The 57,671-nt window shown below is 39.1% G+C and carries 51 protein-coding genes, 1 pseudogene and 1 other annotated feature (2 of these 53 cut by a window edge); of the genes and pseudogenes, 5 read left to right on the top strand and 47 right to left on the bottom strand.

Going from position 1 to position 57,671, the window contains the following annotated elements; genetic code table 11:
* Positions 1–17 carry the 5' end (the start) of a catabolite control protein A gene (gene ccpA / locus SH603_RS04145; protein ID WP_169473358.1) on the bottom strand. 994 nt of this gene lie to the left of the window's left edge, so only the first 17 of its 1,011 coding nucleotides appear in the window; its start codon is at positions 15–17; its stop codon lies off the left edge, out of view.
* A gap of 160 nt (positions 18–177) precedes the next feature.
* Here ccpA and SH603_RS04140 point away from each other — a divergent pair, with 160 nt between their 5' ends.
* Positions 178–1,278: a Xaa-Pro peptidase family protein gene (locus tag SH603_RS04140; RefSeq protein WP_321534134.1), complete on the top strand. Its 1,101-nt coding sequence runs from the start codon at positions 178–180 to the stop codon at positions 1,276–1,278.
* A 39-nt stretch (positions 1,279–1,317) separates the two neighbouring features.
* Here the strand turns inward: SH603_RS04140 and SH603_RS04135 are convergent, their stop codons facing one another.
* A complete protein-coding gene (locus SH603_RS04135) occupies positions 1,318–1,776 on the bottom strand; it encodes a hypothetical protein (protein ID WP_169473354.1) in 459 nt (152 codons plus the stop codon).
* Positions 1,769–2,209: a DUF948 domain-containing protein gene (locus SH603_RS04130; protein WP_113896634.1), complete on the bottom strand. Its 441-nt coding sequence runs from the start codon at positions 2,207–2,209 to the stop codon at positions 1,769–1,771. The genes SH603_RS04135 and SH603_RS04130 overlap by 8 nt, the downstream gene beginning before the upstream one ends.
* Positions 2,210–2,351: 142 nt before the next feature.
* Between SH603_RS04130 and SH603_RS04125 the strand changes: the two genes are divergently transcribed.
* Both SH603_RS04125 and SH603_RS04120 read left to right on the top strand, forming a co-directional pair.
* Positions 2,352–3,227 (top strand): mechanosensitive ion channel family protein, encoded by an 876-nt coding sequence (locus tag SH603_RS04125; protein WP_153701164.1) that lies wholly within the window; start codon positions 2,352–2,354, stop codon positions 3,225–3,227.
* Complete coding sequence (locus SH603_RS04120; protein WP_169473352.1) at positions 3,217–4,053, top strand: HAD-IIB family hydrolase; 837 nt, start codon at positions 3,217–3,219, stop codon at positions 4,051–4,053. The genes SH603_RS04125 and SH603_RS04120 overlap by 11 nt, the downstream gene beginning before the upstream one ends.
* A 105-nt stretch (positions 4,054–4,158) precedes the next feature.
* Here SH603_RS04120 and cbpB read toward each other — a convergent pair whose 3' ends face one another.
* The 5 genes from cbpB to SH603_RS04095 form a co-directional block, all read right to left on the bottom strand.
* Positions 4,159–4,602 (bottom strand): cyclic-di-AMP-binding protein CbpB, encoded by a 444-nt coding sequence (gene cbpB / locus SH603_RS04115; RefSeq protein WP_321534133.1) that lies wholly within the window; start codon positions 4,600–4,602, stop codon positions 4,159–4,161.
* Positions 4,603–4,617: 15 nt separating this feature from the next.
* The gene (locus SH603_RS04110; protein WP_169471815.1) at positions 4,618–5,142 is read right to left on the bottom strand and encodes a metallophosphoesterase family protein; all 525 of its coding nucleotides are present in this window, start codon (positions 5,140–5,142) and stop codon (positions 4,618–4,620) included.
* Positions 5,143–5,145: 3 nt separating this feature from the next.
* Positions 5,146–5,736, bottom strand: a complete 591-nt coding sequence (locus tag SH603_RS04105; protein ID WP_113896638.1) for an XTP/dITP diphosphatase — start codon at positions 5,734–5,736, stop codon at positions 5,146–5,148.
* Position 5,737: 1 nt separating this feature from the next.
* Entirely contained in the window at positions 5,738–6,541 is an 804-nt protein-coding gene (murI, locus tag SH603_RS04100; RefSeq protein ID WP_169471817.1) for a glutamate racemase, read from the bottom strand.
* Between the two features lie 139 nt (positions 6,542–6,680).
* The gene (locus SH603_RS04095) at positions 6,681–7,646 is read right to left on the bottom strand and encodes an IS30 family transposase (protein ID WP_321534132.1); all 966 of its coding nucleotides are present in this window, start codon (positions 7,644–7,646) and stop codon (positions 6,681–6,683) included.
* Between the two features lie 125 nt (positions 7,647–7,771).
* Here SH603_RS04095 and SH603_RS04090 point away from each other — a divergent pair, with 125 nt between their 5' ends.
* The gene (locus SH603_RS04090) at positions 7,772–8,326 is read left to right on the top strand and encodes a YslB family protein (RefSeq protein WP_035154250.1); all 555 of its coding nucleotides are present in this window, start codon (positions 7,772–7,774) and stop codon (positions 8,324–8,326) included.
* Positions 8,327–8,379: 53 nt separating this feature from the next.
* Here the strand turns inward: SH603_RS04090 and trxA are convergent, their stop codons facing one another.
* From trxA to SH603_RS03940, 30 genes and pseudogenes are all read right to left on the bottom strand, one after another.
* Positions 8,380–8,694: a thioredoxin gene (gene trxA / locus SH603_RS04085; protein WP_321534131.1), complete on the bottom strand. Its 315-nt coding sequence runs from the start codon at positions 8,692–8,694 to the stop codon at positions 8,380–8,382.
* A gap of 90 nt (positions 8,695–8,784) precedes the next feature.
* Entirely contained in the window at positions 8,785–11,160 is a 2,376-nt protein-coding gene (locus tag SH603_RS04080; RefSeq protein ID WP_169472627.1) for an endonuclease MutS2, read from the bottom strand.
* Between the two features lies 1 nt (position 11,161).
* Positions 11,162–11,698: a CvpA family protein gene (locus SH603_RS04075; protein WP_003666690.1), complete on the bottom strand. Its 537-nt coding sequence runs from the start codon at positions 11,696–11,698 to the stop codon at positions 11,162–11,164.
* 94 nt (positions 11,699–11,792) lie between these two features.
* On the bottom strand, positions 11,793–12,089 hold the full coding sequence (locus SH603_RS04070) for a DUF1292 domain-containing protein (protein ID WP_003666689.1): 297 nt from the start codon (positions 12,087–12,089) through the stop codon (positions 11,793–11,795).
* 9 nt (positions 12,090–12,098) lie between these two features.
* Positions 12,099–12,542: a Holliday junction resolvase RuvX gene (ruvX, locus tag SH603_RS04065; protein WP_003666687.1), complete on the bottom strand. Its 444-nt coding sequence runs from the start codon at positions 12,540–12,542 to the stop codon at positions 12,099–12,101.
* Entirely contained in the window at positions 12,539–12,805 is a 267-nt protein-coding gene (locus SH603_RS04060) for an IreB family regulatory phosphoprotein (RefSeq protein ID WP_321534130.1), read from the bottom strand. Before SH603_RS04060 ends, ruvX begins: the two co-directional genes overlap by 4 nt.
* Positions 12,806–13,215: 410 nt before the next feature.
* Positions 13,216–15,870, bottom strand: a complete 2,655-nt coding sequence (gene alaS / locus SH603_RS04055) for an alanine--tRNA ligase (protein WP_169472629.1) — start codon at positions 15,868–15,870, stop codon at positions 13,216–13,218.
* Positions 15,871–16,131: 261 nt separating this feature from the next.
* Entirely contained in the window at positions 16,132–17,505 is a 1,374-nt protein-coding gene (locus tag SH603_RS04050; protein ID WP_003676050.1) for a DEAD/DEAH box helicase, read from the bottom strand.
* 13 nt (positions 17,506–17,518) lie between these two features.
* The gene (locus SH603_RS04045; RefSeq protein WP_003676051.1) at positions 17,519–18,478 is read right to left on the bottom strand and encodes a DHH family phosphoesterase; all 960 of its coding nucleotides are present in this window, start codon (positions 18,476–18,478) and stop codon (positions 17,519–17,521) included.
* Positions 18,479–18,604: 126 nt separating this feature from the next.
* A complete protein-coding gene (yajC, locus tag SH603_RS04040) occupies positions 18,605–19,069 on the bottom strand; it encodes a preprotein translocase subunit YajC (protein WP_169472630.1) in 465 nt (154 codons plus the stop codon).
* Positions 19,070–19,140: 71 nt separating this feature from the next.
* Complete coding sequence (locus SH603_RS04035) at positions 19,141–20,229, bottom strand: tRNA guanosine(34) transglycosylase Tgt (protein WP_169471826.1); 1,089 nt, start codon at positions 20,227–20,229, stop codon at positions 19,141–19,143.
* Positions 20,230–20,241: 12 nt separating this feature from the next.
* A complete protein-coding gene (gene ruvB, locus SH603_RS04030) occupies positions 20,242–21,258 on the bottom strand; it encodes a Holliday junction branch migration DNA helicase RuvB (protein WP_019252993.1) in 1,017 nt (338 codons plus the stop codon).
* A 14-nt stretch (positions 21,259–21,272) separates the two neighbouring features.
* The gene (ruvA, locus tag SH603_RS04025) at positions 21,273–21,872 is read right to left on the bottom strand and encodes a Holliday junction branch migration protein RuvA (RefSeq protein WP_169478015.1); all 600 of its coding nucleotides are present in this window, start codon (positions 21,870–21,872) and stop codon (positions 21,273–21,275) included.
* Positions 21,873–21,884: 12 nt separating this feature from the next.
* Positions 21,885–23,891: a DNA mismatch repair endonuclease MutL gene (gene mutL, locus SH603_RS04020; RefSeq protein WP_169471828.1), complete on the bottom strand. Its 2,007-nt coding sequence runs from the start codon at positions 23,889–23,891 to the stop codon at positions 21,885–21,887.
* 11 nt (positions 23,892–23,902) lie between these two features.
* Positions 23,903–26,548 carry a DNA mismatch repair protein MutS gene (mutS, locus tag SH603_RS04015; protein ID WP_321534129.1) on the bottom strand — a complete coding sequence of 882 codons (2,646 nt, stop codon included), beginning with the start codon at positions 26,546–26,548 and terminating at the stop codon, positions 23,903–23,905.
* A gap of 65 nt (positions 26,549–26,613) precedes the next feature.
* Complete coding sequence (locus SH603_RS04010) at positions 26,614–27,744, bottom strand: IS30 family transposase (RefSeq protein WP_013923736.1); 1,131 nt, start codon at positions 27,742–27,744, stop codon at positions 26,614–26,616.
* Between the two features lie 258 nt (positions 27,745–28,002).
* Positions 28,003–29,544: a ribonuclease Y gene (gene rny, locus SH603_RS04005; protein WP_169472646.1), complete on the bottom strand. Its 1,542-nt coding sequence runs from the start codon at positions 29,542–29,544 to the stop codon at positions 28,003–28,005.
* A 234-nt stretch (positions 29,545–29,778) separates the two neighbouring features.
* The gene (gene recA, locus SH603_RS04000; protein ID WP_169472633.1) at positions 29,779–30,867 is read right to left on the bottom strand and encodes a recombinase RecA; all 1,089 of its coding nucleotides are present in this window, start codon (positions 30,865–30,867) and stop codon (positions 29,779–29,781) included.
* Positions 30,868–30,956: 89 nt separating this feature from the next.
* A complete protein-coding gene (locus SH603_RS03995) occupies positions 30,957–32,204 on the bottom strand; it encodes a competence/damage-inducible protein A (protein ID WP_321534128.1) in 1,248 nt (415 codons plus the stop codon).
* A 124-nt stretch (positions 32,205–32,328) separates the two neighbouring features.
* Positions 32,329–32,916 (bottom strand): CDP-diacylglycerol--glycerol-3-phosphate 3-phosphatidyltransferase, encoded by a 588-nt coding sequence (pgsA, locus tag SH603_RS03990; protein WP_169478017.1) that lies wholly within the window; start codon positions 32,914–32,916, stop codon positions 32,329–32,331.
* Between the two features lie 27 nt (positions 32,917–32,943).
* Complete coding sequence (locus SH603_RS03985) at positions 32,944–33,981, bottom strand: helix-turn-helix domain-containing protein (RefSeq protein WP_321534127.1); 1,038 nt, start codon at positions 33,979–33,981, stop codon at positions 32,944–32,946.
* Positions 33,982–34,079: 98 nt separating this feature from the next.
* Entirely contained in the window at positions 34,080–35,378 is a 1,299-nt protein-coding gene (gene yfmH, locus SH603_RS03980) for an EF-P 5-aminopentanol modification-associated protein YfmH (protein ID WP_321534126.1), read from the bottom strand.
* A 4-nt stretch (positions 35,379–35,382) separates the two neighbouring features.
* The gene (yfmF, locus tag SH603_RS03975) at positions 35,383–36,630 is read right to left on the bottom strand and encodes an EF-P 5-aminopentanol modification-associated protein YfmF (RefSeq protein ID WP_321534125.1); all 1,248 of its coding nucleotides are present in this window, start codon (positions 36,628–36,630) and stop codon (positions 35,383–35,385) included.
* A gap of 202 nt (positions 36,631–36,832) precedes the next feature.
* Complete coding sequence (locus SH603_RS03970) at positions 36,833–37,684, bottom strand: amino acid ABC transporter substrate-binding protein (RefSeq protein ID WP_169471614.1); 852 nt, start codon at positions 37,682–37,684, stop codon at positions 36,833–36,835.
* A 17-nt stretch (positions 37,685–37,701) separates the two neighbouring features.
* On the bottom strand, positions 37,702–38,352 hold the full coding sequence (locus SH603_RS03965; RefSeq protein WP_003676075.1) for an amino acid ABC transporter ATP-binding protein: 651 nt from the start codon (positions 38,350–38,352) through the stop codon (positions 37,702–37,704).
* A 14-nt stretch (positions 38,353–38,366) separates the two neighbouring features.
* The gene (locus SH603_RS03960) at positions 38,367–39,014 is read right to left on the bottom strand and encodes an amino acid ABC transporter permease (protein WP_169471613.1); all 648 of its coding nucleotides are present in this window, start codon (positions 39,012–39,014) and stop codon (positions 38,367–38,369) included.
* A gap of 72 nt (positions 39,015–39,086) precedes the next feature.
* Positions 39,087–39,431: a binding site (T-box leader), on the bottom strand.
* 51 nt (positions 39,432–39,482) lie between these two features.
* Positions 39,483–40,019 (bottom strand): rod shape-determining protein MreD, encoded by a 537-nt coding sequence (gene mreD / locus SH603_RS03955; protein WP_003666652.1) that lies wholly within the window; start codon positions 40,017–40,019, stop codon positions 39,483–39,485.
* Positions 40,020–40,025: 6 nt separating this feature from the next.
* Complete coding sequence (gene mreC, locus SH603_RS03950; protein WP_169478019.1) at positions 40,026–40,883, bottom strand: rod shape-determining protein MreC; 858 nt, start codon at positions 40,881–40,883, stop codon at positions 40,026–40,028.
* 133 nt (positions 40,884–41,016) lie between these two features.
* Entirely contained in the window at positions 41,017–42,018 is a 1,002-nt protein-coding gene (locus SH603_RS03945; RefSeq protein WP_169472639.1) for a rod shape-determining protein, read from the bottom strand.
* A gap of 135 nt (positions 42,019–42,153) precedes the next feature.
* Positions 42,154–42,739 (bottom strand): annotated as a pseudogene (locus SH603_RS03940) (JAB domain-containing protein).
* Positions 42,740–42,855: 116 nt separating this feature from the next.
* Here SH603_RS03940 and SH603_RS03935 point away from each other — a divergent pair.
* The gene (locus tag SH603_RS03935; protein ID WP_013923736.1) at positions 42,856–43,986 is read left to right on the top strand and encodes an IS30 family transposase; all 1,131 of its coding nucleotides are present in this window, start codon (positions 42,856–42,858) and stop codon (positions 43,984–43,986) included.
* 184 nt (positions 43,987–44,170) lie between these two features.
* On the opposite strand, the gene SH603_RS03930 is transcribed toward SH603_RS03935, so the two are convergent.
* From SH603_RS03930 to SH603_RS03890, 9 genes are all read right to left on the bottom strand, one after another.
* On the bottom strand, positions 44,171–45,139 hold the full coding sequence (locus SH603_RS03930) for an IS30 family transposase (RefSeq protein ID WP_321534123.1): 969 nt from the start codon (positions 45,137–45,139) through the stop codon (positions 44,171–44,173).
* A 76-nt stretch (positions 45,140–45,215) separates the two neighbouring features.
* Positions 45,216–46,538, bottom strand: a complete 1,323-nt coding sequence (locus SH603_RS03925; RefSeq protein WP_321534122.1) for a folylpolyglutamate synthase/dihydrofolate synthase family protein — start codon at positions 46,536–46,538, stop codon at positions 45,216–45,218.
* A gap of 101 nt (positions 46,539–46,639) precedes the next feature.
* Positions 46,640–47,854, bottom strand: a complete 1,215-nt coding sequence (locus tag SH603_RS03920; protein ID WP_321534121.1) for an NAD(P)/FAD-dependent oxidoreductase — start codon at positions 47,852–47,854, stop codon at positions 46,640–46,642.
* 53 nt (positions 47,855–47,907) lie between these two features.
* Positions 47,908–49,653 (bottom strand): thiol reductant ABC exporter subunit CydC, encoded by a 1,746-nt coding sequence (gene cydC, locus SH603_RS03915; RefSeq protein WP_169472642.1) that lies wholly within the window; start codon positions 49,651–49,653, stop codon positions 47,908–47,910.
* A complete protein-coding gene (gene cydD, locus SH603_RS03910; protein WP_321534120.1) occupies positions 49,646–51,376 on the bottom strand; it encodes a thiol reductant ABC exporter subunit CydD in 1,731 nt (576 codons plus the stop codon). Before cydD ends, cydC begins: the two co-directional genes overlap by 8 nt.
* 6 nt (positions 51,377–51,382) lie before the next feature.
* The gene (gene cydB, locus SH603_RS03905; RefSeq protein WP_035154217.1) at positions 51,383–52,399 is read right to left on the bottom strand and encodes a cytochrome d ubiquinol oxidase subunit II; all 1,017 of its coding nucleotides are present in this window, start codon (positions 52,397–52,399) and stop codon (positions 51,383–51,385) included.
* Positions 52,400–53,818 carry a cytochrome ubiquinol oxidase subunit I gene (locus SH603_RS03900; protein ID WP_169478022.1) on the bottom strand — a complete coding sequence of 473 codons (1,419 nt, stop codon included), beginning with the start codon at positions 53,816–53,818 and terminating at the stop codon, positions 52,400–52,402. It abuts the gene before it with no gap.
* Between the two features lie 295 nt (positions 53,819–54,113).
* Positions 54,114–55,496 (bottom strand): group II intron reverse transcriptase/maturase, encoded by a 1,383-nt coding sequence (gene ltrA, locus SH603_RS03895; RefSeq protein WP_321533904.1) that lies wholly within the window; start codon positions 55,494–55,496, stop codon positions 54,114–54,116.
* 614 nt (positions 55,497–56,110) lie between these two features.
* On the bottom strand, positions 56,111–57,671 hold the 3' portion of the coding sequence (locus SH603_RS03890; RefSeq protein WP_321534119.1) for a valine--tRNA ligase. The gene runs 1,094 nt beyond the window's last position; only the last 1,561 of its 2,655 coding nucleotides appear in the window; its start codon lies beyond the right edge, outside the window — the gene reads right to left on this strand; it ends in the stop codon at positions 56,111–56,113.

The following is a 57,671-nucleotide window of genomic DNA, read 5'->3' as shown; positions in this document are numbered from 1 at the left end:
ACTGATTGTTTTTCCATAAGATAGCCCTTTCTTTATTGGTATAATCTGTTTTCATATTTTTTCATAACCTAGTTAATATAGCAGATTTAGTTTTAATTAGCAAACGTTCTTCATTATTTTTTTACTTTCATAACAATATGTTATAATATTCGCAATCTTTTTTAGGAAGTGAATGCAGTGACAAAACTTAATCAATTACAAAGCGCTCTTACTGAAAAAGGATTAGATGCTGCTTATATTAGTGATCCAATGACCATTAATTACCTAACTGGTTTCTACAGTGATCCAGTAGAACGGGTATTAGCACTAGCCTTTTTTACCGATAGTGAGCCATTTCTGTTTGCCCCAGCGCTTGAAGTAGAAGCAATAAAGGATACTGGTTGGAAATATCCGGTATATGGGTACTTAGATCACGAAAAACCTTTTGAGCTTATTGCTGAACACATCAAAAATCACGCTGGTTCACCAATTAACTGGGGAATTGAGGGAGAATCACTAACTGTTGACCGTCTTCGTGCTTTAGAAAAAGTCCTCCCTAATGCCCATTTTAATACTGATCTCTCTCCTTTGATAGCAAAAATGCGAATGATTAAAAGCGATGATGAGATCGCTAAGTTAAATGAAGCCGGAAAATGGGCTGATTTCGCTTTTAAAGTAGGATTCGAAGCAATTCAAATTGGTAAAACAGAACAAGAAGTTGCTGCCGATTTAGAATACGCTCTTAAGCAACACGGGATTAATAAAATGAGTTTTGATACTCTAGTTCAAGCTGGTCCTCATGCTGCCGAGCCTCATGGAGCTACCTCCAGTAATAAAATCCAAAATAATCAGCTCGTCCTCTTTGACTTAGGAACAATTGTTGATGGCTATATTAGTGATGCTTCCCGAACAGTGGCTGTAAGAAAGTTAAATGACAAACAAAAAGACATCTACAAAGTATGTTTAGAGGCTCAATTGGCCGCTCAAAATACTGCGAAGCCGGGAATGACTGCTGAAGAATTAGATAAGATCGCTCGTGATATCATTACTGCAGCCGGTTATGGCGAATACTTTATTCACCGGCTTGGGCACGGAATGGGCAGCAGTGAACACGAATTTCCATCAATCATGGAAGGAAATCAGCTAGTTCTTGAACCTGGCATGTGCTTCTCTATTGAACCAGGCATTTATATTCCAGGTTTTGCCGGCGTCCGGATTGAAGACTGTGTTCATATTACAGAAGATGGTTGCGAACCATTTACGCATACAACTAAAGAATTGCTAACTTTCCCTCATTAAAATAAAAAAGCTGAGAAATTTCTCAGCTTTTTTATTTACTTATTTATTGGCTATCTTAGCATCAGCTTGATCTGCTTCATCGTCTTCAGTAGATGCTGGCTTTTGATCACTAGTAGCATCGATAATAATATCGTTATTATCTTCATCTGCTTCTTTATTCTTCGCTAATTCCTCACGAATATCAGCAGTTTGCTTATCAAAGTCATCATTAGTCATATGATTAACTACTTTATTGGCGCTATCTTTTACCTTACCCTTAACATTATTAACAGCATCCGCAGCGCCGCTCACCTTATCGTTCAAGTTAGAATCACTCATAAGATCATCAACAATATCTAATGCGTCTAAGGTGTAATCAGTCACATAATCAGCAACTTTATTAATCTTTTCATCAACGATTTCTTTCAATGCTTCTTTTTTAGCTGGTGCCATTTTCTTCCATGCGGCATATGTTGCAGCTCCACCTAATAATATCCCAGCAAGTAACTTTTTACTCATTATTTGTCATTCCTTTCTTTTGCTTCCGATGCTGTCTAAATTTGTTGAAAGCATCTAAAACAAGCGTCTTTCCTGCAAACTTAAAAATACTCCGGTCAAATTGTCGCTTCTCGCGGTGCAGCCGGGCTTTCTCGACCATTTCTTGAAGTGAGGCATTCACTTCTGAAACACTCTGACTTACATCTGCAACTGCTTTAACCGCCGGATCTAGTTGTTCTGATTTATGATTAATATCGTCTAACAATGTATTCGTGTTACTTAGCACGTCCTCCATTTCTTGGCTAAGATAATGAACATCCCGCGTTAAAGTTGAAATACTTTTATTTGTTTCTTTCATTGTCTTACTCAATTGATTCAACAGGATACATGCAAAAATGACTAATATTAGGAATGCGATTGCCGCAATTAACCCTGCCAACTGACCAAAAGTCATCTGATAATCCCTCCTTTAGTTTTCAAAATACTTATTCAATACTAAGAATATCATAAAACAAATAAAAACGATAATCTAGTGTAGTCGACAGAAGCTTATCTTCCCTGTTAAAATATTTATTAGTATTTTTTAGGAGGTTATTATGATCACTGGTGCCACTTCACTTACATCAAAACAAACGGAACAATTAAAAAAAGCTTTTACAGATTTATCCTGGCACGAAATTTCACAACAGCTTTTAAGTAAATTTCTTTTAATTATCGTTACGTTTGTCTTATTTTTAATGATTTTATGGGTAGGACGGGTTATCATTGTCCACCTTTTTCAAGAATCAAAAAAATACAATGTGCTAAAAAATAGCAACCGAATGGCAACGGTAAAAACCCTTGTCTTAAACATTTACCGTTATACTTGTTATTTTTTCTTATTGTACGCTATATTATCAGAAATTGGCGTTCCAGTGGGCACTCTGATTGCTGGAGCCGGAATTTTTAGTTTAGCATTGGGGCTTGGTGCGCAAAGCCTTGTTAGTGATATCGTGACTGGATTTTTCATCCTACTTGAGCAACAATTAGACGTTGGCGATACTGTCCAAATTGGTCAAATCAAAGGAACAGTAACCGCGCTTGGAATTCGTACTACGCAAGTTACTAGTTCCGATGGGACACTTAATTTTATTCCTAACCGTAACATTACCATTGTGCAAAATCTTTCACGAAATAATATGGTCAGCAACGTTGATATTCGGATTACTTCGAAGACCCCGCTTAACAAGGTAGAAGAAATTGTTACGCAAGTTAATAAAAAACTAGTGCCACAAACAAAGGCACTACAATTAAAACCAGTTATTGTCGGACCAGTCGTTACTCCAGACGGTGCGCTCGTTTTTCGCGTGACAATAACAGCAGTCAGTGGAAAACAATCAACTGTCGCTAGTCGCTTTTTGGCAGCATATCTTAAAGAATTACGAACAAATAATATTCCAATTGCCTGGGAGGGAGCACCTAATGAGCATTAAATTAATCGCTACTGATATGGACGGAACCTTTTTACGAGACGACCATACTTACAATCATTCTTTATTCGCAAAGGTCTTTCGCCAACTTGAACGCCATAATATCTACTTTGTCGCTGCTAGTGGATCCAGTTTTCCACGATTGCAACGTGAATTTAAAGACTACACCGCCAAGATGGGATTTATTTCGCAAAACGGATCAGTTATCCATTTAGGAAGCAAATTATTTAAATCTTTTCCTATTAATCAGGAATCTTTAGCCCGAGTTATTCATGTTCTTGACCGTTTCTATGGTCCGCAAGATATTAATCAATTAGTAATCTCTACTAGTGAAAAATCTTATGTCGATCAGGGGATGAGTGCTCATGATTTCAATATTGTGAAACTTTTTTATGAAAATGTGGAGCGTATTCCTGATATCCGGCAGATTTTCACTCAACGACCAACTGAAAATTTTACCAAGATATCGATTAATTTTGCTAATCATATCGATCTTAAAAAAATTGCAACAACCTTAGATGGTTACTTACCGCCATCTTTAATCATGGAAAATTCAGGCTTTAATACTGACTTAATCGGTAATGCTGCTGCAACTAAACAAAACGCTCTTTCCCTTTTGCAGTCCCACTTTAATTTAAAGGCAAATGAAATTGTTACGTTTGGTGACAATGAAAATGACCTCGGGATGTTAGCGATGACGAGTCAAAGCTACGCAATGCAGAATGCACAACCAATTATTCAAATGCAAGCTGCCCACACCACCACAATTGATAATAATCATGATGGCGTCTTGCAGACTATTAACCAATTAATTAAAAATGAACGATAAAAAGAGGCCTCCAACATTCGGTTTTACCGGGCGCTGGAGGCCTTTGTTGTACTACGCTATTTGTTTTTTATGAGAGTAACTCAACTTATGTCACAGCCACTTTCATTATTTTCCAAAAGTATGCATTGTATAATTGACCGCCTTTAATACTTCACGACGCGTCACAATTCCGCAAAAGTAATTATGATCGTCCACCACCGGTAAAAACGACTGGTCAATTAAGAGGTGTAAATTTTCTTCGATATCAGTTGGATCTTGAATAACCGGCGCATCGGTTTGCATCACATCCCTGACCGTTAATTCATTTAAGCGTTCCACATTGATCCGCTTTGTCTCCAATAATTGGTCAGTAATCATTGCCAATGAAATCTGACCGCAATAATGGTTTTTATTGTCAACCACAATAATTTTAGCATAACGATCCTTAGTAAGAACTAAGAATGCATGATCTAAACTATTACTTTGGTTTACCATCGCGACTAAGCTGGCGGGGATCATAAACTTCTGCTCATTTTTCAGCAATAAGGTCCGTAAACGCTGATCAATCACAAAAAATACACTCCTTTATTTTTGACGACTGAATTCACAATGTAATCCAGGAACAGCTTCCATCTGACGGTTATAATAATCTACAATAAACCGCTCAGACTGTGCATCAATAATTGCAAAGGTTCCCCCGAGTTTAGCATATTCACCACGAGGAAAACTGATACTCCCAGGATTAATTATTAGCATTTGATGGTCATAAACGGCTCCTAATTGATGAGTATGCCCGTAGCACACAATAGAGGCTCCCTTTTCTTGGCCGGTAAGCATCAGAGGGGTAAGAGAAAAATTGGCCCGTTGTAAATGACCATGAGTGATATAGAGCTGCTCTTGACCAGCATTAATTACCAACTCATTAGGGTACGACAAACCATAATCATTGTTCCCTTTCACTGCCTTAAAATTGCTCATTGGTTCCTGATCAGGAGCTAATTCTGAATCCCCACAGTGAATCATTAGGTCAACCTGATCCCCCATTTCTTGAACAATCTCTGTCAAAATTTTTTCTTCTCGATGGTTATCACTTACAACTAATATCTTCATTTTCTATTTCCACCAATCATTAAATTGCTTCATAAATGACCGTAATGCTCGTCCCCGATGACTAATTTGATTCTTTTGGCCTGCTGTTAACTGGGCCATTGATTTGCCTAATTCATCGACATAAAAAAGCGGGTCATAGCCAAAACCGTTTTCTCCCGTGAGTTGATGAAGAATATGACCATCAACTCGGCCATTAGCAACTAATTTTGTCCCATCAGGCTTAATTCCAACGATGGTAGTATGGAAGTGAGCAGTCCTTTTTTCATCAAGTACCCCATTTAATGCCGATAAGAGTTTAGCATTATTAGCAGCATCGTCATGATCACCAGCATACCTTGCTGAACGTACTCCTGGAGCACCGCCAAGGGCATCAACCATTAATCCCGAATCATCCGCCATAACAGGTAATTGAAGTTCATTAGCAGCTGTAGTGGCTTTAATTGTTGCATTTTCTTCAAATGTTTTACCATTTTCATTAATTGCTATTGGTGCAAAATCGGCTAATGTTTTTACTTCAATTCCTAGGGGAGCAAGCATCTCTTGGTATTCACGCGCTTTCCCAGCATTCTTTGTTGCAATTACGATTGTTTTCATTTTAACCTTCCTCGTTTAATTGAATATGTGCACACTTGCTGTAGCCATTCGGTAACCATTGTTGTGCACCAGCAACTAAGTCTTTAATATCTCCCGTTGAATAAAGGTCGATACTTGATGCTAAATCATCACTCAATTGATTTTCACTAGTTAATAATTCCTTTGTCTGTCTGATTGTCTCGAATGCAGGATCAATTAACTGAACATTAGATCCTAATTTATTATGAATTTCTTTTTGTAAAAACGGAAAATGAGTGCATCCAAGGATCAAAGCTTCAATCGATTGATTATCAAATACTTTTAATTCAGCATCAACAGCTTTTTGTGCTTCAGCTGTCCCTGTTTGCCCATGTTCAACAATTGGGACCAGTGGTTGGGCGGAAGAACTGATAACTTTTAAAGCAGGATTGAGTTTAGCTAACGTTTTAGCATAGGCGCCATTTTTAATAGTGGATTCGGTGCCAATTACCCCAATTTTTTTATAATGATGTTGGGTAGCAGCCATGGCTCCTGGTTCAATTACCCCAATTACTGGAATTGGTAATTCATTTTGAAGAAGTTGAAGAGCTGCTGCAGTTGCGGTATTACATGCAATTATCATCATTTTTACATCTTGTTTTAACAAGAATTTTCCAATGCGTAATGCTAATTGCTGGATCTGTTCTTTTGTCTTAGTTCCATATGGAAAATGCCCTTGGTCACCCACAAAAATTACAGATTCGCGGGGCATTTGTTCACGAAGTACACGGGTTACAGATAGGCCGCCTAGCCCTGAATCCATAACCCCGATTGGTCGTTTATCCATTCTCTTCACCTCGTTAATTCATTAAAACGTTTAAAACCTTGAAACTATATTATCCTTTTCTCCATAAGATTTTGCAAGTTTTTCAGGTTTAACCCTATTAAGATCTTGAAATTTAAGTATCCCGAAATGTCAATTTAAGTTAGAAAGAAAATAGTTGCTCATCAGTGACGTAAGACATGAATACTTCATATGGAGTTCGATAGCCTAGTGATTTACGGGGCAGGTTATTTCGCTTACTCATCAGTTGGGTTACCAATTCATCAGGAAGATTGCGGAAATCTAGCTGTTTCGTTAAGCCATCCCGGCGTAAAAGACCGTTGTTGTTTTCGTTCAGCCCTCGTTGATTGGGAGCACCAACCTCGGCAAAGTAAGTGTGAAGGTCAAATTGATTGGTAATCTCGCGCCAGCCGGCGAATTCTTTTCCGTTGTCAAAGGTAATCGATTTGAAGAAGTGCCGCGGGAATTTCCGAAGCCACTGACTTAAGTGTTGGTTAATCGCATCAGCCGTCTTTTCGTGCACATTGAGTACAATTTCGACCTTCGATTGGCGTTCGGTCAGGGTCATTACCGCCCCTTGGTGCTTTTTGCCTTGGACGGTATCAGCTTCAAGGTGCCCAAATTCAGTGGCATAGTGTGGAAAGTCCTTGGCACGCTCGTGAATACTTCGCCCCAATTGGCCAGCCTTCCCACGGCGCTCGACATAGCCATTCGGGTGCCGCTTACCTCGCATCGGCAAGGAACGGACATCGAAGCCGAACTGGCCACGTTCAAACATCCGGTAAAGAGTTCGCCGGTTACAACTAATTGGGCGCTCAGCGCGCCCAATAATGGTATCAGGCGTCCACCCCTGGGCAATTTTGTCGTTGATATAAGTGAGTTCAGCCAGTGACAACTGAGTACGTTTTCGGCCACAACGTTGCTTATTGCGCATATAGTGATCTTGATAATCAGCAATTGAGGCACCGGTTTCCAGGTAACGATAAACGCGATAAACGGTTTCGGCGCAACGGTTGATCATTTGGGCCACTCGGTACGCTTTAAGCTTTTGCACGAAAGAATGGGCGATGATTGTCAGCTCGTTTGTGGTAAGATGGGTGTAAGTCATTTGTGGTTTCCTTTCTTTTGTTTAGGGGTATTTAAAAGTCTACCACAAATGGCTTTTCTATTTTTCTAACTTAATTTTACAAACGGCGTATAATAATAATGATTGTTAAAAAGGAGCGAGTGGATATGAGTCAGAAATTATATAATCAGTTAATAGCCGGTCATCAAGGGCTAGGGGCTGGAACAATGCGCGACGTGATTTTACCAGCCATCCTAGGCAAAGAAACCGATGAGATGCTATATTGGATTGGTAAAGATCTCGCTCGAGTATATCCTGTTGCTACAGCCGAGGATCTAGTATATCTCACTAATCAACTTGGCTTTGGCCGTTTAGCTTTACGTAAAAAAAGCAACACTTCTCAAGTGTGGCGGTTATCAGGGGTAATTGTAAAGGAACGGATTCAAAGAGACGAAGAGGAAACCTCCTTTGGTTTAGAGTGTGGTTTTCTTGCTCAAGAAGTAGAGTTTCAACTTGGAACGGTTGCAGAGGCAAAGATCTTTGACCGTCACCGTGATTATGTTGATATTTTGATTCAAAATGATCCACAAAGTTCAGCTGATAATGAACGATCTGAGATGGTAACATTCATCACTGTTGATCGCCCTGACGAAAAAGAAGACGCCCCCAAAAAAGAAACTCGTCATTCACTACTAAAGCGACGAAAAAAAGATAAAAAATAAGTTTAAAATACGAAAAAGCTGGAAGAAAACAAAAAGTTTTCTCCAGCTTTTTTCTAATCAACATATTGTTGTAAAATTTGCTTTAATTGATCTTCACTATGATAACCAATGATTTGGTCTACTACCTTGCCATCTTTCTTAACCATTAATGTAGGGATACTCATAATCCGGAATTTTTGTGCAATTTCTGGATTTTGGTCAACATCCATCTTAAAAAATTTAATATCGGGCATCTTATCAGATAGTGCATCAACTACTGGTGATTGCATCCGACAGGGACCACACCAAGTTGCCCAAAAATCAATTAAATCGACACCAGTTGCAGTATCTTGTTCAAAGGTTTGATCTGTAGTTACGTTTACAGCCATCTTCAATTCCTCCTTTGTTTTTCTTAACGTTATTCTAACAAATCACTTCTTAAATGTCATTTAAGTTGCTTACTTTTTTATAGTAAGTAATTATAGATTAACAATTGTTGCTCCATCCCCACCAGCATTAGGGGAAGCATAGGAGAATGATTTAACCCGTGGATTGCTTTGCAGATATTGTTGCGTTCCCTTACGAAGAGCACCGGTTCCTTTTCCGTGAATAATTGTTACTGTTGAAAGATTATTCAACAACGCATGATCAATAAAGTTACTTAGCTCACTCATTGCTTGTTCATAGCGATGACCGCGCAAATCAAGACGGGCCGAGGTCTTTCTTGTTTGTGTCGTTCTCACAGCAGCTCGTGGTCGCCGCTTTGCATCTTTTTCTCGTGGGAGATCTTTCTTAGCTACTTTTTCAAGATTATTCTCATCAATTTCCATTTTAAGAATCCCAATCTGAACTTCCCACTTGTGGTTTCCCCGCTTAGATAAAAGTTCTCCATATTGACCATAAGATTTTACCAAGACTGCATCACCTTTATGCAAATCATGCTTTTGCTTAGCCCGTTGTAATACTGAGTTGTGTTGCAACCGGGGATTATCACGATGAAGAGCGTTTAATTGACCTTGTGCATCAATTAATTCATTTTCTTTTACATTTCCGCCCTGTTGAACTTCTAACTGGCGCAAATGATGAATAATTCGATCAGCCTTTTTCTTCGCCATCGAAACTTGATGATTGGCCTTTGAACGTGCTTGCTCATATAACTTATCACGCTGTTCATTAAAGCGGGTAAGTTTCTCATCAAGGTCACGCTGAACTTTTTCGTTTTTGGCTACTAGTTTTGCCAGCCTTTCACTTTCTTCACGTGCTTTTTTCCGCTGCTCTACTAAATCACCAATCATATTGTTAAGGTCTTGACTATCATCACTAACAAATGTCCGTGCTTCATCAATAACCTGGGGATTAATTCCTAATCGCTGAGCAATCTCTAATCCATTCGACCGCCCAGGAATTCCTAGCAGTAATTTATACGTCGGCTTAAGAGTTTCTTGGTCAAATTCCATACTAGCATTAATCGTCTTAGCACGATCATAGCCATAAACTTTGAGTTCAGGATAGTGGGTTGTAATTACAACCATGGTTCCTTTACTGCCAATATTATCAAGAATTGCCATTGCTAAAGCAGCCCCTTCTTTAGGATCAGTTCCAGCACCAAGCTCATCTAGAAGGACTAAGCTACGACTTGTAATTTGTTCAAGAATTGCTTTTACTCCATCCATATGCCCAGAGAAAGTACTCAGATTTTGTTCCAATGATTGTTCATCACCGATATCCGCAAATACATTATCAAAGATCCCAATTGTACTGCCTTCTTCTGCGGGAATAAACAAACCGGATTGTCCCATTAACTGGATAATTCCCAAAGTTTTAAGCGTAATGGTTTTACCACCAGTGTTGGGCCCGGTAATAATAATCGCTTGGTAATCTTCCCCAATCTTAATATCATTTGTCACTACTCGCCGGGGATCAATCAAGGGATGACGCGCTTTCCGTAGTGAAACATGATTTTCTTTGCTTAAGAGTGGCAGCGTTGCCTTAGTATCATGTGCCCAGCGTGCCTTGGCATTAATAAAGTCAAGGTGTCCAAGAATTGCTTCATTCTGGCCAATATCATGCCGGTAAGGAGCAATCATTTGTGATAATTCAATTAACACCCGTTGCATTTCTTGCCGTTCTTCTATTTGCGCTTGTCGTAACCGATTATTGGTCTCCACAACGGCTGCAGGTTCAATATATAATGTTTGTCCACTAGCACTTTGGTCATGAACAACCCCGCCAAATTTATTTCGGTAACGAGCGATTACTGGAATTACATAGCGGTCATTCCGCATTGTGACAATCGGGTCGCTTAAGTATTTCGCATTTTTCCCGCGAGTATACCTTTCCATTTGTTGGTGAATTTCTGTTTCCGTTTGGGTAATTAATTGCCGAATACCATGGAGTTTAGCCGATGCTTCATCATTTATCCGTCCATCAGGATCGATCGAACGAACTAGCCGCTGGGTAATTGAAGGAATTGTAACTAGGCGGTCAACTTGGGTAGTTAAAACCCGTAATTTAATTTTTTTCTCCCGCATCTGGTCAAAAAAGTTTTTTACACTCATACTAGTTTGCAGCACTTTAGTAATTTGAGCTAATTCCGTGCCGTTCAGATTTGCCTTAATTTTCAAACGTTTCAATTGCGGTTTGATATCAGCTAGTTGCGGAATAGGAATCCCATCTTCTAACCTTAAAATATCGGTTCCATCAGTAGTTTCTGTCAAAAGCTCTTTAACTGCTTCATAATCAGTCTGTGGAACAAGCTGCGTTAGTTCGCAACGACCAGCGGCAGAAACAAGGTATTGTGCCAGTTGTCCTTTTATTCGATCAAATTCTAATGTTTCTAAAATTTTGTTGTTCATTTTATCCTCCCTGTACTAGCGTATCAATTACTAAATGCGCTATTCCTGGTGTTTGATTAATCATAAAACGCGCTAGTTCTGAGTTTGCTATTTGCATTTGCCACCAACCTGCTGGAAATAATTGCATAATTAGTAAAACAACGTAAATAATCAAATAGCCAATCAAAAATGAGATTAAGCCACCCGCAATTTTATCAACTGTCCCCACCACTGGAATCCTCTTTATCCAGTTTAACTGACGAATGCCCCAGTGACAAAGAATTGAAACAATTGTAAAAATTATCATAAATGCAATCCCATTATAAAAGAAAAGATTACTATTTACATTTGCAAGCAAGCTCTCGGAAAATGTTGCTGGAGTTCCAATACTTGGTAATAATGATTTTAACCAGCCACCAATCAATTGGGCTCCCTGGCGAGCAACGATCCAAGCTACTATATATGTCCCCAGCATTAACGTCATTGTCAATAATCCGCGGCGATGACCATTTATAAAGCACCCCATTAAAATCAAAATAATAAAGGTTGTTAAAATCATCCTAATGATCCTTTCTGCTTGTAAAGAAAAAGGACTGTGACAAATGTGTCTACAGCTCCCTTTTGTTAATATTTTATTTATCCTGGAATTTTAATTAAGCCTTGAAATTACCATCATTATCAAGGAAAGTATTTAATACTTCTTCAACCATGTCCCATTCCTTATCATCTTCAATTGGAACAAGGTCCTGTCCATCGTTATCTTCATTATCAGCTATAATGTAAGCTTGAATATCAACGGAATCGTCATTTTCTTGTTCCGCTGGATAGATAAAGATATATGATTTGCCATAATCATCAGAATCAAACGTAAACAATTCCTTAAATAATTGTTCATTACCATTCTCATCAATTAATGTAATCATGTCTTCGTTATTTTCTTGTTTACTCATTTTAATACCTCATTTTAGCTTATTCACAAGGCGGCCATGGCGATCCAAATAGCTTTGTAAAATGAACGTTGCTGCAACTTCATCGATAACTTTTTTCTGCTTAGCACGTGAAATGTCCGCTTCTTCAACTAGCATTCGGTGTGCCTCAACCGTCGTTAAACGTTCATCTTGAAAGTCAATAGGAATATCTGGAAAACGTTGTTGTAATAGCTTACCATAGTGCTGAGATGCTTCAACACGAGGACCTTCTGTATTATTCATATTTTTAGGAAGGCCAATTACAAACCCAGCTACCTGTTCTTTTTTCACTAGCTCGGCAACACGATCAATCCCAAAAATTTCGTTTTCTTCATCAATTGGAATAATCTCAACTGCTTGGGCCGTCCAACCGAGAGGATCGCTTACGGAAATGCCAACCGTTTTAGAGCCAACGTCTAATCCCATTAATCTCATTTAGTTTCACCGTTATTCTTTAGGTATGACCGAATAAGCTCTTCAATAATTTCGTCACGTTCATGTTGACGAATCAAGTTACGTGCATCATTCAAACGCGGAATATAAGCCGGATCACCAGATAAAAGATAACCGACAATTTGATTAGTCGGGTTGTATCCCTTTTCTTCTAATGATTCATAAACCGTCTTTAATGTTTGCTTGATATCTTCTTGACGTTCTTGACCGAAATCAAAGAACATCGTTTTATCATTTGTAGCCATCAATCGTCACCTCCAGATATTCTTTTCAACCATCAATTTTACTATATTTTTATTAAAATCACAATTTACATTTGTCAATTGTAAGTAAACAGTAATATTAGTTTTATCTTAAACTACAAGTTTTATATTATAGCTGATAATAGAGCTTCTTGATAGTATTTTTTATTACCTTAAGAAGTTCTTACAAAAAGAAAGATTGAAAGAACTCAAAAATTGGTTTCTTTCAATCTCTTGGACTGTGACATAAGTCAAGTTACTTTCATAAAAGACAAATGGCGCAGTACACCAATGGCCTCCAACGCCCGGTAAAAAAACGTTGGAGGCCTATTGTTGCTTGCGGGGGCTCCCAGAGGCTAGCTTCGCGTCAAAAAACGAAGTCACAAGTGACTTCTGTCTTGCTCCCTTTTGATTTACTTATCGAGGTAATCTTTAGCTTGACTTAAGGCTTCCTTAATTCCAGCTGGATTCTTTCCACCAGCTTGGGCGAGGTTTGGCCGACCGCCACCGCCACCATTAATGGCTGGTGCAATCGCCTTAATAAGGTCACCGGCTTTTAAGCCTTCCTTAGTTTTATCATCGCTAACAGCCACTAATAAGTTTGCTTTACCATCACTGGCTGTCGCAAGAACTAGAACATCAGAAAGAGCCTTTGAGCGCCAAGTATCAGCAAGTTGCCGTAATTGACCCATTCCAGCAACTTGAACTTCGGCAGCAATTAAACTTCCATTCTTAGTTGTTTGAACATTTTCAAAAACATTATTGGCTTGTTGAGCAGCAATCTTAGCTTGAAGAGACTCATTTTGCTTCTGAGCTTCTTTAAGTTCATTTTGCAGCGTTTCTACTTGGTGAGGAACTTCCTTAATCTGAGCAACTTTCAAACTAGCAGCACTCTTTGTTAAGAGGTCATCACGATCTTGAAGGAACTTAAAGGCATCACTGGAAGTTACTGCTTCGATCCGCCGTACTCCAGCACCAACTCCTCCTTCAGAAACAATCTTGAAGAGACCGAGCTCATTCGTGTTTTTAACGTGGTCACCACCACAGAATTCAGTGTTAAAGTCACCAATCTTTACAACCCGAACCTTATCACCATACTTATCTGAGAATAAGGCGATGGCACCCATTTCCTTAGCAGAATCAATATCAGTTTCAACTGTTTTGACTGGGATTTCCTTCCAGATTTGCTCATTAACCATGTTTTCAACCTTCTTAAGGTCCTCAGCAGTTACCTGGCCAAAGTGGTTAAAGTCAAAACGTAAGTAATGTTCTTCAACTAATGATCCGGCTTGTTGAGTATGACCACCAAGAACGTTTCGTAATGCTTGGTCTAACAAGTGGGTTGCTGTATGGTTCTTTTCAATCTTAAGGTGACGAATACGGTCAACAACCAGTTTGTAACGAGCACCCTTTTTAATAGGGGCAGTTAATTCTACCCGGTGAAGGTTTTGCTGGTTTGGTGCATGTTGAACATCAACCACCCGACCAACTTTTTTACCATAGTTGTCAATAATGTCACCAGTATCAGCGACTTGGCCTCCCATTTCAGCATAGAATGGCGTTACATCAAAAATTAATTCAATGTTCTTATCACCTGGTTGTGCTTCATCCGCTTGTTGACCATCATGTGCTAAACCAATAACTTTTGCATTATCAACGGCCAAATCAGTGTAACCAACATATTTGCTATCTTCTTTGAATGAAGTCCACAAATCAGTTTGAACACCCATCCCGTTATCCATATCACGGGCATTACGAGCACGATTTTGCTGCTCTGTCATTGCTGCTTGGAAGCCCTTTTCATCAACTGTTAATCCTTCATCTTCAGCATATTCCTTGGTTAATTCAATTGGGAAGCCATAAGTATCATAAAGTTTAAAGGCTGTTCGTCCATCAATTTCGTTGGTCTTATTTTCTTTAGCTTCAGCAATCACGTTATTCAACAAGTTTAATCCGCCATTTAAGGTTGCACTAAAGCGATCTTCCTCTGATTCAATAACTGAAGCAATATAGTCAGCATTTTTAAGAACATCAGGATAGTAGTCTTCCATGATCTTGCCGACTGTTGGAACCATCTTTGCTAAGAATGGTTCATCGATTCCTAGCTTCTTTCCAGCAACAACTGCTCGCCGAAGCAACCGCCGAATAACGTATCCACGACCAACATTTGAAGGCAAAGCGCCATCCCCGATCGCAAAGGTAATTGTCCGAATATGATCAGCGATAATCTTAAATTGAATATCGTCTTCTTTATTTTGACCATACTTCTTAGTACCACTAAACTCTTCAGCTTGCTTGATTAATGGCATAAATAGGTCGGTTTCAAAATTGGTAGGGGCATTTTCAAAGATTGAAACAACCCGTTCAAGACCCATCCCCGTATCAATGTTTTTATGAGGAAGTGGTTCGTAAGTATCTTCCGGCGTATGGTTAAATTGACTAAAGACAATGTTCCAAATTTCAAGGTAACGTTCATTTTCACCACCAGGGTAATTTTCTGGATCATCATCGGCCAAATTATTAAATTCTTGACCACGGTCATAAAAAATTTCCGTATCTGGACCAGATGGACCTTGACCAATATCCCAGAAGTTATCTTCATCAGCAATCAAGTGGTTTTCAGCAACGCCTACTTCACGCCAGCGATTATAAGCGTCATGATCTTTAGGGTAATAAGTAATGTATAGCCGTTCAGGATCAAACCCAAACCATTCATCACTTGTTAGTAATTCCCAAGCCCATGGAATTACTTCATTTTTAAAGTAATCACCAACAGAGAAATTACCCAACATTTCAAACATGGTATGGTGCCGGGCAGTCTTACCAACGTTTTCAATATCGTTCGTTCGAATACTTTTTTGTGAGCTTGTCATCCGTGGATTGTCAGGAACAACTTTTCCGTCAAAGTATTTCTTCATTGTGGCAACCCCAGAGTTAATCCATAGTAATGTTGGATCATTTACTGGAACTAATGATGCACTCGGCATAACTTGGTGGCCATGCTCTTCAAAAAACTTCAAGTACATCCGCCGTACTTGAGCACTATTTAGCTTCTTCAACTCTTTCATCAAATCGCCCTTTCTAAAAAAACAAAAAACCACCATTGCGAATCAGAGACGCCGGATTGACGCGGTACCACTCTGCTTGCAACGATGGAATTCGTTTACCTCTTTACTTCTTGGTTACCCAAGGTTAAATATCAAATTATCCGAATGGGGAGCACTAAAACTAGGAAATCAGTTGTCACACCTTACCAACTGTCTCTGAAATTTCCGTTAGCTATAGCATGTCCCAGACGTGTCATATTATAGCGAACAATTACTTTAAAATCAACGGGCATTTCGTTCACGGCGATGTTGCTTTTGGCGGGCGCGTTTAGCTTTCCGAATCTTATGCCGTAATTCAAGTTTCCGTTTTTGTTGTTCATCTTCTTTAATCGCCTTTTTAATCCGTTTCTTATAACCAGGTTTAACCTTCTTCTTAGTCTTTTTTACGTAACCCTTCATTGATGGATCGAGTTCATTTTGCCGCCGCTTATAATGCTTCCGGCGATTACGGTCATGGGTAGTTACTAGTTGACCATTCTTTAATTCTTTTGGTACAAATTTAACTCCCCGCTCCTCAAGCTTAGCAATTAAATCGTCTTCTGCTGGCTCATATAGGGTAATGGCTGTTCCCTTCATCCCATTTCGCCCGGTACGGCCAACTCGATGAACAAAATATTCAAGATCAGTTGGTAAGTCGTCATTGATTACTAGTGATACTCCATCAATATCAATTCCACGAGCTGCTAGATCAGTTGCTACAACATATTGATATTCAAGATCACGGATTTGCCGCATTGTCCGTTTACGACGACGAGCTTCTAGTCCCCCATGAATCATTGCTACTTTGAGCCCTTGATTTTCTAAGTACTGGGTTAATTCAACTGCTCGCTCTTTTGTATTAGCAAATACCAACGCAAGATATGGTTCACCAAGAGTCAGCAAACGATAAATTAGCTGGTTACGATCCTGCCCCTTAGTAGACATTAACCAATTATCCACGTCTGGATTAATTACTGCTTCAGTAGGAATCTCTTCAACTACTGGATTTTCCATATATTTTTTTAAGAATGGGCGCAGTTTCTGCGGAATCGTTGCTGAGAAAACCATCATTTGAAGGTCATCAGGAAAATGACTGGCAATTTGGTCAACTTCATGCAAGAATCCCATATCTAGGGTCATGTCCGCTTCATCCACCACAAACATTTTCGCTGTGTGAATATCCAATGCCTGACTCTTGATTAAATCCAATACTCTTCCTGGAGTTCCAATAACCAATTGAGGTTGTTTTCGGCTTAATTGGTCAACTTGATGCTGCTTATCTGTACCACCGACATAATTGTGAATGGTAAGAGGATGAGGAGCATATTTATTAAGTTGCTTGGCCGCATTATAAATTTGGTATGCTAATTCCCGACTAGGAGTTGTAATTACTGCTTGAACGGTTTGATCTTCTGGATTGATCTTTGAAAAAATCGGTAAGAGGAAGGCATGTGTTTTCCCACTACCAGTCGCTGATTGCCCAACAACACTTCGTCCCGCCATAATCACTGGTATTACTCGTTGTTGGACCGGTGTTGGTTGACGAAAATTAATTTTTTGAATTGCTGTTAACAGATAAGGTTGTAACTGAAAATCAGCAAATTTTTTATCACTCATAGCTATTTCCCTTTCATTTTTGGTTTGCATAACTTTGTGTTAATTGGTCCAATTCATCAATCACTTGTTTAATTTCTGCTTCATCTTTAGCCTTGGCGCCACTAGCAAGGGGATGTCCACCACCATCGTGCTGCTTAGCTAATTCATTAATTGTTGGCCCCTTTGAACGGAGACGAATGCGATAATGGCCATCTTCTTGTTCTACAAAGATCGCCCAGGCAAGAACATCATGAATTCGACCTGGTAAAGAAACAATTGCGGATGTCCCGGCTTCAGTTAATCCGAATTGTTCTAAAATTTCATTGGTTAAGATAACATATGCGGCTCCATTATCTAATATCTGCAAATTTTCATAAACGTATGCTGATAACCGGGCCACTGGTAAGGTAATTTCATTTTCGTGCTGACTAATTTCCGCTGCATTTGCGCCGGCCGCCATTAACGAACCTGCAACTAGCATCGTTCGAGGAGTTGTTGCTGGATAAAGAAAACGACCTGTATCGCCAATAATTCCTGCATATAAGGCATGGGCAGCCTTCTGGGGAAGAGTTAATTCTTTTGCAAATCGTTGATAAAAACTATAAATCATTTCAGAACAGCTAGAAGCATCTGGTTCAACCCACATAATATCGCCAAAGGGTTCATCATTAGGATGGTGATCAATCTTAATAAGCTCGTCCCCATTATCAAAGCGCCGATCATCAATTCGTGGCGCATTTGCTGTATCCGTAACAATTACTAATGCATCATCAAATGTCTGATTGTCAATCGTATCCATCTCACCGATCCAATCAAACCCTGGAATATGCTTCCCTACAACATAAATTTGCTTGTATGGGAATGAAGCCCGTAAAATTTCCGCAAGGCCAACTTGTGAGCCAATTGCATCTGGATCAGGGCGTTGATGCCGATGAATAATTATTTTATTGTACTTTTTGATTTGTTCAAAAATTGCTGTTAATGGATCTGCCATTATGCTATTCTCCTTACCCGAATAAAATTTAACACTATCTTTTAGTATAGCAATAAACGCGATTAACAACCAAATAAAAAAGATGAAAATATTCGCTCGTTTACGACTATTTTCATCTAAATTAAATTACTTTTCTTCGCTGTCTTTTTGTTCATCGCTAGCACTCGCTACAGATGCAGACTCACTAGCAGCGCTATCTGCTGAAGCATCTACAGAACTGTCAGCTGCAGAACTAGCAACAGCTTTATTATCTTGGGAAGCTTCACTAGCTGGTACATCTGCTCGTTTGATAACACGGGCAATTGCCACCATATCAAAAGTAAGGTAGATCCCTTCACAATCTAAAGTAACTGTCCGGTCAGCCTTATTGATTGAATCAATCTTACCATGCATCCGGCCAATCGTAACAACTTCATCACCTGGGTGTAATTCATTCATCATCTCTTGGTGTTCTTTACGTTGCTTTTGTTGTGGGCGAATCATAAAGAAGTACATTAATGCTACCATTAAGATGATTAAAATAATTCCTGAGTAACCACTTGCATTATTAGATGAAGCAGCACCAAGAACAAAACTACTCAAACTATTCACGGTTTATCCATCCCTTCAAAAAGTTAACTAATATTAACTTTAACAAACTTTACTGCAAAAAGCTATATGCTCTATTGATTCTGCAATAATTCTTGAACAAATTTTTTTGTTTGATGATTTTTAATTGCTTGTCGGAGACTACTCATTAATTTATTGAGGGTAAACAGATTATGCTGCAGCAAAAGTTGTTCACCGTAAAAACTTTGATTGGTAATTAAGCTATGGAGCAATGCTCTTGAATAGCCCGCGCGACAAGTTGCACACGCACATTGACGATCAAGCACTTGTGAATCGAAGCTAAAATGTTGACGATCAAGATGAAGAACTGTCGCTCCGTGATTAACTAATGCAATCCCATTAGCCGCTTTTTTAGCTGCTAGATTACTATCAATTAAATCAACTCCTGCTAAAATTGCCTCTATCAGCTGGTCAAAAGAAAGTGCAGCAGGGAGGTAGCGCAGTTTTTCCTCTTCTAGTTTAGGCGTAATTTCATTAATGATTCGACTAAACTCTTGATCATCTAAGCTGCTAGGGATCCCACTCAAACGATAGCCGCTTAACCCAGCCTCATCGACCGCCTTAATACTGGCTGTCCGCAAATCTTTTAAGCCGCCACCAACAATTGAACCAAGGGCTTGTCCTTTTTGGGGCTTAACAACAGATAACCAGTCATTAGTTTGTCTTACCCCTACTTTTAAATCATCAACTGGCGCATAATAATCTGTTGCTTGGTCAAAGCTTTGAAAAATATCAGCCCCGAGCGCTTCTTGAACTTGAAGAGCAGTTTCTGGTTGCCAGAATTTTAGTTGTCCCGTTACCGGATCATGAAAACGAACGCCATCATGTTTTTCCCCGCGTGGCTTTGCTAAATGATAGGCCTCCTCAGTTCCTAAGTCCACAAATAAAAGGCCATCCCACTGAAAAAGTTGGTGGAGGTCTCCTAATTTTTCAGTCATCGAACCATATTTTAGCCAACGCTTTAATCCACTTGTCTTAACTGCGCATACACCAGCCTGATTAAGCTGGTTGGGTGATAACTTTGCTAATTCATCTCCACTGGCAACCAAAGCCGGTGTTTCAATTTGTCGTCCATTAATCTGCAAAATTCCGGTTCGTGCTTGGCCATCACTTTGATTAATTGTAAATTCTAACTTACTCATAATTTTCCTCAATCAATTTTTATCAGTTGGATATTCAATCCCTAAATGTTCATATGCTGTCGGTGTCACTAACCGGCCGCGAGGAGTACGGCTAATAAAGCCGATCTGTAACAAATATGGTTCATACATTTCTTCAATCGTATTAGTTTCTTCACCAATATTTGCTGCAATTGTTTTTAATCCCACTGGACCTCCATGGTAGAAATTGATCATCGTTAACAACATTTTCCGATCAATCTCATCTAAGCCCCGATCATCAACTTGGAGCAGCGATAATGCTTGCTTAACAATTGCTGAATCAATGCTTTGTTTCCCTGCTACCTGGGCAAAATCACGCACCCGTTTTAAAAGGCGGTTTGCGATTCGCGGCGTACCACGTGAACGAAGAGATAGTTCATGGGCCCCTTCATTTTGAATACTAGTATGGAAAATCTTGGCAGAACGAAAAATAATTTTTGTCAGTTCATCTTGAGTATAGTAGTTCATGTGTTCAACGATCCCGAAACGATCACGTAATGGTGCCGATAACATTCCGGCCCGTGTCGTTGCCCCAATTAATGTAAATGGCGGAAGGGGAAAATGAACGGGGTGCGCAGTTGGTCCCTCACCAATAACAATATCAATATAGTAATCTTCCATCGCTGAATAAAGCATTTCTTCCACGACTTTGGGTAACCGGTGGATTTCATCAACAAAAAGGACATCCCCCGGTTTCAGCTCATTCAATAAAGCAACCAAATCTCCTGGCTTTTCGATCGCCGGTCCACTAGTTGTTTTGATATTAACACCCATCTCATTAGCTATTACCATCGCTAAAGTTGTCTTTCCTAATCCTGGAGGACCATATAACAATACATGGTCAAGGGCTTCTTCCCGGGATTGGGCCGCCTTAATATATACTTCTAGTTCGTGCTTGATTTTAGGTTGACCAATATATTCCCTTAGTTTCTGTGGTCGAAGAGTTATCTCCACTTGGCTTTCTTCTTCTCCTGATGGGTGATCTGATAAAATACCATGATCATTTTCCACAAGTCTTGCACCTCCTAGTTAAGCAACCTTAATGCTTGTCTTAAGTATTCATCAGTTGCCATTTGTTCTTCTTTCATTAATGTCTTTTGAACCTTTTTAATGTCCCGTTCCTTGTATCCTAATGAGGCCAATGCTTCCAAAGCATCTTTCAACTCACGATTTACTGTTGCATCAACGGTAAGCTGAGTTGTTGCAAATAATGAGCTGCTGCTTTCATTAGTGAGCTTATCACGTAAGTCTAACACAATTTGCGAAGCTGTCTTTTTCCCGATTCCTGGGAACTTAGTTAAATAGCTAACATTATTATTAGTAATTGCATCAACAAGTCCCTGATGATCAGGGTTTGCTAAAATTGCTAAAGCACTCTTTGGCCCAATTCCAGAAACATTGATTAATTGCATAAATAGTTTTTTTTCATTTTGATCTGTGAAGCCAAACAAGGAAATATTATCTTCACGAACTGCTTGGTAAACATATACTTGGACCTTCTTAGTCCGATCCTCTTGATAACGATAGGGGTTAGCCACTAATAATTTATAGCCAACCCCATTAACATCAACAACGATATATTGTGGTGCAACAACGGTTACAAGGCCTGTTAAGTATTCGTACAAGGTAATTCCTCCTTAAAATTCATGGTCATCAAAATCATCCGCATACGGGGTGTGTGAATCCTGAATTCGTTTAAACATTTTTTCTAAATCCTGATCATTAAAATGAACAGTTACCGGACGCCCATGCGGACAATTAAAAGGATTCTCACATTGTGGCAACCGTTTCAGCAAGGCTTTAGCTTCCCGTTCATCAAGGTGGTGGTTAGCCTTTATGGCCCGCTTACAGCTCATCATAATCGCTGTCTTCATTCGAAATTCTTTGACGGTTAGCTTTCCATTCTTAATTAACCAATCAATCATTTCTTTGGCCGTGTCTTCTTCTTGCCCCTCTTTAAACCAGGTTGGATGGGAACGCAAAATAAAACTATTCTGACCAAATGACTCTAATTCTAATCCGACCCCTGCAAGCGTATCGAGATGCTGATTAATTGTCATTGCGTCGACAGTCGAATAATTAAGAACAAGCGGAACCAAGAAATTTTGCTGATCAGCGCTCACTTCCCCAATTTTTTGGCGGTAATACTCATAATTAATTCGCTCCTGAGCAGCATGTTGGTCAACAATGTAAAGACCATCTCCTGCTTGTGCTAATAAAAAGGTTCCCTGAAGTTGACCAATATATTGAAGATCAGGAAACCGATTTTGCTGCTGATCTTGTTTATCATGAACATCCAATTCAATATTTGAAGGTTTTACTGGCTTCTTAGTCATAGTGGGAACTGGAGCAGAAAATGGCGTAACTTCACCTTCATTTTGATAACGCTCATCAAATTTTTGCATTGCAGGCGTATTTAAATCTTCAAGATGGTGGATAACGATCGGTGCTGGAATCTCACTATCAAGCGCGTCAGCATGTGCTGGATTATCAGCTTCTGGAGTTGAAATCTCAGTTGCCGCCTTTTCTGTTGCCGGCACTGACGAAATCGGGGCGGCGTAATAAACAGGTGATGCTTCCTTTAACCGGCGATCAAGGTCCGCTACCTCATCATCATTAGGAATAAATTGGTCAGCATCGACATCTGGAATTAGGTTCTCAACTGCTATTCGCTGCCGAATCGTTTCAGCAATCAATTTTATTAGTTGCTGTTCTTTGCTCAAACGAACCTCGCGTTTAGCTGGATGGACATTCACATCAACTAAAACAGGGTCCAGGTCAATGTTAATTACCGCGATCGGATAACGACCAACCATTAGTTTTGATTCATATCCCTGAATAATTGCCTTTGTTAATTCAAAATTACGAATATACCGATGGTTAATTGTGATTGTTATATATTGGCGTGATGCTCGTGTTAATTCTGGTAAGGAAACAAAACCACTAACTTTAAAATCATCATCTGCACCACTTATTTCAAGCATCTTGCGTCCTGCTTGAACTCCATAAATTGCTGCAACTACTTGCTGTAAATTATTATTACCTGCCGAACGAAATAATTCCCGCCCATTATGGGTAAAGCTAAAAGCAACCGCTGGATTAGCAAGGGCAAGTCGATTAATGATATCCGTAATTCTGGTTAGCTCCGTTTGAGGTGATTTTAAGTACTTTAATCGCGCAGGAGTGTTAAAGAATAAGTCGGTTACCTTAATATCGGTTCCTTGACGCGCACCAGCCGGCTTCACTACTAATTCTTTTCCTCCCCGCAAATAAATCATTGTTCCTTCTTCTTGACCAGCTTGAGCAGTCGTAAGAGTTACATCAGCAACTGAAGCAATACTAGGTAACGCTTCGCCACGAAAGCCCATCGTCTGCACCTTAAAGAGGTCATGGCGAGAATTAATCTTACTGGTTGCATGACGGTGAAATGCTAGCCTAATATCTTCAGCAGCGATTCCGTCACCATCATCAATCACCCGCACGCTGTCTAAGCCAGAATTTTCAACAATAATATCTACACGGTGACTATGGGCATCCAATGAATTTTCAACTAATTCTTTTACAATTGATGCTGGACGTTCAATTACTTCACCGGCAGCAATTTGATTGGCTAAAATATTATCTAATTCATGAATCTTTCCCATTAAATATCACCTTATTTCAATTTCTGCTGCCACTTATAAATTTGATTCATTACATCCATGGGTGTCATCCCCATTAAATTAAGTTCTTTTAATTGATGTAAAATCCGCCAATCAACACTCGATTCTTTTTTCTCAGGTTGAGTAGCAAATAATTCAAGTTGACCATTATCTTCAACAACTGGTGCAGCCTCTTTCTTTACAGGTGCCGCTTCATTTATCTTCGCTGATATTGGTTCCGTATGATAATTATCTGTTGCCGTTTTAGGCGTATTCGGTAGTTTTACATCCTTTTGCTCTAATTTTTGCAAAATAGTATCTGCACGTTTTAACAATGAGGATGGCATTCCTGCTAGTTTAGCCACGTGGATTCCGTAAGACTTATCTGCAGGACCTGCGCTTACCTTATGCAAGAATACTAACTCCCCATCTTTTTCCGTTGCTCCTACGTGAACATTTTTAAGCCGTGCCAAGCTATTCTCAAGAGCTGTCAGTTCATGATAGTGAGTGGAAAATAGCGTCTTAGCACGAACATGCTGATGAACATACTCAATAATCGCTTGCGCCAATGCCATCCCATCATAAGTTGCGGTTCCCCGACCAATTTCATCAAAGAGAATCAAACTACGATCCGTGGCATGAGTCAAAGCATTATTTGCTTCCATCATTTCAACCATGAAGGTACTTTCACCAGAGATTAAGTCGTCAGCTGCCCCAATGCGCGTAAAGACTTGATCAAAAATTGGCAATTCAGCGGATTTAGCAGGGACAAAACAGCCAATTTGTGCCATTACCGCAATCAATGCTAGCTGACGCATATAGGTACTCTTCCCTGACATGTTTGGCCCAGTAATCAGGAGAATATCTGTATCTTCTCCCATCAAAACATCATTAGGCACATATTCCTGGTGTCCCATAAACTTTTCCACAACTGGGTGACGACCATCTTTAATTTTTAATACGTGACCAGTATTCATTTCAGGACGGACAAAGTGGTAGTCTTCACTAACAACCGCAAAGCTTTGGAGTACATCTAATTCCGCAAGTTGTTGTGCTAATTTTTGCAGGCGTGTAATTTGTCCCTTGACTTGTTCACGGATTTTAACAAAAATATCATATTCCAAGGCTGTTGACTTTTCTTGCGCCCCCATTATCAATGCCTCTTTTTCTTTTAATTCTGAAGTAGAAAAACGTTCAGCATTAACTAATGTTTGTTTACGCTCATAGCGATCTTTAGGAAGCTTATCAAGATTAACTTTTGTAACCTCAATATAATAGCCAAATACATGATTATAACCAATTTTGAGGTTATTTATGCCCGTTAATTTCCGTTCATGTTCTTGCAAGTCCGCAATCCACTGTTTTCCATTATTCATCGCATCACGGTATTGGTCTAATTGGTCATTATAGCCATCCTTAATTACGCCACCTTCAGTAACAGCAATTGGCGGTTCTTCAACAATTGATTGATCAATTAAATCTGCCACATCGTCCAAGGGATCCAATTGTTTTTGCAGTTCTTCAAAGACAGGTGAATCAAGGGTTTCTAAAACGTATTTTATTTTAGGAACTTGCTTTAAGGAAGTCTTAAGTTGAATAAGATCACGCCCATTAACACTTCCATAGGCAACCCGCCCTGCCAAGCGTTCAAGGTCATATACCTTAATTAACTCTTGCTGCAAATTACTTCTCTCAAAATAGTGGTCTAATAACTCTTGGACTTTATCTTGTCGTTCACTGATTGCATTTTGATTAATTAATGGCCGGTCAATCCATCGTTTAAGGAGGCGACTACCCATCGCTGTTTTTGTCTCATCCAAAAGCCATGCCAAGGTCCCCTGACACTTCCCACTTCGCATATTGCGCATTAATTCAAGATTTGTTTTTGAATAGTGATCGATCTTCATAAAAGAACTTGGTTGATATGCAATTGCTTTCTGCAGGTGGGCCAAAGAGCGCTTTTGGGTCGTTAATAAGTATGACACAAGTAACGCAACAACGTGCTGTTGAGCTTGATCATCAAGGTCTTGAGTAAGATAGCTAATCTCAGCATTTTTAAGGACCGTTGGCTGATGTGATTGAAGGATATTTCGTTGCTTAAACTGAGTTGTTATTTCAGCTGGCAACTCACCGTCCACAACTACTTCCTTGCTTTGGAGATTAACCAATTCATTAACCGCGTCATTTGCATTATTTAAGCTTGTCGTTTTAAGCTCCCCAGTTGATAAGTCGGTATAGGCAATACTAAATACCCCATTTTGTCCACTAATCGCTGCAAGATAATTGTTATCACGTGCCTGTTCACCATTTAGATCCATTTGCGTTCCAGGTGTAATTAAACGGGTAACGGCTCGCTTAACCATCCCTTTCGCCTTTTTAGGGTCTTCCATCTGTTCGCAGATTGCTACTTTATAACCCTTATCAATTAAAATATCAATATAGTTATTAACCGCGCGATGGGGCACTCCACACATTGGAATTGGATTTTTCGCACTATGATTTCTCGTTGTTAATGTTAGCTCAAGAAGTTGCGCTCCTTTAACTGCATCGTCATTAAATAGCTCATAAAAATCACCAAGTCGGTAAAATAAAAAGGCATCTGGATATTGATCTTTTACCTTTTGATATTGTTCCATCATCGGTGTTGTTTTTTTTTCCACTAAATTTCACCCCGTTAATATATTTTTTAATCTCCTAAATTTCAAGAATAAGTTAGCCACTGGACTCAAATAAATAATACTGACCAATTGATTATTGGTTGATGGAGCTGTGATATCTCTTGGTAGAAGGCCTTACGATAGATATCCATTGACGAATGTCCATTAAACATAGCTCGTGGATAGTGATTCATCCAATCATTAGTCGCTATGATCTGAGCACTACTATAGTTATTTATAGCTTCACCTTTGGTAATCTCCTTGCGGAGAAACCGGTTATTGATCTCATTGGATCCACGTTCCCAAGGGGAATACGGATCAGCATAGAAAACATGATCGTGAACTTGTGTTAACTCACTAAATTCTGAACCGTTGTCAGAGGTTATTGTCTTAAAGATGCGATAGTAAGCATCTGTGCCCATTTTCTGGCGTAAATTTATAAAGAACTGATTTACTGCATGCGCAGTTTTACCAGCAATTTTACTCGTGATATTAACTCGTGAAAGGCGATCAGTCATTACTAGTACAACACTGTCATTACCGTTTTTCTGTCCCTGAACTGTATCTAGTTCCCAATGGCCAATTTCGGACCGTTGGTCCGCAGTTTGAGGTCGTTGAGCAATATTAGGCCCTAAGCACCTTTTAGCTTGCGGATGAGTTCGATGATGCTTACGTTTAGGTTTTTCAAAGAGGTCTAAATTGGACGTACGAAGCACACCCTCATTAATCCATTGATATAAAGTTACAACCGACTTTGGGATCAGGGTGCCATCATTCATTAAATCTCGAGCCTTATAAATAACCGCTTGTGGGGAGTAATGGTGGTCGTCAAACTCACCAAGCATTAGCTGATCAGCTAATCGTAAAAATTGCTTTGAAGAATAATATAAGCGACGACGACCAGAATGGCGGTGATGTTCAAGATATGTGGCCTGACCAGCTTCATAACTATAGATGTAGTAAGAATATTCGTAAATCTTACCATTAGATTTTTGACGACGAAGTTGGCGGACCGTACCACGGTTGAGCTCGTTATTAATTGTTTGATGATTAACTCCTAATTGGCGACCAATTGCGCGATTGGAAAGTCCTTGCGACTTTAAAGTCGCAATCATCACACGTTCTTCTTTAGTAAGATGAGCATTCTTTTTATGAGTAGTCAATAAACTAGTAGACATGGTATCATTTAAGTGCGTCATTTGACGGACATCCTTTCATATAGGTTTGGTTCACTTAATATGATACCTGATGTCACGCCGAATGGCGTTTTTTATTTACCACCAACTGGGTGGCTAACTTCATTCTATAATCCACCATATTTTTTAATCTTAATAATAAACTAATTATATTTTTTGTCTAAATCTACTGCAAGATCTCTGTTAATGATGGATGTTATTTAAAATAATAAAGAGACTGAAGGTTGTACCCAGCCTCTTTATAGGAACTGAAAAATCAGTTTATTTAGCATAATCAACTGCTCGAACTTCCCGAATAACGGTTACTTTAATATGTCCTGGATATTCTAATTGCTTTTCAATTTTGTTCTTAATATCATGTGACAAAGTTGTTGCCTGCAAATCAGAAATCTTCTTCGGTTTGACAATCACGCGAAGTTCTCGACCAGCTTGAATTGCATAACTATGGTCGACACCATCATAACTGTTTGCTATGCTTTCTAGTTTCTTTAAACGTTGAATGTATTGTTCTAATGACTCGCTTCGAGCACCAGGACGGGCCCCTGAAATTGCGTCTGCTGCTTGTACAAGAACAGCAATTACAGAATTAGCAGGGACATCTCCATGGTGAGAAGCAATCGTATTGATAACCACTTTATTCTCTTTATACTTGCGGGTTAGTTCTACACCTAACTCAACATGTGAACCATCAACTTCATGATCAATTGCCTTTCCAATATCATGAAGGAGTCCAGCACGTTTTGCTAATGTAACATCTTCTCCAAGTTCAGCAGCCATAATTCCGGCTAACTTAGCAACTTCGATTGAGTGGTCTAAGACATTTTGACCGTAACTAGTCCGGTACTTCATTCTTCCGACCGTCTTAATTAGGTCTGGATGCATTGAATGAATTCCTAGATCAAACAATGCTTGCTCACCAGTCTCCCGTAGTTGAGTATCCATCTGCTTACGAGCCTTATCAACAGCTTCTTCAATTCGTGCAGGATGAATACGACCATCTTGAATTAATTTTTCAAGCGCGATCTTAGCAATCTCACGTCGTACAGGATCAAAGCCACTCAATACGACAGCTTCTGGCGTATCATCAATAATCAAATCAATACCTGTTAACGTCTCTAAAGTTCTAATATTTCGACCTTCACGACCAATTATTCTTCCCTTCATATCATCATTAGGAAGATTAACAACCGAAACAGTCGTCTCTGAGACAACATCCGCAGCACTACGCTGAATTGCTTCAACAATTAATTTCTTTGCATTACGTTCTGCAGAAAGTTCCGCTTCTTGTTCACTGTCACGAATCATTACTGCTCGTTCAGTTTTTAACTGTTCTTTTACTTCAGATAATAATAACTGCTTAGCATCTTCTTGTGACATTTGAGCAACTTTTTCAACTTCTTGTTTGCATTGTTCAATTAAGGCTTCTGCTTGTTCCTTTGATTGATGAAGCTGCTCTTTTTCTTGATCTAATTTACGTTCACGAACGCCAACTGCATTCTCTCTTTTTTCTAGAGCGCTATCCTTATGATCTAAAGAAGCCTCCCGTTGGAGTAATCGGTCTTCCTGTCGTTGGACCTCACTCCGCCGCTGTTTTAACTCATCTTCCACTCTCTCGCGGTATTGATGACTCTCTTCTTTCGCTTCTAAAATAGCTTCTTTTTTCGCCGTTACTGCTTCTTGTTTTGCTTTAGAAATAATACCTTTAGCATCATTATGTGCTTCTGCCACTTGTTTTTCATATGAAACCTTGCGAATTACATAGCCGACAATAATTCCGACAACCATAGCAAGCGCGGCGAACATTAAAATTTTCACTATTTCACCTCCGCTTCAACTATTATGTTGTTGGTATGAATAAATTAATTTCACCGTGTAACGTCAAAAAACATCACACAAGTTAAATTTTAATCTTGCCACACTAAGGTGTCAACTATTGAATTTATCAATTGCTTAAACAGCCAGTATAAAAAGGGAAATCCCTAATATTCAGCTATTAATGCTAAAAAATTAGGGAATTTCAACTTCAAATATTATTATTTATTCTTTACTTGCTTCTTCAATTGTTTCTTTTTTATTTTCACCGGTCTTACCACTGGCTTTATCATCAGCAGTTTCTTTCGTTGACTTTTCATTTAACGGTTCCATCCCATTTGCAACACGAACTTTATCCATTAATTCATTCATGCTGTCTGGATGTTCCTTGAGCCACTTTTTAGCATTTTCACGACCTTGCCCAATACGTTCGCTACCATATGAGTACCAGGCACCGCTCTTGTCAACAAGATCGTTTTCAACCGCCATATCTAACAATTCACCAGTCTTAGAGATCCCCTCACCATACATGATGTCAACTTCACAACGTTTGAATGGCGGAGCAACCTTATTTTTAACAATCTTTACTTTAGCTTTATTTCCAATAACATCTGTACCATTCTTAATTTGTTCCGCACGACGAATTTCCATCCGGATAGTTGAGTAAAATTTAAGTGCCCGTCCACCAGTTGTTGTTTCAGGGTTACCAAACATCACTCCAACTTTTTCACGGATTTGGTTAATGAAAATAGCAATTGTCTTTGTCTTATTAATTTCACCAGAAAGCTTCCGAAGAGCCTGAGACATCAAACGAGCTTGTAATCCAACATGGGTATCACCCATATCACCATCAATTTCAGCACGAGGAACTAATGCTGCAACTGAATCAACAATTACTAAGTCAACTGCTCCACTTGAAATCAATGCATCAGCAATTTCTAATCCTTCTTCACCACTATCAGGCTGCGAAAGCAATAGGTCATCAATATTAACACCTAAGGCTTCTGCATATTGAGGATCAAGAGCATTTTCGGCATCAATATAGGCTGCTGTCCCGCCTTGCCGTTGTACTTCTGCTACCGCATGTAATGCTACAGTAGTCTTACCAGAACTTTCAGGACCATAAATTTCAACTATCCGACCACGAGGATATCCACCAATTCCAAGTGCCTTGTCAATAGCAAGGGAACCACTAGAAACTGAAGCAACCTTCATATCAGTGGCATCACCCATTCGCATAATAGAACCCTTACCGAAGTTCTTTTCGATCTTTCTGATAGCAACATCTAATGCTGCTTTTCGTTGGTCAGCCAAATCAAATTCCTCCTTTTTTACGGTTTATCCGATAACTAATAATAACAGTTTTAGCCAAAAAAACAAGAAAAAAGTGAACAAAAGTTCGTTTATTTTTTTAGTTCACGGTACATTAATTGAAGTCCATACTGAACACTTAACGTACGAATCGCCTGTCTTCCGACATAGGATGCAAGATATAATTGAACGGTTTTAGTTGGGCGTCCCTTCATTGCTAGTCCAATCCAGACCGTCCCCGCTGGTTGTCCTTCTAACATATCTGGACCTGCCACACCAGTAAATCCGATTCCAACTTCAACATTTAATTTTCGTCGACACCCTTCAGCCATTGCCGCAGCAGTTTCAGAACTTACTACCCCATACTGGTCAATCGTGTTATGGGGAATTCCTAATAACTTTTCCTTTGCACTAGCAGCATAGGTAACAAACCCACCATTAAAAACAGTCGAGGCTCCTGGTACGGAACAAATAGTACTTTGGAACATCCCCCCTGTTAAGCTTTCTGCTGCTGTCAATTTCCACCCGCGATTTTTTAATTGTTCAACGACAACTTTGGCAAGTGTAAGGTCATCCCCCACTCCAAAGAAAAATGGTTCTTCAACTGCAAGGATTGCTTTTTGTGCCTGATCAATTTTTTCTTCAGCTTCAATCACTGGTAAGTCACGCACGGTGAGTCGAACCTGGATTGCCGTTGGTTGAACATAAGAAGTAATGCTTATCCCTGAGATATCGTTAGTAGCATCTTCAATTTCATCCATTAATTGTGACTCCGGCTGCCCTAAAAAGTTTAATGTCCGACTAGTAATTTGTTTTCTTGTTTGAAAATATTGCTGGAGTTTAAGAACCAGGCTCTTTTCAACCATTGCCTTGAATTCAGCGGGTGGTCCCGGCAAGACAACCACAACTTTCCCCTTAGTTTCATACCAACATCCTAGAGCAAGCCCCACAGGATTAGCAAGCGGTTCTCCTCCCTGCGGATACTGGGCTTGACGAATATTCTCTGGTTCCATTTTTATTTGTCGTTGTTCAAATGTTTTTTGAATCCATTTCCAGTATTCTTCGTCAGTCTGCAACTCTTTCCCTAGGGTTTTAGCAACTGTAGGCATCGTAATATCATCTGCAGTTGGCCCAAGACCACCGCAAACAAAAACTAATTTAGCACGAGTCAAAGCGTGATTAATAACACGCTCTAACCTTTGTGATTGATCGTCAACAGTTGTTTGATAGGTAGCCGGTAAGTCAAGTTGGGTTAGTCTGTTAGCTAAGTACGCGGCATTGGTATTAACTATTTGTCCGAGGACTATTTCAGTTCCTACTGAGATAATTTCTGCATCCATAAAACTTCATCCCCTATTAATATATATACGTAAAGTATAGTCATTTTCACTAAAATCTTAAAACTATGAATGTAAAAAACATGAGGGTGAGAAAAAACAAAAGTTTTTTCTCACCCTCTATATCCTATTTAAATCCATCCGAAAAGACGTCGCGTCCCTGAATGAAGTAATCCACTCCAGAATAAATAGTAAAGAACAAGCAAATATATAACATAATTTGACCAAATGGAATATTCCAAATAGCAAAAATAACATTATTTAAGAGTAAGAAGATAATTGCAATAAACTGAGTAGTTGTCTTAATCTTCCCCGGCATTTTAGCGGCTAATACTACCCCGTCTTGTTCCACTAATAATAAGCGTAAGCCCGTAACAGATAATTCTCGCCAAATAATGATTGAAGTGACCCATGATGGGACAACACCATTTCCAGTCAAAACGATAAATGCAGTCATGACAAGCAACTTATCAGCAAGCGGATCCGTAAATTTTCCAAAATTAGTTACAAGATGGTGCCGTCGCGCAATTTGTCCATCAAGATTATCAGTAACTGTTGCTGCAATAAATAAAATAGCAGCAATAAGCTGAGCCATCGGAATAGTTGCTCCCCAAAAACTTACAGCTCCCCAACTTTGTAATGGCAGAACCATTAATAATAAGAAAAAGGGAATAATAATTAAACGTATAACAGTTAGTTTGTTTGGTAAATTCAATGTTCTAACTCCTTTAGTCCTCTTATATTAACGAGTTGGTTGATTATTTTGCTGACTAGCACTTGTCTGAGGACGACTGTTATTATTAGCAGCAGATGGTTGCGTAGCATTATTAGGACGAGCCGAGGATAAAGAAGCTTGACTTGAACTATTTGCTGACTGACTTGCTGAACTGCTGCTTGTTTGGGCATTACCAAAGTTAATCGTTACATTCCGCGTGTTTTGGTAACGGCCATTATTAGTAAAGTCGATTTCTTGATTACCGAGCTTTAACTTTGTTGCTCGAGCATTGCCGACCGTAATTACTAATGAAGTTGTATCACGACTTATTTTTACACTAGTTTTTTCATTGTTATTCAAAGTTTTGTTTAATAAGTCATTATTATTTGCCTTTACCTGCATCCATGAACGATCACTTGGCTCAATTTGTAGCGTTGTGTCTTTAGTAAGTTGACTTGCTGTATAAGTAACGCTTGTGTCATTCCGATTAGGTGCTTCTTGAAGCTTGATTGCTGTCAATTTGCTCTGCTTTGTACTTGTCTTTTTAGCAGAAGTAGCGGCCTTTTTACGACTCTCTCCAGAAACAGATACCGAACTATTATCAATCCGTGTAGAAGAATCGCGATGATTGCGAGCAATGGCCGTAATCCAAATCGCTGCCAACACCAAAATAATCACACAAGCAATAATAATCGTTGGCATGTAGTTACGAACCTTGTCTACGCTCCCACTAACAGTTTTTCGTTGGTTTTCACGGGTTTCAACTGCTTGAGCCAAGTGATCGGAATACTCTTCCGTTTTAGTCTGTGGTAATTGATCATCATATTTTTGCAATAATTCATTACCATCTAAGCCTACCGTATTGGCATATTGCTTAATGAACGCACGAACATAAAAGTCACCAGGAAGTTCATCAAAGTTTTCATCTTCAATCGCGATTAAATACCGCTTTTGAATCTTAGTCATTTGTTGAAGGTCATCAAGGGTATAGCCCTTTTCTTCCCGTGCTTTTCGTAAAATTTTACCGATTTCAAGTCGTTTTTGATCGTTCTCGTTCTCACTCATTATTCTATCTCCATTTTCATTTATCTTTACTCTTGGATATTATATCATGCTCAATTATATATTAGCTTATCGGAATAAATCTATAGGAAAAGTTTAGTTTATTGATGTTGCGGAACAACTTGGTATACCGAAATACCTTGCGGAGTAATAAACTCTTTTGCAACTTGATAAAGATCATCAATCGTAATAGTTTCCAAGGTCGCTATCTCATCCATCAAGCTAGCGCCAGCAAACAGGTCTCCAGCATAGCGATTAGCAATTGCTTCTGGCGAATCTAACAAGCCAATCAACTGCCCTAGTTCTGCTTTTTTAATTCCCTCAAATCTTGTCCGCGCCGCTTCAATTTGCTGATCAGCACTTTCAAGAATATCAATAACTTCATCTGCAAAGCGTTCCATCTGATCAGTATCAGAGCTAAAGTACGCAAAATGAAAGCCCCGTTGCATTTCAAAGTTGTAGCTAAACGTGTCATCCAATGTTTCATTGTTGTACAAACGTAAATAGTTATCTGAAGTATCGTCAAACAAAACATCTAACAAAAGATCAATTGCTAATTTGTAGTGGAGCCGTTCTTTACCATCATCAAATTGCTTGGTTCCTCGTAAGCCTACCATCACTTTAGGACGAACAATATCCATCGTTAGTGAACGGAATGGAATTACATCATGCGCAGTTGGATCGTTCAGGCTAAATAACCGTTGGGGTGTCTCTGCGGGAACGAAAATCTTTTGTTCTTGATTTTGTTTGATCCACGCCATTGTTTCTTTTGGATCTAAGCGTCCTACAAGGGAAAGGTTCATATTGGTTGGTTGATAGGAAGTCCGATAACTATCCATCAAAATTTCTGGTGTAATATGACTGATTGATTCAACCGTTCCCGCAATATCAATCCGCATTGGATCTTTGGGGTACAAATTACCTAAAATACCTAAGTAAAGCCGCCAACTCGGGTCATCCTCATACATTTGAATTTCTTGGCCAATAATTCCCTGCTCTTTCTTCACGGTTTCTGCAGTAAAGTATGGATCTTGAACAAAATCCAATAGAACATCTAAATTCTCATGGAGATTACTGGTCGTCGAAAAAAGATAACTTGTTTGGGTAAAACTAGTAAAGGCATTTGAATCAGCTCCTAGTTTACCAAACAAGTCAAAGGCATCATGATCTTTTTTCTCAAACATTTTATGTTCAAGGAAGTGGGCAACCCCGTCTGGAACAGTAATTGCCTCCTTTTGATGGTACGGTATAAAATGATTATCAATGGAACCAAAATCTGCTGTTAAAATAGCATATGTCTTATGGTAGCCTTCCATTGGTAAGAGCTGGACTTTCAAACCATTTGATAATTGTTCACGGTAAATGGACTGGTTAAATTTTTGATAAACTTCTCTATCCATATAATTATTTCTCACCACTTAATAAATAAACTGCCTGAAGCTTCATCTGTTTAGCAACACGCATAACGTCAGCTACGGTTACTTTTTTTATTTCGGTAATAAAGTTCTTATCCGATTCATTAACTAATTTGGTAACTAACTGTTGTTCCAAAACATTACTTGCCAAATCGTGCCCTGCCCGGTATTGGTTAATCAAACTATCTTGAACTTCACTTAACGTCTCAGTAGTAAAATCACCATTTTGTAAAGCGGATAGTTGTTCCTGAATCATATTTCGAACTTTTTCTTGATCACTCGCTTGAATTCCCGTTTGAACACTTACAATCCCATTGAATGGAAGAAGCCGGCTAGAAGCATAATAAGCTAAACTAGCTTTTTCACGGACATTCGTAAAAAGCTTTGAATATGGCGTGCCACCAAAAAGTCCATTGAAAACTAAGCCAGCATAGTAATCGGCGTCATGATAATAGATAGGCAAAGAATATGCCAAATTTAACTTTGCCTGATTTACTTGTTGATATTCTGTTTTTCTTTGAACTTGATCATACAATGCTTGATGATATAAAGGTGACTTATTAACAATGTTGCGATCCTTAAAAGGCAGCTTAGCAACAACTTGCTGAGCACGCATCGGATCAATGTCACCTAACACAAAAATATCAATTTTATCTTCATTAATCATTGAATGATACGTTGAAACTAAACTTTTAGCATTTAGGTTCTCAAGATCGGCAATTTGACCGAAACTAGGTACCTTCATTACAGAATCACTTTGGTAGTACAAGTCCATAAGACGTTGATTAGCCAAAAATTGTTTATCGTCATAAAGCGACTTTATCGCACTTTTTAAATTATTAGATTGAATTCTAAAAGTAGGACCATCAAATTCCCCGTCATCGATTAGCGGATGGAAAATGATCTCATTTATTAAGCCACTAATCTTTTCAAATAAATCTTCATCAACAAAGCGATTATTGACAAAACTTGCTCGTAATCGGACAGTATGCAATGTCCCCAGACGGTTAACATATAAATTAACATAGGCACCATATAAAGATGCCAATTGACGAGCCAAAGCCGTCTGTGTTGGATAGCGATGCGTGCTGGTCTCTAATAGGTTTGCCAATAAATTTCGTGCAGTAGCATTCGTTGGTGTTTGCGGAGTCGCAAAATCTATTAAGACGTGATTCATCTTAAATTGTTTTGTGGGTATAATGTGCAAGTCCACGCCACGAGCAAGATTAAAATCCACGTTCTCTTTCTCCCTTCAATATAAAATGCAGCAAGAGGGATTCCACTAGCTGCAACCTAGTTACATTCGAATTATCATACTGAATAATGATACGTTAAATATGAGTAAATTACAAACCGATTACGTAAATTCATCATATTTTTATTAATTTGTTTGTAGGAAATAATAAAGGGCAGAAACTATTTTCAAGTCCCTGCTCTTTTTATTTGGTGTTATCTGGTCCTAAGTAATTACTATCTTGACCGAACCATTTTTCATTAAGCTTCCATAATTCACCGTTTTTTTGTAAATTACCTAAACCTTGATTAATTTTCTTCTTTAAGGTCTTGTCACCTTTCCGCATTCCCACTGCAAAATGTTCCATTGGCAACTCTTTGCTGATATAAGTGCGGTATGAATTACTATTTGGTTGGTGCTTAATATAGTAATTAGCATAAACCTCATCCATTAAAATTCCTTGAATTCGATTTGCATTTAAGTCAATGAATGCATTAGGAAATGTATCATAAAGAACTGGTGTATGGTTCTTTATTTTATCTTTTAACAACTTTGGCTTCTCATCCAAAACGGTTACTCCCGTTGAACCATTCTGCACTCCGAGTGTTTTACCAGTCATTCCGTTCAAATTTTTAATGTTACTCTTCTTTTTAGTTACTAATATCTGCCGATTCTCTAAATAGTAACGACTAAAGGCAACCTTTTTGGCACGACTAGGATTAACAGAATAACCATTCCATAATAAGTCAATCGTCCCGTTTTTTAGCTCAGTCTCTTTCATTGACCAATCAATTGGCTGAAAATCAACCTTTATCCCATACTGCTTAAAAACAGCCCGGGCAAGATCAACGTCATAACCAACCAGCTTTCCATTCTTTTGGCGAAAACCCATTGGAACAAAGCTATCATCAAGGCCAACAATCACTCGTTTCCGTCGCTCGATCCGGTTCCATGTATCTTGCGTATCAGCACGCTTCGTTACACTTTCACAGCCACTAAGAAGGAGAACAGGTACTACTAACAAAATAAGTAACCAAATTGCTTTCGCTTTTTTCATCAGTATTTCTCCTCTCACTATTTATTCTGACGTTGATCAAGTGGTTGTACTCGTAAAATATCATCAGCAATATCTTCGGCAAATTCTAAATCGTGAGTAACAATTAATTGAGTCATTCCGTCCTTCTTTAATCCCAAAATAATATTAGCCACATCTTTTCGGAGGTTTGGATCAAGCGCTGATGTCGGTTCATCATAGCACAAAATTTTAGGCTTCATTGCTAATGCACGAGCAATTGCAACCCGTTGCTTTTGTCCACCCGAAAGTTGGTAGGGGTATAATTTCCCTTTTGTATTAAGGCCTAATTCTTCAAGCAGTTTTTGCGCATCAGCAATTGCTTCTTGTTTATCCTTTTTCAATACCATCATCGGCGCTAACGTGATATTTTCCATTACCGAAAGATTTGGGAAAAGCTTAAAATCTTGAAAAACCACACCGATTACCCGGTCAGCTGCATCTGTTCCCTGAGGGTCAAATCGACGACCGTTAATGAAAAACTCACCACTATCAGGAGTTTCCAGTCCAGTAATGCAACGAAGTAAGGTCGTTTTCCCAGCACCTGATGGACCAACAATACAAAGAATTTCACCATCTTTAACTGTTAAATTAACCCCATCTAAAATTTGCCGATCGCCAAAACTCTTTTTTAAATCTCGAACTTCTAACATTTAGATCCCCTCCTTTACTTGAAGTATGCATAACATTTTTCAACTTGCCGCAGAATTAATGTACAAATTCCTACAAGGATCAAGTAGATTAATCCGACTAACATCAATGGGACAAGCGTGACATCCCGTGAAGTTGCTACATTTCCTGCACGAAGTAGGTCACCGAGACCAATTACGTAAACTAACGATGAATCTTTTACTAAGTTAATAACTTCATTCCCAATTGATGGAATAACGATTTTTATTACCTGGGGAATGATGATCTTACGAAGAGTTTGCCAGTAGCTTAGTCGTAAAACACGTGCTGCTTCAAACTGACCTTGATCAACAGATTGGAAACCACCACGGAAAATTTCAGCAAAATAAGCTGCGTAATTCAAAATAAAAGCAACTAAGGCGGCATCGTAACGTTCAAAAACAATGCCAATAATTGGTAACCCATAGAATACAAAGATCAGTTGAAGCAGCAAAGGCGTTCCCCGCATTAACCAAATATAAATTTCTAATATCCACTTCAAAGGTTTGATTTTAGAAGTAAGTCCTAAGCTAACCAAAATCCCTAATGGCAGAGACCCAACTAATGTCCAGAAGAAAATTTGTAATGTAAGAGTAGCCCCCTGGAATAATGAAGGTAGAATTTCACTTATATATTGCATTGACATTTACTATTGCCTCCTTAAATTATTGACTAATAGAAATAACAGGAAAAGAAAAAATCCTCTAGGAGATACCTCCTAGAGGACGAGTACATCGTGGTTCCACCTCATGTTTACAAACATTTCGCAATATTTGCCTTAATAAGTCTATTTTAATGAAACAAAAAACACCCTCGAGCCTAAACTGGCTACGAGGGCGTTTCCGCGGTTCCACCTCATCTTGCTATTTTCTCACGAATAATAGCCTTAGTGAGTTCATTAAAATAAACTCCGCGCTGTAACGGGCTTCCCCGGGTCTTCCTACTATGGCTTTCAGAAGGCCAACTCACAGATGTGATTCAAGCCGAAACATTGATCCCTTCCCATCATTAAGGACTTTCTTTGCAATGCTTAAAGCTCTACTAGTCTGTTCACTGTCATTTATGATGTTGTAAATATCCTATACTGGAATATCTATTGTGTCAAGCACTAATTTTAAATTTGATCATCGTCTAATGCCCAGCGATATATTGCGCGAATTGGCCAGAAGAGGACAACAAAATAAATTAAATTCAATGCTAATGTTGGAGCAAGCGTATAAATAAGATAGTCCCCAAAACCAACATTAGTAATATTTACTAAATAATATGCCCAATAATTAAAGGTCTCAAAAATGACAATATCAACAAAGAAAATCATAATCATCGAAAGAAATGATGAACTAAAATAACGAGATAAAATTTTAGTTATTTCTACCACTAATGGATACAAGAAAATATACAATCCTAAAATTCCCGAAAAGTATAAATCATAAACTGCACCGGCAGCAATTGCAAATGGAATTAATGGAATCTCAATATCATCTTGAAAGAAATACGATAAGACTAACCATAGTAAGACAAGTTCACTCACCATTGAATAGGGATAGCTGAAAAATAATGGTGCCCACACATGGCTTAAAGCGCCGTCCAAAAACAGGCATACAAATAAACCAATTGGGAATATATATTTTAAGCGTGATAAACGATACATAATTTATCACTCCTGTGAGGCCGCTTCAGCAACTGTAACAATATTAATATCATTAAAGTCCGTTGCTGGAGTAATATAGATTTTCTGGGCGAGACCATAATCATCTTTACCGACACGTGACACGCGACCAACATAAAGTCCCTTAGGTGTCACACCACCCATTCCACTGGTTACTACTCGGGTACCTTTTTTTATTTTAGCTTTAGAAGTTACTTGTCCCATTTCAAGCTCGTTATTTCTTGCATTATATCCGGTGATAATCCCATTAATCACTTTCCCATTTTGACCATTAAGAGTAATTGCAAAACGGTTTGATGATTCACTGGTATCACTCAATAATTCAACTTTACTATTAGTTTTATTTACTTCTGTAATCCGACCAATTAACCCACTATCACTCATAACAGGCATATTCTTCTTAATACCACTAGATTGCCCCTTATTAATCACGAGTTGTCTTTGCCATGAAGAAGGTGTGCGCATTAACACAGCCGCTGTAACTGTATTATAGTCGGTCATTGAATTATTAAGTTTTAACTGTTGTTTTAATTGTTTGTTTTCATGAGCTAAGGTCTGATCACGGACTTTAGTTTGTGCTAATTCAGTTACTTGCTGTTTAAGTTCACGGTTTTCAGAATAAGTATTCATCAACCCATTTATTGAACTCACGCTTGTCTGTGCCCAATTTACAGGGAGAGCAACTGCACTATCAACAAAACCAACAATATCATTTCCAAATTGTTGGATGATCGGTGGTGTATTTCGCCTATTCCGTAAAGAAACAGAACCCGCCATTAGTCCAAAACAGACAACTAGAATTATCACAGCAATAACTAATCGGCGATTGGAAAAAAATTTCTGCATTATGACCCTCCAATGCATACACAAGGTAATTAAGACGGGGCCTGCCAAACAATCCTGCTTGGCAATCAGCCCCGTCAGTCATTAGTTAGTACTAATGATGATTCATCGCTGACGTCACTGTCAGAGAATCATTTTACTTTTTCTTCATTACATCAATACTCTTTAATGACTCGCCGGTACCAATAGCAACACAGTCAAGGGGATCGTTAGCAATGAACACTGGTACTTTGGTTGCATCTGCAATAACATCTGGTAAATGCTTTAATAATGTGCCTCCACCAGTTAATACAATTCCGTGATCAATAACATCAGCAGCAATTTCTGGAGAAGTTTCTTCAAGTGTTCCTTTAATTGCCGTAATAATGCTATCAACAACATCTTGGAGGGCCGTTGAAACATCTTTTGCGGATACTTGCATTGTCTTTGGCAATCCAGTTACAAGATCACGACCGCGAACTTGTGTTGTTCCCATTTCTTCAGCAGCTTCAACAGATGCAGATCCAATATCCCATTTAAGCTTTTCAGCTGTTCGTTCACCAATTAATAAATTCATATGTTGGCGAACATATTGAACAATCGCATCATTCATCTTATCACCAGCCATTCGAATTGAACGACTTGAGACGATACCACCTAATGAAATGGTAGCAACATCAGTAGTACCTCCACCAATATCAACAACCATACTACCAGTTGGATCCATAACTGGTAAACCTGCTCCAATGGCTGCTGCAAATGGTTCTTCAATAACATAAGCATCACGAGCACCTGCAACTCGAGTAGCATCAATCACTGCCCGTTTTTCAACTTCCGTGATCCCACTAGGAACACATACCATAACATATGGCTTACCATTATTTCCTAGTGCTTTATCAATATAATACTTCATCATTGCAACTGTTGTGTCGTAATCAGCAATAACACCGTCTTTCATTGGTCGGATAGCCACAATGCTTTCTGGCGTCCGTCCGATCATATCACGGGCATCACTGCCAACAGCGATTACTTCGTTAGTCTTAGAATTACGAGCAACAACTGATGGTTCTCTTAATACAATACCCTTACCTTCAAGGTAGACAATTGTATTAGCAGTTCCAAGGTCAATGCCAAGATTTTTTGTTCCAATTCCTAGCAATCTGCTTCTTCCCTTCGTCTTAAAATCAAATTAATATCGTGCATATTATACCATAGCCACTCGGTACATACGAACATTAATATACATTAATAAGAACAAAGAAAGCGTAATTATTGCAATAAATTAAAAGTTTCTTTACTTTTTAAGCTCATTAACGAAACTAGCTTCACGCCAACTATGGTATGTATCACGACCAACAATCATAAAGTCAACTAAATGAAGCCCAATAATCTCACATCCTCGTTCTAAGCGGCGAGTGAAAGATTCATCCTGCTTGGAGGGATGAATGTCTCCCGTCGGATGATTGTGGATCATAATAATTCCTTGAGCTGAACACCGGAGCGCATATTGAAAAATCTTATCAGGATAAAGAATACATTCGCATCCGCCGCCTACAAACAAAATTTTCCAATCAATTATCTCGTTATGGATATCTGTACAAGCAATACAAACACTTTCTTGCTCCTCACTTTGAAAATGGTCAACCATCTTGCGGCCTAATTCGATGCTCGAATAAGCATGGCCGATAATTTCTTCGTGACTTTTGGTTACTATTTTTCCTAATTCAATTGCAGCAAAAAAATTGAACATTTCCGGTGCCCATTCATTTATTTCATTTTTTTTCAACGCGTGAAAGCCGTTTAATTGATAGGGGATTAGGACACTTACGTAAGAAACGTTGACATAATTCCTGCTTTTTTGTTCCCAATTTATCAGGGATGGTGGATTATAGAATGAAGTTAGCCACCCAGTTGGTGGTAAATAAAAAACGCCATTCGGCGTGACATCAGGTATCATATTAAGTGAACCAAACCTATATGAAAGGATGTCCGTCAAATGACGCACTTAAATGATACCATGTCTACTAGTTTATTGACTACTCATAAAAAGAATGCTCATCTTACTAAAGAAGAACGTGTGATGATTGCGACTTTAAAGTCGCAAGGACTTTCCAATCGCGCAATTGGTCGCCAATTAGGAGTTAATCATCAAACAATTAATAACGAGCTCAACCGTGGTACGGTCCGCCAACTTCGTCGTCAAAAATCTAATGGTAAGATTTACGAATATTCTTACTACATCTATAGTTATGAAGCTGGTCAGGCCACATATCTTGAACATCACCGCCATTCTGGTCGTCGTCGCTTATATTATTCTTCAAAGCAATTTTTACGATTAGCTGATCAGCTAATGCTTGGTGAGTTTGACGACCACCATTACTCCCCACAAGCGGTTATTTATAAGGCTCGAGATTTAATGAATGATGGCACCCTGATCCCAAAGTCGGTTGTAACTTTATATCAATGGATTAATGAGGGTGTGCTTCGTACGTCCAATTTAGACCTCTTTGAAAAACCTAAACGTAAGCATCATCGAACTCATCCGCAAGCTAAAAGGTGCTTAGGGCCTAATATTGCTCAACGACCTCAAACTGCGGACCAACGGTCCGAAATTGGCCATTGGGAACTAGATACAGTTCAGGGACAGAAAAACGGTAATGACAGTGTTGTACTAGTAATGACTGATCGCCTTTCACGAGTTAATATCACGAGTAAAATTGCTGGTAAAACTGCGCATGCAGTAAATCAGTTCTTTATAAATTTACGCCAGAAAATGGGCACAGATGCTTACTATCGCATCTTTAAGACAATAACCTCTGACAACGGTTCAGAATTTAGTGAGTTAACACAAGTTCACGATCATGTTTTCTATGCTGATCCGTATTCCCCTTGGGAACGTGGATCCAATGAGATCAATAACCGGTTTCTCCGCAAGGAGATTACCAAAGGTGAAGCTATAAATAACTATAGTAGTGCTCAGATCATAGCGACTAATGATTGGATGAATCACTATCCACGAGCTATGTTTAATGGACATTCGTCAATGGATATCTATCGTAAGGCCTTCTACCAAGAGATATCACAGCTCCATCAACCAATAATCAATTGGTCAGTATTATTTATTTGAGTCCAGTGGCTAACTTATTCTTGAAATTTAGGATTTATCAGGGATAGCCGTCCAGACTAATTTTGTATATTCGTTAATCACTTCATTTTCCATAAATAAATAATTCTCCTTTTTACACTCTATATATTTAAATACGAAAAATTTGTGCTTTTACACTTTTTAATTCCTGAAATGTCAATTTAAATTAGAAAAAAGGTGAAAGTTGTTCTTCTGTGACATGACTCAAGAATACTTCTAATGGTGTACGATAATTAAGAGATTTTCGTGGGATATTGTTGCGACGATGCATTAGCTGAGTGACTAGTTCGTCTGGTAAATCGCGAAAATCTAGCTTTTTACTAAGACCATCACGACGCAAGAGGCCGTTATTATTTTCGTTTAACCCTCGTTGATTGGGAGCACCGACTTCCGCAAAATAGGTGTGAAGATCATACTTATTGGCTATTTCTCGCCATCCAGCAAATTCTTTCCCGTTATCAAAAGTAATTGATTTAACAAAGTGACGTGGCAGTTTAGCGAGCCATTGATCAAGCTGGCAATTCACTGCTTCGTCTGTTTTATGATGAATATTAAGGACAATCATTACTTTGGATTGTCGCTCTACTAGCGTCATTACCGCTCCGCGGTGAGCTTTACCTTGAACTGTATCAGCTTCAAGGTGCCCAAATTCATGTTGGTAATGCGGAAAATCACGATATCGTTGATAGATACTGCGTCCTAATTGGCCAGCTTTACCACGATGTTCCACATAGCCATTGGGATGGCGTTTTCCTTTCATCGGTAGCTGTTTAACGGAAAAGCCATACTGATTGCGGGCAAACATGCGATAAAGGGTGCGCATACTGCAGCTAATTGGGTGTTCATGACGACCAATAATAGTATCAGGAGTCCAACCTGCCTTGATTTGCGCATGGATATAGTTAACTTCGATAGTTGGCAGTTGGGTCTGCTTCCGACCACAACGACGCTTATGTCGCTGATAAGTCTGAAGATATTGGTCGATGGTTTTACCGTCGTTGAGGAAACGATAAACACGATAGATGGTTTCTTGACTACGCTGAAGTAATTTAGCAGCCCGATAAGCTTTAGTACCTTGATACCAAAAATCAGCTATGAGAGTTAATTCACGTGTGGTAAGATGTTTATAGGTCATTTGTGATTGCCTTTCTTTTGATTAGGGATATTCAAAAGTCTATCACAAATGGCTTTTTACTTTTTCTAACTTAATTTTACAAACGACGATTTAAAAAGAATTTACGAACATCTGAAACAAAATAAAGAGAACCAGTAATAATCATTACATCATCCGCACTCATTTGACGTGCCACCTGCCCGATCCCTAATCGCCAGTCGTTAATAGTCTGGATGAGGTATTTAGTTGGAATATCAGCAATAGCTTTTGCTAAGTCTGCACTTGGCCTTTTAGGACCGGGACCAGCAAAGTGAGTAACGGTTAGGTGAACATTCCCCAAACTTGCTAATTCACCAAGCATTAATTCATATTGCTTATCAGCCAGAATCGCCACCAAAAGGTAAACTTCCCGATCGGCAAAATCATTCTTAATAGTATGGACTAGGGCCTGGACACCAGGAAGATTATGAGCGCCATCTAATAAGACCAGGGGAGTAGTATTTATTTCTTCTAATCGACCCGGCCAAGTAGCATTTTCTAATCCCGCTATCAAAGCACGACGATCAATTGGCAGTCCATGCTTCTCCATAAAAATCTCAACAGCCATCAAAGCAACTGCTGCGTTTTCTATCTGATAGTCACCTGGCAAGCCAAGAATTGTTTCTATTTTTTTCAGATTTTTTCCTTGATACCGAATTTTCGCGTGGAACTGATGACCATTAAGCTTGTGAACAGTGAAGTCTTTTCCTAATTCAAAAACCGGGGAATTTTTCTCATTTGCATCTGCGAGAATAATTTCGCGTGCTTCAGTTGGAATGTCACCTAAAACAACTGGGACGCCTTTTTTGATTATTCCTGCTTTTTGGGCCGCAATCTTAGCTAAAGTATCGCCTAAATACTTCATATGATCCCAGCCAACTGTCGTGATCACGCTAACAACTGGCGTAATTACATTGGTAGAATCATATAGTCCCCCAATTCCTACTTCAAGCAATACAACATCAGGCTTCTTTTCAGCCATGTAGCAAAACATTAATGCTGTATCAATTTCAAATTCAGTTGGTCCGCCTGTTTCCAAGGTATCATCAAGTTTTTTGACAACTGGGGCGATTTTTTGAACTAATCTTAAAAGGTCATCATCGCTAATTGAGATTCCATTGTACTCAATCCGTTCATTAAACCGCGTAATAAAAGGCGATGTAAAACTTCCAACGGTGAGTCCGCTTTCTAGTAAAGCAGACCGCATCATTGCAACAGTTGATCCCTTACCATTAGTTCCTGTAACGTGAATGTATTTAAGCCCTTCTTGCGGGTTTCCTAATTCTGCCAAAAATCGTTTCATCCGTGTGAGTGTTGGAATTTTCTTGAATTGTGTTCGTCCATGAATAAAAGATAATGCTTCATCATAAGTTTTAATCATTTATTTCACCCTTTATTTATTATAGCCACACTTTTTAGCCTATAAGTATAAAAACGAGGCTGTTGAAAAAACAAAAGTTTTTTCTCAGCCTCATTCATTTTCTAGTGATATAAGTCAAAGCGGCCTTTAGCAAATAGTTCTTTCAAACCACCTGTTTCTAGCAAGGAACGGTCAGCAATAATTTTCTTCATTGCTGAAGCAGGATATCCACGTAATTCGTGACCCATTGCTTCACCAAATGCTCGCGTATTACCAACGGAAGCAACTGTTCCTAATGACTTGTAAGTAAATGGCTTAGCTTCATGCTTGCCAGTCTTAATACGGCTAACAATGTCTTCAGCCGTGTAATCAGCCATTGCCAGGGCAATTTGTGCAGTAGTTGGGTATGGGCGTTTACCATCCGGTGGCATTACGGCAGCAACATCCCCAATGATGTAAATATCATCATGCTTAGGGTCTGTTAAGTGGTCAGTAACGATTACCCGGCCACGCTTAGCATCAAAGCCACATTCTTCCATTAATGGATTACCACTTACTCCAGTTGTCCAGATGATTGTACCAGCATTAAGGGACTCTTCATCATCATCTCCATGCTTGTAGATGACCTTCCCAGGTTCAATCTTGCTAATCCGTGAACCATCAAGTAGTTGCACGTTAAGGCTCTTAACAAGGTTTACCCCATATTCAGCAAGTTTTTCACTAAACATTGGAAGTAATCTTGTTGAAGCTTCAATCAGCGTAATTTTAATTTCATCTGGTGAAACCCCAGCGATTTTGGCATAACTTGCTCGAGCGTCAACAAGCGCCCCAGCCAATTCAATTCCAGTAAATCCACCACCACAAATAACAATTTGAAGATCATCAGGATTGTGAGTGGTACGATAATCTTTCATTTTAGCAATGATATGGTCATAAATTGCTAAGGCTTCTTTAACATTAGTCATTGGTAATGCATTTTCTTCAGCACCAGAGATTCCAAAGGTTTCTGAAACAAAACCGAGCCCTAATACACAATAATCATAGTGCAGTAGTTCTTCATGACCAGCAAGCTTAACCGTCTTTTTATCAGGATCGATCTTTACAACTTCATCTTGAATAAAGGTAGTAATTTGCGGATTAATAACATCACTAATTGGATAAGTGATCCCTGAAGCACTTTGCGTTCCCGCAGCAGCTTCGTGTAAATCAGTAGCTTCGCAATGATAATCATTACGATCAACTAATGTAATATGAACATTAGTTTTTAGCTTTTTTTGCAGTAAAACAACTGTCTTTAAGCCAGCATAACCAGCTCCAAGTACAACAACTTCTTTCATTACTATTCATCCCTTCATCAAGAGTTCTATTTATTATAACATTTCTAAACTAGCTAGATACCCTCATCTGCCATTTTTAACGCCCGGTAATGTTCATTTGTTTTTTGTAATTCTGCCGGGCTGCCTTGCATTGAAATTTTACCATCCTCGATAAAAACAACTTGATCCATCATTTCTATGCCTTGTAAATGGTGAGTAATCCAAATCAAAGTTTTTCCTTGTAGCTGCTCCATAAAAGTCTCAATTACCTTTTCTTCTGTTACCGGGTCTAAGCCTACAGTTGGTTCATCTAAAAGGATAATGGGCGCATCTTTGAGCAAAATCCGGGCAAGAGACAACCGGTGACGCTCTCCGCCAGAAAACCGTAACCCTGCCTCATCAACCATCGTATGAAGCCCTTTTGGCAGTCGTCTAATCATAGCGGCCAACCCAACACGTTCAAGAACATCCCATACTTGATCCTCTGTCGCATCTTCATTTCCCAAACGAATATTATTTACGATTGTGGTATGAAACAAATATGGTGATTGGTGAACAATCCCAATATAATTCGAAATCTCATCACCAAATTCATCCGTTGGCACATTATTAAGAGTAACAGTGCCCGAAGTAGGCTTCCGGTCTCCACGAATTAAACTAGCTAACGTACTCTTTCCAGCCCCACTGCGACCAAGAATGGCAAGTTTTTCGCCTGGATTAACATCAAGATTAATCCCCCGCAAGATCATCTTCTCTGTTTTAGGATAGCGATAATAAACATCTGTAATTTTAAGATGATAAGGAGCGGTAATCTCAATATTAGCCTTAGAAGGAACAGGTGGTTGTGGTAATTCATTCAATCGCTTTAATGAATCCGTATATACATTAGTTTCTTGAGCAGCTGCTGGCAAGCTAGACAATACTTCATCAAGTGGAAAGACACAAAGAACAAAGGCCGCAATCCAATTTGCACTACCTCCCCAATGACCGCCGAAACGTGCTGCTCCCCATATAATAAGGCTAACAACCACCAATAAAATCATTACCTGAAGAATAAAATCACGCCAATGCTCAAAACGTTTCATCGCTTTTTGAGATGCTAATACGTTTTTCTCGCTTTGATCATAGTGCTGCAGGTAATCCGCACTTCGCCCCGCAAATACCCAGTCTGTAATCCCCATGATATTATCAGTGAGATCAGCATACAAGGTATTGGTATATTGCTTTTCTAGTTGCTGGCGCGCACCATTAACAAGCACTGACCACACGGGAACAGCAATGATGATTAACCCAAATAGAACTAACATTAAAAGCCCCATTAGTGGAGAAATTATCCCCATTCCAATAACGATAATGGCATAAAGTCCAAATGCAACTAGCATCGGAAAAATCGTTCGTAAATACAAATTTTGAATGTGGGCAACGTCTTCTGAAAGTAACCCAAGAATGTCTCCAATTCGATACTTACTATTAAAGAAAACGGCATCCTGCTCTAACGAATCATAAAGCTTTTTCCGAAATGCAGAAGTCATTTTAAGAACCCAATTATGACTAACTAATCGTTCAAAATAATTGGTCACCGGCCTAAAAATTCCAAAGGCACGAGTAAGAACGATGGGAACATATACTAACAAGATATTAAACGGCATCGTCGCGGACTTACTGATTAAATAGCCCGCGGTGAACATCAATCCACTAGCACAAATAAAGGTAACAATCCCAAGGGTAATTGCTAATACCAAGGTCCACTTGTAACGCTTCAGGAAGGGTTTCACCCACCGATCATGTTTCATTGCTTTAAGTAAAGGAATCTTATTCATGGGTTATCTCCTTTCCGCGTGTTTGATCCATCAGTTCTGTAAAGTAACCATGTTCATCAAGCAACTGCTGATATGTTCCTTGTTCAATTAACTTGCCATTCTTCAATACTAAAATGTAATCCATCTGCTTCATCCAATGCAAACGATGGGTAGCAAAAAAGACTAACCTATTTTCCATCAACGGAAGCATTCTTTTCTTCAATTCCAGCTCGGTCTCAATATCAAGGTGGGCGGTCGGTTCATCAAAAATCATTACCCGACGTTCTGGATCAAGAAATGCTCGTGCTAAGGCAATTCGCTGTGCCTGCCCACCACTTAATGCTCGGTGACCACTGCCAATCATCGTCTCTAGTCCTTGAGGCAATTCAACAACGAGATTATCTAAGCCGACAACATGAATTGCTTCTTTTATTTTATCTTCACTGACATTTGGAGTATAAAAGGCAATATTATTTTTTAACGTATCTGCAAAAATATAGGGAGTCTGTGGAATGTAGAGAATCTGTTTTTGCCAGTCATGAATATCCAAAGTCGTTACTTTTTTCCCTTGAATGGTAATTTGGCCACTTGTCGGCGCTAAAAAGCCACTCAAAAGATTAATTAAAGTTGTCTTTCCAGCTCCACTCATCCCGATAATGCCAATTTTTTGGTTTCCCTTAACTGTTAAATCAAGATTTGTTAATTCACTGCCATTTTGAGGATACATAAACTCAACATTCTCAAGACTTAATTCATCACCCCCTGTCCACTGGTGTAATTCAACAGTCGGCCTCTTAGGTAATGGCATTTCAAGAATTCGCCGAACAGCATGAAATGAATTTTTACCATTCAATGTTGCATGATAATCACTTGCAAAGTTCCTAATCGGCAAAAAATACTCAGGTGCCAAAATCAAAATTGCTAGTGCCGGGAATAGCAATATGTGACCGTTAATTAACCGTAAGCCAAGAAAGACCGCTAAGATTGCAATAGCTAATGTAGTGAAAAAATCAAGAGCAAACGTCGATAACATCGCCACTTTAATCACGCTCATTGTTGACTTGCGAAAACGCTCACTTGACCGATAAATACTTTGCGAATACTTCTTACTAAGGCCAAAGTACTTCAATGTGTCAATTCCCCGCAAAGAATCAATAAAGTGATTAGACAATATTTGAAAGGCTGCAAACTGTCGATCTGCCTTAGCCTTTGCTGCATAGCCTAAAATAATCATGAATAAAACAATCAAAGGATAAACTAACAGCATAACAATGCCAGAAATCCAATCAAGCCAAAAACAGACAACCAAAATAATGACGGGAATAATCATCATGCTAATCACCTTGCTATAGATGAGTCGAATATAATTTTCGACTTCTTTAATGCCATCAAGGGCCAGAGTAACCATATTCCCGGTTCCCTCCCGCTGCACAATTACTGGTCCAAGCGCAAAGACTTTTTTTAATAATTGCTGACGAAAGTTTTGGGCAGCATTAGCCGAATACTTATCAAGCCAATCATTTCCAATTTCGGTTAGCCCATGACGCAAAAGGTAACAAGCAACAAATCCACCTAAGCCATATATTTGACTTAAAAGAGAATGCCCCTGCCATAAGCCTGTTAGTAAAGCAGCCAAACTTAATCCCTGACCAAGGATAAGAAAAGCTTGCAGGACATAAAGCTCCACAAGCATAATCATGATATGTCTGCTCCCCTCGATTTTGAAGAGTAGTCGATCAATCATAAATTTTTATTTAACCTCCGAAATAGCTGGCATTGCAATCCGTTTACGGAAAATCCAGTAAGCCCAGATTGTATATGCCAAAACAAATGGTAAAAGACAGCAAGTAGCAATTGTCATCACTGTCAACGTATATTCTGTTGAGGAAGCATTTTGAATAAGAATGCTGTATTTCGGACTAATGCTACTAATTAGTACCCGTGGGAAGAGACCAATAAAGATCAATACAACCAATGATACTAAGGTTAACCCACTTGAAATAAATGCAACCAATTCATGACCAGCAAAGGTCTCCGCTTGAGCCAAGACTGAGAAACCAACAATCAATACAAGCATGATGATTGTACCAACTGGGTGAACAGCCATAAAGTCAGTCATAAAGATTAATAATAATGCAAAGACAACTTCGCCAGCATAAAGAATCCAGTACAAAAATTCAGCATAGTTCCGGGCTCGTTCCTGAACCGGACCAGTCGTCTTTAAGGCAATATAATTAATTCCATGTAAGTAGGTTAATAGCAATAAGGCAATTCCGCCAACAACTGAAAGCCAGTTGAAATAATCAAAGAATCCTGCGTGAAAATTGCCGTTAGCATCAATTGGCATTCCATGAATCATGCTAACAAACATAATTCCGAGGAAAAATGGAACGATGGCACTACCAATTGCTAATGCCCAATCCCAAATCCGTTTTTGTGGCATTGGACTATTTTTGCGGAATTCAAAGGAAACACCACGAATAATTAAACCAGCTAGGATAATCATTAAGATTAAATAATAGCCGCTGAAAAGACTAGCGTACCAATATGGAAATGAAGCAAACATTGCACCACCAGCAGTGATTAGCCACACTTCATTTGCATCCCAAACTGGTCCAATTGTCCGCACAAGTTGATCACGCTCTGATTCATTATGAGCAAGTGTTTCAACCGCCATTCCTACCCCATAATCAAATCCATCTAGGAAGAAGAAGCCGGCAAAAAGCACTCCAATCAATACAAACCATAATAATTGAAGAAAACTCATCTAGAACGCCTCCTTGTCAAATGGGTCAAGAACCTTCTTGAATTTAGGTTCAATTGCTTCCGATGGATCTTTACGTAACTCAAGAACAATCAACCAAATTAATGTAATTGCAAGAGTTGTAAATAATACAAAGTAAACAATATTTGATGTCAATAATGATCCAACTGAAACATTTGGCGATACACTTTCGGCAATTGTAAACAGGCCATAAACTGTCCATGGAATACGACCAAATTCTGTTACAAACCAACCAGCAGTATTACCGATAAATGGTAAGAAAGTGGTAATTGCAATACACCAAAGTGCCCAGCGGCGTTGTGCAAGTGGTTTCATGCTCTTTTCCCTAGTCATAATTAATCCGACAAGTGAAACTAAGAAAATCCAAGCACCGACCGCACACATAATCCGGAAACTATAGAATAGTGTATTTACTGGTGGGTAGTAATCAAGATTCTTGCCGTACTTTTTCTTATATTGGGCATTAAGTTCATTCATCCCGGTAACCGCACCAGTAGTTTTGTGGTATGACAAAATACTTAGGGCATATGGAATATCAATATTTCCCTTTACTTCATGGTCCTTCATATCAGCAATACCGACAATTGTCCACGGCGCATGCTTACCAGTAGTCGTGAAGACATCTTCAGTAGCTGCAAATTTCATTGGTTGTTCTTTGATTAAGTATTGCATCTGGGCATCCCCTAACGCAATCCCACCAATAGAGAAAATCAATGAAATTAAAAGACCCAACCGCATTGACTTCTTATAAAACTTCTTATTAGCTTCAGAAAGTTTTTGGTTCTTGAGAAGTTGGAATGCTGTTAAACCAGCAATAATAATTCCACCCATCATGATAGCATTAAGGATAACATGCCCAAATTCATACCATAATTGGGGGTTTTTAAGCAATGCACCAAAATTAACCATTACTGCACGGCCACCCTTGATTTCATAACCAACTGGGTGTTGCATGAATGAGTTGGCAGTTAAAATCCATAAAGCAGATGTTAAAGAGCCAAAACTTGTCATCCAAATAAAGAAAAGGTGCAACCCTGGCTTAACCTTTTTCCAGGTGAATACCCATAAGCCAATAAATGTTGATTCAATAAAGAATGATAGCAAAGCTTCGAGGGCTAATGGAGCACCAAAGATATCACCCATAAACCGTGAGTAATCTGACCAGTTCATCCCAAATTGGAATTCCTGAATCAAACCTGTAACAACACCGACAGCAAAACTAAGCAAGAAAATATTCCCCCAAAATTTTGCCATTTTTTTGTACGTCTCGTCTTTAGTTGAAACGTACATACTTTCCATAATGGCGACGATAAAAGCTGTTCCAATAGAGAAAGGAACAAAGAAGAAGTGGTAAACCGTCGTCATGGCAAATTGGAAACGTGCCAGACTAAGAATAGTCATTATAAATACCTCCCTCCGAAGTATATCGATAAAAAGAATAGTTGAAACCGTTTCCTGTTTCTCCACAATTAATCATAATACTTGTGATAAATAATTACAATAAATAAATGGCAAATAGGTGAAATAATTTTTAAATAAACCGCTTAATTATCAGTTATTTAACCCTTATCAATAGATAAATATTTTTAAGTGATGGATGATTACTTTTTCAATCGAGTAGGAGATAATTGATTAGTTCAATTATCGACCTCTCACACCACCGTACGTACGGTTCCGTATACGGCGGTTCGACAACTTAATCACATTGAATTGACTGGAGCGTCTTGGACATATTCATAAGTCCGAGTTGTTCCAGTTTTCTATTAGTTAGAGAATAGCTCAAGGTCTTACTATGTGCAGTTCGCCAGTAGCCCTTTCGGGTACTAGCGAAGACATATGCATCATGCTGGGGCAGCCCCAACTTCTGTAAGTTAGTTACCTTAGTTTTAAACTTTTTCCATTGCTTCCAAATATACTGCCTTATTCGGACCCTCAACCACTTGTCAAGGCGTTGAATAAAGTTAGTTAGTTTCCCAATTGAGTAGTACTGAAGCCACCCACGCATTTTTCGATGAATTTCTTCAAACATTCTTGTCAGAGATATTCCACGATTACGTTTAGTTAATAACTTCAGTGCTTTCTTTACTCGTTGTTGCGATTGCTTAGCTGGACGGGCGTAGGCCCCATTGTGGTCTACACCCAACGAAAAGCCAAGAAACTTCAACCGTAGCGGGCTACCGACTTTGGTTTTATCTGGGTTCACTTTAACTTTCAAGCGCTTTTCTAGAAACTGGGTAATGCTTCGCATTACTCGTTCTCCGGCTCGTTGACTTTTAACATAGATGTTACAATCATCCGCATAGCGCACAAAGTGGTGACCACGTCTAGTCAACTCTTCGTCCAACTCATTTAGATAGATGTTCGCCAGTAGTGGTGACAATGGCCCTCCTTGTGGGGTTCCTTTTTCACTCTTAGCGAAAAGCCCATGGTCTAAGACTCCGCTAGTTAGAAACTTACGAATGAGTCTTAGTGTCCATGGGTCATCAATATATTGTTGGAGATACTTAATCATCAAGTCATGATTAACGTTATCAAAATAGGCTTTTAGGTCTAAGTCGACAACTCTTCGATAACCTTGATTATAAAGATCTACTACTTTTGAAATAGCGTCATGGGCCCCACGGTGGGGACGGAAGCCAAAGCTATTATCAGAGAAAATACGCTCAAAGATAGGCGTAAGAATTTGGGCTACAGCTTGTTGAACCATTCGGTCCACCACCGTTGGTATTCCAAGTCTTCTTACTCCACCATTAGGCTTCGGAATTTCTACCCGTTTGACTGGAGCTGGTTTATACTTGCCCTCACGCAAACTAGCGATCAGTTCCGTCTTATTTTCTCTGAGATATGGCAGAAGGTCATTGACTGTCATATCGTCAACGCCTGCTGCTCCTTTATTTCTCTTAACTCGCAAATAAGCCTGATTAAGGTTATTGCGATCCAAGACCAGGTCTTGGATAGTGACACTCATACCTTTACCTTCACCATAACCGGTACTACGCGCCCTTGTGTACTTTCGGTTTTCCAAACCTATCCTCGACAAGCGGTCAGCTTGTTGTTCTGTTTTCTGCGATTGTCGCACCTGATTACACCTCCGATATAAGTTACAAGTTATTGTCGTTCAGTCCTTCATCTGATTATTCAAACTACTATGACCTCGGCTGACTTCTGGCTTACTCAACACTGCATCACTGCACCGCTTGTTTCTGTGGAAATTAAACTTATTCCTCTTGTCGGAAACGTGTAGGCCAGATCTCCCCGGGTAAGAATATTAGCTTTCGTACCATGTCATCGTTAGCTTTACTGAGACCAACTTCGAGTAGTATTGGACTTCAACTTGTCTAGCAGCCTTATCCAGTTAATTCCAGCCTTATAGCTACTTCTTGTTCATCGATGCAGTACTTTGCCTTAGACTTCCTTCAGATTCCACCTCACGGTGGACACCCTTGTCCTCAGCTCATGGTTCCGACTACTACGGCCCATAGCGGACTTTCACCACCTAGCTAATACCCATGCCGGGCGCACTACTAAGAAAAAAGGAATCAACAATTGCCGATTCCTTTTTTAATCTATTTTTAAACTACATTTATAAATGTTATAGCTAATAGCATTCCCACAGTAGTCTAACCTATTTAATAAAATGATATAATTTTCATTTATCGTTAAAAATACTAATTATCCTACTATAAATTGACACTATGCTTGTTGAAGTGATTGAAGACGTTCCTTGGCAGCTGCTAATTTTTGTTGCCATTCCGTTGCCTTTTGCCGTTCAGCTTCAACAACCTTTTCTGGCGCGTTATTAACAAACTTTTCATTGCCAAGCTTCTTTTGTGAACGTTCTACCTCTTTTTCAAGTTTAGCAATTTCTTTTTCCATCCGATCGCGTTCTTCATCAAGATCAACTAATTCAGCCATTGGGATGTAAACTTCTGCTCCTGTTAAAATCCCGCTCATTGCAAGCTTAGGAGCTTCAACATCTTTACCAATAGTTAAGTTTTCTGGATGACAGAAACGTTCAATATAGTCACGATTATCATTCAACATCTGAGCCAAGTGATCGTTATCAACCTTTACCAAAATATCAACTGGTTTAGACATTGGTGCATTAGCTTCATTTCGAATGTTACGAACAGCCTTAATCAATTCAATCAAACTATTCATTTGTTCAGTTGCAGCTGGATCATTAAGTTCAGCATTAGCAACTGGGTAATCTGCAACCATAATTGATTCACCATCATGCGGCATTGATTGCCATAATTTTTCGGTAACGAATGGCATGATTGGATGCAACATCTTCAAGGTCTGATCAAGAACGTAACCAAGAATATTCTTAGTATCATTCTTTTCTTCGTCAGTCCCATTATTGAGCTTCTCCTTAGTCATTTCGATATACCAGTCACAGAAATCATTCCAGATGAAGTTGTAAAGCGCCCGACCGGCTTCACCAAATTCAAACTTGTCAAATTGTTCGTTAACTTGCTTTACAGTTGCATTTAACCGACTCAAAATCCACCGATCAGCTAAATCCCACTTACTCTTATCAGGAAGGACAGGAGCAGGCATCTCACCAAGGTTCATGATAACGTAACGACTCGCGTTCCAAATCTTATTAATAAAGTTCCAAGCTGCATCCATCTTAGTGTAGCTAAAACGAATATCTTGACCAGGAGTTGAACCAGTAATTAAGAACCACCGTAGGGCATCTACTCCGTACTTCTTGATAACGTCCATTGGGTCAATACCATTCCCCAAGGATTTACTCATCTTTCGCCCTTGTTCATCACGAATCAAACCATGAAGAAGAACATTCTTAAATGGTGCCCGACCCGTAAATTCAAGTGATTGGAAAATCATCCGGGAAACCCAGAAGAAGATGATGTCATAACCAGTAACTAAAGTATTGGTTGGGAAGTAGCGCTTAAAGTCTGCTGAGTCAGTATTAGGCCAGCCCATCGTTGAAAATGGCCAAAGTGCACTGGAGAACCATGTATCAAGGACGTCCTTATCTTGTTCCCAATTTTCGGCATCTTTAGGAGCTTCCATACCAACATAAACTTCACCAGTCTGTTTGTTATACCAAGCTGGAATCCGGTGACCCCACCATAATTGACGAGAAATAACCCAATCATGAATATTTTCCATCCATTGCGTAAAGGTGTGTTCAAATCGTTCTGGAACGAAATTAACCCGGTCATCAGTATCTTGGTTCTTAAGAGCTGCTTCGGCTAATGGCTTCATCTTAACAAACCATTGT

Origin of the sequence: Limosilactobacillus reuteri (assembly GCF_034259105.1) — a bacterium.
Taxonomy (GTDB): domain Bacteria; phylum Bacillota; class Bacilli; order Lactobacillales; family Lactobacillaceae; genus Limosilactobacillus; species Limosilactobacillus reuteri_G.
Note: the sequence above shows the minus strand (reverse complement) of the source record. Positions and strands in the feature narration are given on the sequence as shown.

Excerpts from the sequence above, each read along its gene's own strand:
- SH603_RS04135 (WP_169473354.1), bottom strand. The coding sequence starts at position 1,776 with ATGAGTAAAAAGTTACTTGCTGGGATATTATTAGGTGGAGCTGCAACA.
- SH603_RS04130 (WP_113896634.1), bottom strand. The coding sequence starts at position 2,209 with ATGACTTTTGGTCAGTTGGCAGGGTTAATTGCGGCAATCGCATTCCTA.
- SH603_RS04125 (WP_153701164.1), top strand. The coding sequence starts at position 2,352 with ATGATCACTGGTGCCACTTCACTTACATCAAAACAAACGGAACAATTA.
- SH603_RS04120 (WP_169473352.1), top strand. The coding sequence starts at position 3,217 with ATGAGCATTAAATTAATCGCTACTGATATGGACGGAACCTTTTTACGA.
- SH603_RS04110 (WP_169471815.1), bottom strand. The coding sequence starts at position 5,142 with ATGAAGATATTAGTTGTAAGTGATAACCATCGAGAAGAAAAAATTTTG.
- SH603_RS04105 (WP_113896638.1), bottom strand. The coding sequence starts at position 5,736 with ATGAAAACAATCGTAATTGCAACAAAGAATGCTGGGAAAGCGCGTGAA.
- murI (WP_169471817.1), bottom strand. The coding sequence starts at position 6,541 with ATGGATAAACGACCAATCGGGGTTATGGATTCAGGGCTAGGCGGCCTA.
- SH603_RS04095 (WP_321534132.1), bottom strand. The coding sequence starts at position 7,646 with ATGACTTACACCCATCTTACCACAAACGAGCTGACAATCATCGCCCAT.
- SH603_RS04090 (WP_035154250.1), top strand. The coding sequence starts at position 7,772 with ATGAGTCAGAAATTATATAATCAGTTAATAGCCGGTCATCAAGGGCTA.
- trxA (WP_321534131.1), bottom strand. The coding sequence starts at position 8,694 with ATGGCTGTAAACGTAACTACAGATCAAACCTTTGAACAAGATACTGCA.
- SH603_RS04080 (WP_169472627.1), bottom strand. The coding sequence starts at position 11,160 with ATGAACAACAAAATTTTAGAAACATTAGAATTTGATCGAATAAAAGGA.
- SH603_RS04075 (WP_003666690.1), bottom strand. The coding sequence starts at position 11,698 with ATGATTTTAACAACCTTTATTATTTTGATTTTAATGGGGTGCTTTATA.
- SH603_RS04070 (WP_003666689.1), bottom strand. The coding sequence starts at position 12,089 with ATGAGTAAACAAGAAAATAACGAAGACATGATTACATTAATTGATGAG.
- ruvX (WP_003666687.1), bottom strand. The coding sequence starts at position 12,542 with ATGAGATTAATGGGATTAGACGTTGGCTCTAAAACGGTTGGCATTTCC.
- SH603_RS04060 (WP_321534130.1), bottom strand. The coding sequence starts at position 12,805 with ATGGCTACAAATGATAAAACGATGTTCTTTGATTTCGGTCAAGAACGT.
- alaS (WP_169472629.1), bottom strand. The coding sequence starts at position 15,870 with ATGAAAGAGTTGAAGAAGCTAAATAGTGCTCAAGTACGGCGGATGTAC.
- SH603_RS04050 (WP_003676050.1), bottom strand. The coding sequence starts at position 17,505 with ATGAGTGATAAAAAATTTGCTGATTTTCAGTTACAACCTTATCTGTTA.
- SH603_RS04045 (WP_003676051.1), bottom strand. The coding sequence starts at position 18,478 with ATGGCAGATCCATTAACAGCAATTTTTGAACAAATCAAAAAGTACAAT.
- SH603_RS04035 (WP_169471826.1), bottom strand. The coding sequence starts at position 20,229 with ATGAGTAAGTTAGAATTTACAATTAATCAAAGTGATGGCCAAGCACGA.
- mutL (WP_169471828.1), bottom strand. The coding sequence starts at position 23,891 with ATGGGAAAGATTCATGAATTAGATAATATTTTAGCCAATCAAATTGCT.
- SH603_RS04010 (WP_013923736.1), bottom strand. The coding sequence starts at position 27,744 with ATGACGCACTTAAATGATACCATGTCTACTAGTTTATTGACTACTCAT.
- rny (WP_169472646.1), bottom strand. The coding sequence starts at position 29,544 with ATGTTCGCCGCGCTTGCTATGGTTGTCGGAATTATTGTCGGCTATGTA.
- SH603_RS03995 (WP_321534128.1), bottom strand. The coding sequence starts at position 32,204 with ATGGATGCAGAAATTATCTCAGTAGGAACTGAAATAGTCCTCGGACAA.
- SH603_RS03985 (WP_321534127.1), bottom strand. The coding sequence starts at position 33,981 with ATGAGTGAGAACGAGAACGATCAAAAACGACTTGAAATCGGTAAAATT.
- yfmH (WP_321534126.1), bottom strand. The coding sequence starts at position 35,378 with ATGGATAGAGAAGTTTATCAAAAATTTAACCAGTCCATTTACCGTGAA.
- SH603_RS03970 (WP_169471614.1), bottom strand. The coding sequence starts at position 37,684 with ATGAAAAAAGCGAAAGCAATTTGGTTACTTATTTTGTTAGTAGTACCT.
- SH603_RS03965 (WP_003676075.1), bottom strand. The coding sequence starts at position 38,352 with ATGTTAGAAGTTCGAGATTTAAAAAAGAGTTTTGGCGATCGGCAAATT.
- SH603_RS03960 (WP_169471613.1), bottom strand. The coding sequence starts at position 39,014 with ATGTCAATGCAATATATAAGTGAAATTCTACCTTCATTATTCCAGGGG.
- mreD (WP_003666652.1), bottom strand. The coding sequence starts at position 40,019 with ATGTATCGTTTATCACGCTTAAAATATATATTCCCAATTGGTTTATTT.
- mreC (WP_169478019.1), bottom strand. The coding sequence starts at position 40,883 with ATGCAGAAATTTTTTTCCAATCGCCGATTAGTTATTGCTGTGATAATT.
- SH603_RS03935 (WP_013923736.1), top strand. The coding sequence starts at position 42,856 with ATGACGCACTTAAATGATACCATGTCTACTAGTTTATTGACTACTCAT.
- SH603_RS03930 (WP_321534123.1), bottom strand. The coding sequence starts at position 45,139 with ATGACCTATAAACATCTTACCACACGTGAATTAACTCTCATAGCTGAT.
- SH603_RS03925 (WP_321534122.1), bottom strand. The coding sequence starts at position 46,538 with ATGATTAAAACTTATGATGAAGCATTATCTTTTATTCATGGACGAACA.
- SH603_RS03920 (WP_321534121.1), bottom strand. The coding sequence starts at position 47,854 with ATGAAAGAAGTTGTTGTACTTGGAGCTGGTTATGCTGGCTTAAAGACA.
- cydC (WP_169472642.1), bottom strand. The coding sequence starts at position 49,653 with ATGAATAAGATTCCTTTACTTAAAGCAATGAAACATGATCGGTGGGTG.
- cydD (WP_321534120.1), bottom strand. The coding sequence starts at position 51,376 with ATGATTGATCGACTACTCTTCAAAATCGAGGGGAGCAGACATATCATG.
- cydB (WP_035154217.1), bottom strand. The coding sequence starts at position 52,399 with ATGAGTTTTCTTCAATTATTATGGTTTGTATTGATTGGAGTGCTTTTT.
- SH603_RS03900 (WP_169478022.1), bottom strand. The coding sequence starts at position 53,818 with ATGACTATTCTTAGTCTGGCACGTTTCCAATTTGCCATGACGACGGTT.